This window comes from Cerasicoccus sp. TK19100, assembly GCF_027257155.1.
GTDB classification, from domain to species: Bacteria; Verrucomicrobiota; Verrucomicrobiia; order Opitutales; family Cerasicoccaceae; genus Cerasicoccus; species Cerasicoccus fimbriatus.
Window position 1 is genome coordinate 173,015 of the sequence record NZ_JAPWDU010000003.1, and the last position, 57,671, is coordinate 230,685.

Sequence of the window (57,671 nt, forward strand, 5' to 3'; positions counted from 1 at the left end):
CAAGTTCAAGGATTCCAAGGAATGGAAAGACTACCAGGCGGCCATGAAGGAGTTTCACAAGAAGATCGCCGACTACCAGGCCGACCGCAAGCGCCGCGGCCTGCCTCCGGAAATCCGTGAGCACGGCTACCCCGGCGGTTTTCAGCGCCCCAGCGCGCCCAAGGATGTCGGCTGGCCCCCAAGCTTCTGGCACCGTATGTCCAACGAAATGTTCGTCGACATGGTGGGTGACCGCGTGAAGGAAATTTACCGCGAAGTCCACAAGTCGCAACTTCCCCCGCTCCACGTCGTCGGCTACTCGACCACCGACAAGGAGAAGGACATCATGGAAAAACTCCAGCGCCCATTCCGTGGTGGCAAGTTCCGCAAGATCGAAGAGAAGGACCTGAAGGAGTTCGCCAAGGACAAAGAGGAGAACCAGTCCTAAGCCTCGCCACATCTTTTTTTCGAAACCCCGCTCACCACGAGCGGGGTTTTTCGTGGGGCACATTCAGCAAGACACGGCTTAGAGCACTTTCGCAAGCCGTGCTCAACCCATCGTAACGGACTTGGCTTCGATGCTACGTTAAGCGTGATCATCGCGCACATGACGCGAGAGGATTTTTTGTTGACGGCCACACTGGGCAACCGTTTAATCAGGAGCATAGCTTGTTAGAACGCTATCCCTAACCCTCCCCTCATTATGTCCCAAAAACTCCCCCTGTATGCGGGGTTGCGTGGCTTTGTGCTGCCCGACTCCCGCCTGTTGCTCACGTCGCTGGCCACCGCCGGCTGCCTCCTTACTTCGCCCCTCTCCGCCGCCAACCTGACCATTACCGGCCACACCCAGGACAACAACGTCAACGCCAGTGGCTCCGGCCAATGGGCGGGCGACCAAGAAATTCGCATCGGCAAACGCAATGCCGACGGCAACAACTACACCCTGGTGCTCCCCTTCGAACTACCCGACCTGCAGGGAGACGTAGTCAACAGCGCCTCGCTCAACCTCAACTTCACCGGTGGCTCCTGGGGTGCCTCCAGCCTGCCCGATCTCGACCTCTACGGCAGCACCCTGGTTTCGTCCAGCGCCGTTGTATCGGACCCGGATTTCTACGTCGACGGCGGCAACCCGACCAACCCCGACGCCGTCCTTTTGCAGGATCAGTTCGTGGACACGGATACCTTCGCCAATGGAGGATTCGGCATCGCGACCAGCGGCGATATCGGCAGCCACTTGCAGGACCTCTACGACGCCGGTGCCCAGCCCGGCGAGTATTGCTTCCTCATGGTCACGATGGATTCCACCCCTGGCGGCGACTACAAATACCTCAAGGCCAATTCCGCCAATAGCAGCGTGAAGCCGGAGCTGAGCCTCGTCACCGGTCCCGCCACGCAGCCGCCACCCGTCGTCACCTACGAGGCAATCACAGTCAGCGGCAGCGACTCCGTCATCAACGCAAACGGCAGCCACGGCTACACCGGCCAAAACCCCGAGCGTCTCGGCCGCGGCAATAACAACGGCACGAGTTATTGCATGGTACTCCCCGTTAAGCTCCCCGATTTGATGGGCGGCGAAGTCACCGGTGCGACGTTGTCGGTCAACATCACTGGCGGCTCTTACGGCGCGCCCAGCGGCATGGGCAACATCGACCTCTACGGACACGCCGACACCGACACCTTCGGCGCGGTCGGCGACCCGAAGTTTTACGTCGACGGCGAGAATCCAACCAACCCCGACGCCACGCTTCTGCAAGCCGACTTTGCCAGTGAGGCCGACCTGACCGCCAACGGCTGGGGCGTCCGCACCAGTGTCGATATCAGCAGTTGGGTGCAGGATTTCTACGACAACAACACTCCCGCGGGTAACTACGCCTACCTGATCCTCACGCTCGATAAAGTTCCCGGCAGCGACTACAAATACCTCAACGTCGAATCCGCCAACGGCAGCATCAAGCCAGTGCTCGACCTGGAGATCACCGGCGCGAACGAGATCGGCAAGCCCTGGGGAACGACGGACCGCATTCAGCAATACGGCGTCACCTGGACCTTCGATCAGGCGTATGAATACGGCACGTATGTAACCGGCGATTTCTGGGTCAAAGGACCGGTTACCATCATTGGCATCGAGAACCACCTGAACGACCCCAACTACACGCCGCGCCTCAACCAGAACGGCTCGATGATCAACCCACTCGCAGGCCACAGCTCCGGCGTTCAGGGCTATGACGACGGCAAGGGTTACGACCAGTCGCTCAACGTCGCCCTGCCCAACGGCAGCCCCGTCTCGCCGAGTAATACGCTGACCGTGCCGGTAGACAGCTCACTGGTGTCGGCCGTCAGCTGGCTTTACAATTCCGCTTCCGACCGCGAGCCCGGCTGCCCGACTTATCAGGACAGCGGCCCCCGCCCGATGCTGCGCTCTGCCGCCATCCTGACCGTGGTCGACGCCACGCCGACGGACTACAGCTTCCGCCCACCCTACGCCGGTTCGGACAAAAGTCTCGACTACCAGTTTGGCGATCTCGACCTGACGAAGCTCGCTAACCTTACGCCGCCCAGCACCGGCCTGCCGTCCATCCCAAGCCTGGAGGCCGCGATGTCGCGCCCGTGGATTGACCACCGCAGCAGCTACTATGGCCGCTACTACCACCCATCGCTCAACATGCCGGACTACGGCCGCGACATGGCACACGTCGTCAACAATACCGCCCTGATGACGAACCTCGACTTCTCGCAGCTCACCGGCAGCCCGAGCAAGGACAAGCTGATCATCAACCTCGTGCAATACGGCATCGACAGCACCGGCGTCGCCGACAACGGCCCCGGCTGGCAAGCCGACGGTGGTCACATGCTCGGCCGCAAGTTGCCGATCATCTATGCCGGCATGCTCCTCGACGACGCGCACATGCTCGACGTCGGCACGTGGGGCAAGCACGACGGCACGGGCAGCGGCACCGGTGTGCAGTTTCAGGAATTCCAGACACACTTCTACGTGTCGCAAACCGAGATCGACATCACCCAGAGCGGCCTCAAGTCCCAAGGCGGCCAGTGGGACCCCGACAGCCGCGACATCACCGAGGGCGACATCATCCCCTACGACAGCAACTACCTCGGCACGCCCGAGTGGGGCATCCGCCACAGCTATGCGCCCACCCGCGACAACGCCGATCTGCCCATCTATTACCGCGCGATCAACGGCTCGGTCAATGTCGGCACCGCGCTGGCCATGCAGATCATGGGCGCGAAATCCATTTGGGATAACGATGTGTTCTTCGACTACGCGGACCGCTACTGGCTCTGGACCAACGGCGGCGGCACCTCCGCCAACCAGCCCACCGGCTTGACCAAGGCCATGTGGCCGCTCTACCGCGACGACTACACGCCCCTCTGGAACGGCGACCCCGACCCCAGCAACTAAGCCCGGCGCAACTAAGCCGACCGCAGCTAAGCCCACCCGCAACTTACTTTGCATCGCAAAGCGCAGCTCTTCACGGGCTGCGCTTTTTTGTAGTGCAATGATAGGCTGGAGGGCGGTGCTTCGTCACCGCCGTTCGTTGTAAAAGCAGCATCTTGCCGCTTTAGTTTCAGTTGCAGTCGGCAAAGCGGCTAGAAGCCGCTTCTACGTTGGAGAGGCAATGCGCGGCGGTGACGAAGCACCGCCCTCCACCTCAAACTCATTCACTCACCCATCCTCGTCATCCAGCAGGCCGATCTCATGGCAAGCGGCGATGTATTCGCTGCAGGACCATGCCTGGAATGCTTTGCCCATGGGCTTGCCGGTCACGCCGTGCGCCCACTCGTTGAACTCCCATTCGTATTGCTGGCCCGCGTGGTTGATCTTCGCCAGCTCATGCAGTTGCTCGTAGGCGAGGTCTTTCAAGCCCAAGCGATTCAGGAAGCGCACCCATACGCCACCGACCAGCGGCCAGATGCCGCCGTTGTGGTAGTGGTGTGGCAGGTTAAGCAAGTTGACCGTGTAATAGCTCTTCCAACTCGGGTCGCCGGACTCGACTGCCGGATATAGATTCTTCGCCGGGAATGGCTGGCTAACGCCCGCGCCCCACATGAAGCGAAACGCCGTCTGCGCATGCTCGTGGTCGATAACATTGAAGAGAAACGCCAACGCGTTACCAAACACATCGCAGCGCCAGTCGTGGTTAAACGGCGTCACTTGCGCGAGCAGGTAACTGGTGTCACCCATGCGCGCTTGCGAGTCGGCAAAGCTGTATTCGCGCTCGGGTGCCTTGCGCAGTGACGGCCAGAATGAGCGCAGGATTTTTTTCTTAATCGTGCCAGCCCAGCGCAGGTAATCACCCGCCTTGTTCCACTCGCCTAGGTATTCCATCAGGCGGCCATAGGCGATGTTGGCGCGGAACCACAAAACCTCATCAACGAGCACGTGATAACTGCGGCCAAAGAGATCCGTCCAATCGCCGGCCTCGGGTATTTCCAGCAGCGCGTCGTTATTGCTGTCCTGCGCGCTCAGCCAATCCATCGCTTTCTGCAGTTTCTTGGAGTAGGCACGCAGCAGCTCAAAGTCCTGCGTGGCACGCACGTATTCAGCGAACGCAATGATCACCCACAAGCCGCTGTCGATCGAGCAAATGCCGCCCACCCCGGAGTAGTCCGGCTTACCGGTATCGAGGCTGACGTTGGCCGGGATTTGCCCATTGAGCGACATGCAGTCCATCAGGGTTTGCAGCGATGCACGCTGGCACTGGCGGATGTCTTCGTCGTCCAAACCAATGGTGCCCACAATGGTCACGCTGGCGTCGCGCGCCCAGACACTGCGGTAGTTTTCATCGGTGCCGCGTGTATCGTTGTCCGTTAGCGAGCAGGCGGAAAACCCCTTGGGCGTAATGTTTTTGCGAATACCCTCCAACGCCCGCAGATAACCCTCCTTAATGAAAGCGCGCTGCGGCTCTTCCATCGCAGAGGTTTCCTCGACATCCAGCAAATGCTGAATGATCGGCGTCTGGCTCGGCAATGTTTCCGCGGGCTCGACGTGATCGACTTCCTTAATCACGCCGTAGTGTTTCAAGCCTTCGAGCACGCCATCGGCGCACGCGCCTTGCGCACGGTAGACCTCCTTGCGGCCGACCATGCGCTCCAACAGCTCCGGCTGGGCGTTACCCACGATGATGCCCCGCACGCCGCGCTTGAGGAACATCGCGTTGTCGTTGCCGGTGTCTCCCGCGACAAGGCATTGGCTGCGGGTGATGCCCAGATGCTTCAGCAGCCACGAAAGCGCATTGCCCTTGTTGGCAAACTTTGGTAACACGTCCAAATCACGACCGCTGGAGTAAACAATGTTCACCTCCAGCCCGCAGTCGCGCAAGGCGTCTTCCAGGCAATCGAGTTGCTCCTGCTCGCAGCCCGCATACCAGCTGCTCTTGACCGGGCTCTGAAAATGGTCCGGCTGCTTGATCGCCTCCGGTATTTTTTCATGCACGATAAGCTCGACTTGCTTTAAGTCCCAGCCTTCTTCGAGCACCGTGGAGAACTCCTTGATCAGTTCCTTGGCCTGGTAATCATAGATATCCACGCCGACACCGCAGATGCAGTAATCGGGCTCCGGCAGGTGCTTCTTTTTAATGAGGCGCAGGACGTCATCGACCATGCGCCCGGTGTTGTAAACGAGCAGCGGTCGGCCCTCCTTGGGCAGCTTGCGCCAAGTACGTGTGAACGAAGCGGCGGAATCTGCTTTACCCAGCAGAGTGCCGTCGATGTCCGAACTGAAAACGCGAATAGTAGCGGGTGACTCTTTAGCAGTCTTCTTTGGTGGCATAGATGCAAACTTTCTAAAAAAGCTAACCCGCAGGTGTCACTTCCAAACGTGGCGTGCTGCGACCCTCGACCACCTTGAGCAGTTGCTGCGCAATACCCGTCCAGGTGAACAGACTTCGCACCTTGTGCGCGCCACCGTATGCAAGTCGATTGTGAATCGCCGGATGTCGCAGCGCCTTGAGGATCGTGTAGCCGAAGTCCTCCGCATCGAAGCTGTCGGCATACAGCGCATCAACGCCGTAAGTGAGCGTGCGGAAGAGCCCACCATGCGTCGTCACCACCGTGGGCGTACCGCAGGCCATCGCTTCAATCGCCGTCATCCCAAATGGCTCGTAGCGACTGGGCAGGCAGAAGATATCCGCCGCGCGATAGAAGTCCGGCATGTCCGGATCGTCCAGCGAACCGGAAAGGATCACGCGGTCCTGTATGCCGTGCGCCTCGATCTTTTCCATGAGTTCCTTGAGCATCGGGTCCTCGGTCGTCTGGTCGTTTTCTGAACCGACGGCCAGACGCAGGATCGCCTTGTCGTGCTTGCGCGCCACGACGGCAAAGGCGTCCACCAGCAGGTCCATGCCCTTGTTACGCGCCAGTCGGCCAATGCAGGAGATGACTTTCGCGTCTGGCGCATAGCCCATGGATTCGCGGATAGACTCGCGAGACGCTTTGCTGATCTGGAAGAAACGGTTGTCATCGTAGCCGGGTGGGATCATCACCAGCTTATCACCGTCAATTCCGTAGTCGTCCTTAAACATATCGAGCTGAATCGGCGATGTCGCCACCACCATGTCACACTCACGGTAGAGCGTGTTCTCATGGTGAATGCGGCGCGAGAAATTGTATGTCTCTTCGAGGCGTTGCTCGTCATCGGGGAAGTCTCCGCGCATCAGCTTTTGCTTCCAGCTACCGATTGAGTGCGGCGTATGGATGTGGGGAATGTCGAGCTCCTCCGCCATGTGCTGGCCAGCCAAACCAGCGTCCCAGTAATGCGAGTTAATGAATGCGTATTTAAACTTTTTCTTACCAATATACCGCAAAGCATTCTCGGTCCACTCCGGGAGCTTTTTGTAAAGATACTCCTTGGGAATAAATTCCTTGCCGCCGCACTTCATGCGAATGATCTGCACGTGGTCGTCGACCTTTTCCGTTTCCGGTTGGTCCTCAAAACGCCGAGTCCAGATGTCGACCGCGTAACCCAGCTGTGCCAGCTTTTTCGCCAGCTCCAGCACATAGACCACTTGTCCTCCCGTGTCCGGCAACCCCAGGGGCGGCTCGGCGGCTACGTATCCGTGAGTGGATACCAGTGCGATGCGCTCGCGCTTGCGCGCGCGTCGACTGCGTTTGGCTTCGGGTGGTTTAAGGTAGATATCTTCCATAAACAGCCCATAGACTATCCTAACTTTCAAGCCCTTGCAAACTTTCGGCGAATAAAACATTCGCATTAACCATCACCCGACACTTTTCGTGATTAATTTTATTAATCATAACTAATCCTGTAAACGCTCTATGATTCTCGACTTCGCCAACCTCACCAAAGGACAAGCCTACCAGGTAATGACCCATTGCATCATCCCGCGTCCCGTCGCGTGGATCCTCACGGAAAACGAAAACGGTTCGCACAACCTGGCCCCGTATTCCTATTTTCAGGCCATCGGCAGTGAACCGCCAACGGTCATGGTTTCGATGGGGTTCAAGCCAGGCGGCGTCAAGAAAGACACCCTCATCAACATTGAGCGCAACCAACATTACGTGATCCACATTGCCAACTGCGAACTCGCCGACGCGGTTAATCTCTCCGCCAAACCAATCACCTACAACGAGAGTGAAGTCGAGCTCTGCGGACTACAAACCGAAGCCGTTGACGGCTGGCCGTTGCCACGCATCCAGCAAGCGCCAGTCGCGTTTCATTGCCGCTTAATTCAGGTGGATTTAATTTCCGGCATGAGCGTCGTGTATGGCGAAATCCTACATGCCTGGATCGATGACAACATCCTCGCCCCGGCACCCATACCCAACGTGCCTGAGTTGCCACAAGCCGACAAACTAAACCCCCTCGCCCGCCTCGGCTACATGAGCTACGCCAGCCTTGGTGAGATTTTCGAGCGCGAGCGGCCGAAGTAGTTTTCAATCAATAAATCTTGGCACCAAGGGTCGAGCAACTTTGAATCCATAACATGTTTTCCCGCCTAACCCCCACCCTCGCCTTACTCGTTGCCACCGCCGCACACGCCACCAACCCGGTGCAAATCACCGTGCACGACCAAGCTCAGCACACGCTGGACCCGCGTGTGTTCGGCCAGTTTCTGGAGCGCCCCAGCTGGGGCGAGCACGGCCCGGAAGAAGCCACTGATGCTCAGGGCAACCTGCCGCCCAAGATCGTGGGCATGCTCGCCGAGATGGACATCCCGATCGTTCGCTGGCCCGGCGGCACCGACAACGACTACACCAACTGGAGCGACATGGTGAGCAACGCCCCCGGCCGCAGCCCCGAGCGCCCGGACACCGTTGGCCATACCGGCGAAGCCGTCACCAACCGGATGGGCTATGACGAGTATGCCGAGCTCGCGCGCGAGCTTCATTGGCAGACGATCATTCCCGTCAATCTGCTCGATGGCGTGCTCTTGCGCAAACCGCTGGACGAGGCCGCGCTGCACGCCGCCGGCCTGGTCGCCTACTGCAATGCGCCCGTCGGCGCGAAGCTGCCCGCGGGCATGCCCGACTGGCCCGCCGTTCGCGCCAAGAACGGACACCCCGAGCCCTACGATTTCCAATACGTGCAGCTCGGTAACGAGACCTGGATCGGCAAGTGGAAAAAGCTTTTTAAGGATCAATTTGACGAAGGCGATGTCGACGCCCAAACCGCGCGCTATCTGGAAACCGTGAAGGCCTACATCCAGGCGATCAAGACAGTCGACCCCGACATCCAAATCATTATGGATCTCAATTTCCCCGGCGACAACCGCACGGTATTTTCCGACCCTTACGTAAAGGCGAATGTCGATTTCGTCGCGCACCACATCTATGCGCCGATGAGGGTGGACAATAAAAATTTCGGCCACTGGATGAAAGGTAAGGAGCCCGTCGGCATGACCTCCGACGAGTGGGAATACGCCTTCAACGCCATGCCCGGTGCCTTCGATGAGCAGGGCCAATGCATCGCCTTTGGCGACCGGCTGGACCTCGCCCGTGAGCTGGGCTACGAGGTCGCCATCACCGAATGGAACTGGAACGGCTGGGGCTTTGGCTCGATCAAAGACCAGATCGACTTCAATCACCAGCACGCTGCGGCGGTCGGCGTTGGTGGCTACTTGAACGGCATGATTCGGCAAGGCGACATCATTAAAATCGCCAACCAATCCATGCTCGTCGGCCACGGTTGGGGTATTGCTGCGATCCAATACAACAAGTCCGACATTGAGCCGATCTACTACAATGCCCAGGGTGCGGTGACCACGCTTTATAATAAAAACCATGGCGACCAGGTATTGTCTATCGACATTGAAAATGCGCCCATTCGCGAGCAACCTTATATGATGGGCGTGAACACTGCGCCGGGGAATGTTGCCACGGTGGACGCGGTCGCCACCCGCAGCGCGCACGTGCTTTACCTGCACCTCGTCAACCGCGACCCGTCAGAAGAAATTGAGCTGAGCATTGATTTGTCCGCATTCCAATTGCCAAGCACCGAAGCCACACTACTGACGCTGATAGGTGTACCTGAAAAAGACGTCGAAACCGAGGGCGCGTGGATAAAAACCATTGAAACCAAGGTTGAGGTCGACGACGATCAGCTCACTTTGACGCTGCCGCCGAGTACGGTGGCCAACGTCAAACTGCCAATCGGCCCATAGCATTGCCATGTCATCCCCCACCCAACGACCGAACGTCATCCTGATCACCACGGACCAGCAGCGCTGGGACGCCCTCGCGCTAAACCGCCCGACCACGGAGCTGCGCACCCCGCGTCTGGACGAGCTGGCCGCTGGCGGGCTCAACTGCACGCGCGCCTACACCACGTGCCCGGTCTGCATCCCCGCACGCCGCAGCCTGCTCTCCGGCTTGCACCCGCAGACGCACGGGCTCTATGGTTACGAAGACGGTTTGGAGTGGGAGGCACCGGTCTCCACGCCCGGTCTACTCGGACAAGCCGGTTACCAAACGCAGCTCATTGGCAAGCTCCACCTTTACCCACAGCGCAAACGCTACGGCTACGATCACATGATCCGCACCGAGAGCCCGAACGATCGCTGGGACACCGAAGTGCAGGCAGTCAACGACTGGGCACGCGCCCTCAAGCGCGAAGGCATCACACAACACGTGAACAACATCGGCATCGATGGTAACGGCCGCAACGCCCGCCCATGGGACATGGAGGAGCGCTACCACCACACGAGCTGGCTAACGGATCAGGCGGTGGACTTCATTACCGAGCTTCGCGACCCAAGCAGCCCGTTCTTTTTGCACCTGAGCTACTGGGCACCGCATCCGCCACTGATTCCACCGCAGGCGTATTGGGACATGTATGCGAATCATAATACCGTGCCCGTGCTTGGTGACTGGGCACCCGATCTGCCCTGGCGTCCCGGCACATCGAACACCGGTGCCGTCGGCCCCTTCCGCGAAGACGAAATGCATGAGGCGATTCGCGGCTACTACGGTCTCGTCACCCACATCGATCACCGCATCGACTACTTCCTCTCCCGCGCCTTTGGCTACGGCTCACCCCGCGCCAATGAACCGACGCTGATCATCTTCACGTCCGACCACGGCGAGATGCTTGGTGACCACCACCTGTGGCGCAAGTCGCTGCCCTACGAGGCCTCGGCCCGCGTGCCGTTTTTCTTTGCCTGGCGCAACATGGACCTGAAGCAAGGCTCGTTCGACGGACTCGTCAGCCTGGAAGACGTCGCTGCCACGGTGTTTGATCTCTGCGGCGTCGAGCTACCCGAACAATACGGCAACGAGCTCGACAGCCGCTCTCTCGCGCCCGCGCTGCGCGGAGAAACCTGCCACACGCGCGACCGTCTCTTTGGCGAGTGCACCGGCGTCGGCACGCACAATTACCTCGTCGAAGGTCCGTGGAAATACATCTGGTTTGCCAAGACGAACGAGGAGCAACTCTTTAACGTCCTCGAAGATCCGGACGAGCTCCACGACTGCTCCGGCACCCATGCGGATTTACTGCCGCAGTTCCGCACGCACATGGCCGAATATCTCAAGGATCGCGCGGACCGCACCTACGACCAGTCCGCCCTCAAGCCCTGCGAGAACCAGCCGCCACGCGTGTTCTGGGAAGGCCGCTCGTAGCCGCATAACAAGTTAAATTTCCCTCGCATCGGGGCAGCCTAAAGTGATATTCAAGGGAGTGATGAAATTACTCCCCCGCCTCCTTACCGGTGCCTGCGTTGCCCTGGCCGGCGTGCTCCACGCCGACGCCATCGCTTACCGTGACAGCGTGCCAGTCGCCAACGATGACGACCGCGCCGTGCTCGATGCATTCGTCGGCCACGCCGTTAGCGCCGCCACGCCCAACGAAGACAAGATCGATAAGGTCTTTAAAGAAGATGGCGTGGAGATGCTTGCCTGGATTGACTTTAAAAACCTCAACCTGCTCAACACCGCCTACGAGCTGACTGGCGACACACAATACCTGGACTTGTTCAAGCAAGGCATGCAGCACTACCTGGACCGGGTCACGGTGTTTACCGATGGCTACCGCGGCTGGTCCGGCGTCACCATTCCACCCCGAAAGCCGAAGGACAACCCCGACAAACAGGTGGAGGAAATACAGTCTACTTTTCGCGGTATCTACGTGTTGGCGCGCTGGGTCGCACTCGCCAAGAGTGCCCCCGACTACGCCGCCGCCAACGAAGCCACGATCAAGGAATACCTCGACCTGTGCGAGAACAACCTGTTCCCAAAATGGGACGCACGCGGCTACTGGACCATGCTCACGCATGCGGGCGGTGTTTACCACGGATTGGATTATCCCGACAGCCGGGGCGTATCCCTGTCGTTCGAGAAATTGTCCATCATGGTCGAGGGCCTGCTTGCGCTACATGACGCCTCCGGCAAACCCCTTTACCTGAAGCGCGCGCTGCAAATCGGTGCCTGGTATAAGTCGAACCTCATCCCGAAAGACGGCCACTACGAATGGATGAGTTGGGTGCCCGCCGGGCCGTGGGACATCAACCCCGACAACCCCGAGAAGTGGAAAGTCGGCTGGATGGCACCCGACCCAAACGCAGGCTGGTATATCACCGCGCAGTCCATCGCGCTCAACCTCTACCAGCGCGGCCTTTTGTTTGACGACGCCGACATCGACATGTTCGTCAAGACCGCCACCACCATGTGCTGGAACGGCGACATGGAGAACCCGGAGTTTCGCAATGTCGCCGGGGAGACCAGCAAGTGGATCAAAGGCGAATTTTTCTCCGATCAACTCGCACCCTACGACCAAAAGATGTCAACGTTTGGCTTTGAAGGTTACCGGGCAAAGCAAGCGCTCGCCGACAAGGACAGCAGTTGGAAAGGCGGCATTCAGCGCAATGACTACATCGAGGCGAAGTTTCTTATGAGGCCTCAGATCGATGCCGGCACGAAACAGCCGCTGGCCAATGTCGGCGAAACGTTCCTGGCCGACGACGCCAACCGCGCTTTTTACGAGCGCTTGAAAACGTTTGCTGTGCCAACGAACGCTGCCCCGCCGACCAGCCCAGGCATGATGTTCGCCGATCCCGCACTGGCGGCCAAGGCCTACAACGAGTAATATTGCATCAATGATGCTACATTAAAAGCGGTTGACCTTCCAAGTGTTAGGAGAACGATAGTCGCATACCCTAAAACAGAAAATGGCCCAAAACGGAACTCCACCCCAAAAGGCACGGAAGAAAGGCGCTAGTCGGCAAACCTCATTGCGCGATATTGCGCAGGACTTGGGCGTGTCCCTGTCTCTTGTATCCAAGGTGCTCAGCGGACGCCTCGGCACCACCAAAGTACGCGAGGAAGTCAAAGCGTCCATCCTCCGCCGCGCCGAAGAGCTAAACTACCGGCCCAACTCGCTTGCCTCTGCGTTGCAAAGTGGGCGCACCGGCACGATCGGCCTGATCGTCCACCCGAGCGGCGTGCGCGGCAGTGGCCTCTTCGAGGAATTTCTGCGCGGACTCACCGCCGTGTTGGAGCAGCAAAATCTCCGCCTGTGGCTGCGCTACTTCGAGGACAACGGTGCCTTCTATCCGCAATGGCATAAATACAGCGCGCGCGAGGTGGATGGGCTCATCGTCGCCGGCATTCACCACTACGAAATGGACGAGTGCCTCATCAAGCTCGTCGAGGAGAAGCTGCCCGTGGTGACTGCGTTTGCGCTCGATACCGTGAAGGGCATCCCGAACGTCAACCCCAACCCCGACGACAGTTCCTACCTGGCCACCAAGCACCTGATCGAAAACGGCTGCAAACGCATCGCCTACATTGATAATTTCGAGCTCCGCAAGAGCGGCTACCAGCAAGCGCTCAAAGATCACGGCATTGCCTACGACGCGCAGTTGGTCAACGAATGCAGCAACGAGAATGCATTCCGCCCCGAGATCGGTGCCGAGACCGTGGCCCAACTCATTGAGTCAGGCATTTCGTTCGACGCGCTCATTGCCCAGTCGGATCCCATGGCGTTTGCCGCCGTAATGGAGCTACAGCGCCGGGGCCTTCACGTGCCCAACGACGTGCAAGTCATCGGCTTTGACAACTCGCCCATATGCGAACTTTGCAATCCAAAGTTAAGCTCTGTCGCAAACAACATGCGCCTGACTGGTGAGAAGGCGATGGAGGCGATTATCGACCTGATCGAAGAACGCCCATTCGCCCACCCCAAGCTGCCCCCTTCGCTAACCCAACGAGAGAGCACCGTAAAAAAGAAAACGCGCTAACCCACGCTAACAAGCTCTGGCGCTGACTGCTCGTTGGCCGCTTCCATCTGGCGTATCCGCGCGATGCGCTCGCGGAAAGGCTGATCCAGCTCGACCAAACCGAGCGGCTCCAATTCGGCAAGCTCGTCAACCGGGCGGGCGTGTTGGCGAATTAAGTCACCAAAGTCTGCCATGCCCTTTTCCTGCAATGCAGCGTAGCTTATTTGGTAGTGGTTTACCGACACACCATCGTATCGCTTGTTGATTATTTGCTTCAGGCTTTCGCCGTAGTCTGCGACTACTTTGTAATGTCGCAGGACGCCCGTAAACCCCGCAATACGCGCACCAAAAATCGCGTGCGAATTCAGCACGAGGGGCCTCACACTGCCCGAATAGTGGAAGAACGGTGTTTTCGTCGCAAAGTCCCGCACGCCGAATAAATCCATGCGCAATCCACCCATCAAACCCTGCAGGGATGGCTTAGCCAGTTGGTTGCGATGCAGTCTGGTGTTAAAATGAAATGACCGTAGCTGATAGCCGGAAAGATAAAGGTTCGGGTAAAGCGCGCGAAAGGTCGCTAAGTCCGGTGATGCGATGAACTCGGCCTCCAGGCTCTCGCCACAGGCGTCGATCATGTGCGCGACCAGCGCGTTCTGCCCCTGCGACTCCAGATGCTCAATCAGGGCATGCAGCGGCAAGTGCTGGCGGTAAGGCCAGTCAAAGTGTTCATCGCAATCGGCCACCAAGCACCAACGATTGTGCCCAAACTGATCCAAAGCCCACTCGCGCGCGACCACGTGATGCTCGCGGAATGGCAACCGACAGCGGTAGATGCTGACGTCGTCATACGACTGAGCGATGCGGATGGTTTGATCCTGAGAGCCGTTGTCCAGGACGACAATATGGCCAAAGCCGAGCTCACGGTGATGCTCAATAAACGATGGCAGGTAATGCTGCGCATCGTGCACAATCGTCACCAGCAGTGGTCGGTCGTCCGCAGGCGAAAAGGCTGACTGGATGCACTCCAAATGACGCTCTACTCGCCGCCGGCGCCAGGGCTTCATGCCGATAAAAAAACCGGCCGCCAAAAGCCGGCGTGCCCTCCTCTTCCATTGCCTCGCAGTAGTCATTAGTTTGTAGTAAATCGTTAGCAGCCATTTTAGTAGCAAGACTTGTGCGCATATAAAAGCTCAAAGCCCAAAAGAGAGCCGGGTCTATTGCTCAGATTCGCGATTAGGATCCTTCAGCATGCAGGCAAAAATCGCGGCAATGGTCAAAGCGCCCAGATAAATAGTCAGCGCATGCGCCATTTCCGGCCAGCCATGCGCCTGCGTATCCCCCGCGAGGAGCAGACCGGGAAAGGTCTGCAAAAGCGTCACCCCGGCAAAGCCCATGGTGTTGATGATGCCCAGCGCCGTGCCACTCAACGAAGCCGGTGCCGCTCGGCCCGCCACCGCGAACGCCAGAATATTCATGCCCCCAAACAGGCCAAAGCCAAACCGCAGCAGGTAGATAACGCCCAGCGGCAACATCCCGGTAAAAAAGATTGCCCCGGTCACAACCAAGTGCCCGATCACACCGACCAGAATCAGCTTTTTAACACTATAGCGACCAGCCAACCAACCAGCAACCGGGCTCCCAATGGCCCAACCCAGGAAAATCAACGCGTTGGCGACGGCGACCTCTTCCACCGGTAAGTCATAGGCGTATTGAAATGTCGCGTTCCACAAACCGGCAAAGCCCAGCAGCACGCCCATGCTCAAAAAATAAAACCCGCCCACGAGCCATATCTGCCGGTTCATCACCAGCTCGCCGACGCTTTTAGCCAAGTTACTTTGGCTGGTGTGCTTGGGTGGCGGTTGATCCGCCGGATGGTCCCGGACCACTGCCCAGATCGTGCCGGCCAAAATAAAACCAAACACCGCGGATACGCCGATCTGCGTGCGCCAAGTGACGTGCGATTCCAGGTAGCGGGACAGTAAATCAAAGCCCGCCGCGCCGGCCACACCGGTCATCTCCGTGAGCCCGACAAACAGCGCGAACTTCTCCTTCGGGATCCAGCGCCCCGCCAAAAAACTGGCACCCACAAAACTAAACGATGCGCCCAGCCCCATGAGCAGCCGCCCCAGCCCAGCAAAAACCAAGCTGTCTGACATTGCGAAAACACAGGCTCCCGCCGCACAGACCAGCGCGGAGATCGTCATCAACAGCCGCGGGCTCCATCGGTCCAGCATCACGCCAACAGGCACCTGCATCATTGCGTAGGCCACCGAAAACAAAGCTGTGAGCACGCCCACGCTGGTCACCGTCGCATGTAGGTCGGTCTGGATCTCTTTGGAAAAGACAGCCACCGAAACCTGCATCGAAAACTGATACAGCACGAAGACCGAGGCTACGCCCCATACAAAATACGGCTGCCAAACACGCATCAGCGCATACTGCGTGCCGCAACCAACTTCGCAAGCCTGGACCTAGAGCACTCTCACTTTAAATAGTCCGCTCAGGCCGCTGTGATTTTGTGTGTCCAGCAAGGCGCGAGGAGCGAAGCGGGCTGGAAGCCCGTGAGCGACGAGCAACGCTGCTGGCACGCAAAAGCACACGGTTACAAGCTTGGGGCGCAAATGAAAGGTCGCGGCGTTGGAACCTCAATCACGGGCTTCTAGCCCGCTCAATCGGCTCCGCCTTGCGCTGCATTCATTTGCGCTCCCACCTGAGCGGGCTACTTAAAGTGAGAGTGCTCTAATCCAAAGACGCAGTCACGTCCGCAGCCTCGTCCTGATAGAAGTCACGAAAGCTTTTGCGCAGCACTCCGGAGATTGCTTCAAAATCCTCCGGCGTTGTTTTTAACAAGATCAAAGCCTGCTGATCGCCGAGGTTAAACCAGATCTCGCCGATGGCTTCCGCATAGGGCGTCCCGGGGTCCACGACGTAGTCTATTTCATAAAACGTCTTTCCGAATATACGCGGCGCACGCACACGCTCACGGGTGACGACTTCGCCATCACCATTATAAAACTCGCGCACTTTGATCTCCTTGGGCGGGCTGATCCGCACCAGGCCTTGATCATCACGCACAAACTCAGCCCGTGTGCCGATTGCCGTCTCCAGTTTGTTCGCGTATTCGCGTATGGAGCGATCCAGCGGACCCGGCACCATAGCGCCTTCGGGGAGTAGATACATCGCGCACTCAACGCCTTCCTTATAGGGGAGGTCAATTTCCATCGACTGCTCACGACTGCCCGAAAAGATGTTGAACGGTCGCGGCAAGGGACCGCACAGGCGCAAATCACCCGCGCGGATGATCATTTTGCGCGCCGTGTAGGTGTCGACAATTTCTTCCTCCATCTCCACGGTGGCAGGAGTCAGCCGGTCCAATGGCACACGGAGTATTTGGCCATCGACTGAAAAGGCCGACAAAAGCGAACAGGCAATGAGCGCCATCAACTGGTATTGGCGAGTCATGGCTTATTGATAGAGTCCAGCCAAGCCGGTGTTGTAGTCATTCTCCGAAAGATACTCAAAGGAGATGCGGCGATAGGAGCGCACCAGCGGCGTTCCGGGAGGATAGCTGCCTTGCGCAAAAAGCAGGTTAAAGCCCCAATTCCGGTTCGGCGGCACGTAGTAATCATTAAAGTTGTCGGGCGCGCCTTCCGGGCGGACCTCACTCTCGAATAGGGATACCAGCGATCCGCGAATCGTCAGCGTGCGACCGGACCCCCAATACTCCAAGAAGCGCGGCAAGTTAATCACCCCGAGGCTTTGCGGCCGGGAAGGATCACGGTCGCCATAATAGGGCCCCTTCAGGTCGGGCGGTGTTCCGCAAACCATGGCCGCCGCGATCTCCATATGGCTGACCGCCGGACGCTTGCTTTGAATGTTGTTGCGGCCGTCCACATCACTGTGTTTGCGATTGTCCGGCCAATTGCTGGACAACACGGTGATGCTATCGGCCATGATGGCGGCAGGCTGCTCGGAGCTGTTGTCCGGATTAGTGGCGGAGTTGCTTTGTTTGCTCCCATCTGCGTTGAAGTTGCCCACCGTGTAGAGCGGTGCATTCGTGGCGATCGTGAAACCGGGGTCCGCCTGGCCACTGGGCGCTGGAATTTCCTCGGCATCGATGATCATCAGCGCCATATCGTCCATGACCTGCGGCACAATATTGTAGGTATTTTTCCCGGTCGATGTCCCATAATCGAAAGCGCCGTCTCCGTTGCTATCGGCTGTGCTCGTGGGGAATTCCACATAGACAACGCCGTTCCAGTGCTTATCGACATCGTAAGTTCCATTAAAGCCGGTGGCCCCGTTGTTCTTGCTATCAACATACGAGGCCAGTTTTTCCAAATCGAGGTAAACCACGTCGATCTCCTTGTTCTCACGATGGTCGTAGAGGCCTCCGGAAACGCCGTCACCGTCGGTGGTATAGGTTCTGGTCTGTTCCTCGTAGCGGTAAACCGGCGTTTGCACTTCGACTGTTTCCAGCCTCCACTTGCCACGCTTCTTTACCCAGCGCTCTTCGTAAGACGTCTCGTAGTGATCCACCACTTGCACCGTTTCGGTGACCGTGTGGGTGACGACGCCATCGTTAAACATCTCAGGATATGGCGCATCAATGCCATCCATATTGGCATTGGCATCTCCGATAATATCGCGCGGCAGTGTGACCGGAATCATCACGGGATCATTATTGTCGTCCATCACTGGCGTACTGAGCGAGTCACTGGAGTTGGACCGCTGGTAACGATAGCCCGAGAGCTTGTAGTAATCCTGTTTGCTGGGATCGCTTTGGCTGGCGTTACGCTCCATCTTGATGATGAGTCCGGCCTTGTAGGCCATTTTCTGGGATCGCATGTCTTCACTTTTGCGATCCGGATGGCCGGATGGCAGCAGCGGCTCGATCAATGAATAGCCGGTATTCTTGCGTTCATTTTGCGGCGTACTTTGGTCATCCTGCACGGAATCGCTAAAGGCGACAATGTTCTGGGTTTTAACGCCCATGGATCCATCGGCCACCCAACCCTTCCAACGCTGGGCAGCGGCAGTTGCCCAGTTCTGGCTCAAGGAATCAAGTCCGTTCATCGAAGCCTGCTGCGTAGAAGAATACGGGAGATAGACCTCACCAGTATTGTTAATTTTAAAAATGTTACCCGTTGCCGTGACTTTGCCATGGATGGTCAGCGTGTAGCCGGAATTCGGGCCCAACTCGATATCGCCATTGGCGTGAACCGGGCCATGCACATCGAAATCGTAGCCTGGCTGGGCGCGCATATCGGAGTTATAGAAAATGGCGTTGGAGAAAAGCGGCGCGTCACGGATTTCAAACGTTTCCCGGGCAAAGGCAGTGATGCTATCGCCACGGGAGGTTTGCGCACTACCCTGCCCGTAAACTTCGATGCCGCGCACAAAGATCCGCTTGCCCCGCATCTCATCCAACTCGTTGGCCGGATCATCGGGATCAATAAATTTCCACACACCAGGCGGGATCACCCCACCCTGCACTCGAAGTGAGTCCGGCTTCACCTCGTTGCCCCGGTAGAACTCATCTACCGTATTGGGAATGGAGAGCGGATTCTTATCGGGACGAAGCTCGTAGGTATCGAAGGACGACGAGCGGATAAACCGCGAAGCAAGCTCGGCCGCACCATATTCCAAAGAGGCCTCCGCGGCGTTCTGCGCCTTCAGGCGCACCACGTGCCGCTCGTTAATTTTCATCTCGGAAACGGTGCCTTGCATAATGCTGGCAATGATGATGCCCAACACTGTGGCGGTCACCAAAACCAAGGCCATAGCCGACCCTGGGCGCTTATGCGATGACTGGTTGTATTTCATAATAGCTAGCGGGTTCAGGTAGGAATGATCAAAAAAAAGCGCGCCTCAGCCTCGCGGCGAGATGGTGAAGTTATACGTGCCCGTCACCTCTTTGGCGTCATTGCCATGGATGATTTTTCCGTTCACCAGCACACTCTTTCCTTTGATGTTATAGAATAGAAATCCGTTCGCCAAGCCGTTCACCATATCGATGACCTCGGTGAACTCCTCGGCCTCCTGAATGCTTGGAATTAATTCCTCAACCGACTTTCGTTGCTGCGACACGGGGATATCGATATCGAACTTGAGCACCGGTGCTTCGGAGCCGCTGACCTCGCGGTCATCACGGAAGTAACCGATCAGGCGCACAATCGGAGCGGGTATGCTGTCGTAGAAATTGTCGTCCTCGCCATTGAAAATGAAGACGACAAAGTCCCCCTCTTGTTGCGAGTGCAGCCGGTAATCCTGCCCCGAGACATTATTCGGCGGCTTGCGGAAATCACCATTGGGTGAGTAATTATTCGGTAAGGGGAAAAAGCTCTTATAGAGGACGAAGCTATTGGCCTGGCGTGCCTCACCAGACATTTCGCTGGTCACAGTCCGCACGTCGCGATTGATCTCCAGCTTCTCCTGGGTCACGAAGCTCGCCTTGAAATTTTGAATGAAGAAGGAGCTTACGCCCACCATGAGTGTGCCCATGATGGTGACGCTCACCATGAGCTCGACCAATGTCATGCCATGGCTGCGGAAACGGCGATGTGTTGAGCGTTTCATAATTAATAGATGGGGATAACGGATTTCACGACGCACACACTGCCATCCAACCACTTGGAGCCGCGGCCAGCGGGCGTCTTATACTCGTAGTTGATGCGGATTTCGTATGCCTGATAGGGCTTGCTGCCGGTATTCAAATCCCTGGCGCTCAGCGTGAAACGCATCGGCATCACGACTTGGCGCAGGTCACCATCTTCACCGCGCAAATCGATAACGATGTCCCGGCTGTTCGTGACGTCGTCCCCGAAGTAAAGCAAATCGTCAACCGTAGTGGAATTGTTGGCCAATGAGGGGGTCACCGCGCGTAGCGAAAGGGGCACCTTGTGGTCCTCTACGCTCTTCTTGATATCCACTTCAAAATCCATGGCCATCATCTGCTCGGCATACCCCTGGGCGATGTCGTTGGCCGTCACCATGTAAATGTTCGTCTCCGCCAATCGACGCGACATCAGGACTGAATTCGTCGTCACCATTGCCAGGAGGCCAAAGAGCACCGTGGCGACAAGCACCTCAACCAGAGACATGCCCCGGCGCATCAAAAATCCACACCGGCGATTGGGACCTGAGATCCGCGGAGAAGCGGGCTGATAGGACCGAATCATTAACATAATATTAATAATTCGCTAGTAGACCCTAAATTGCAACGCAAAAGACCCTAGTAAAGTCTGCGCATACGCCCTACGGGTAAGATGTAGTTTCCAAGCTTATACCGTGTATAAAACTAGAGTCACAAGACTCTAATCCTGGAACTCAGGCTGCCAAATGCCTTAGCTTTCTGCTGATTATTCTTTGATAATAAGGAATATATGACAGATCCCGACACCGTCACGGATTCACGGCCACAATTAATGAAACCGTGACAAGTGATACACCAGGCTCAAGTCGCCACATCGGCTTCACTAAATCTCTATCGGCTACCGCAAAAAAACAACCCCAGCCAATAAGGCGCAAAGACTCTACCCAGTATTGCGCATCCCGCTGGAGATCGCATTGATCGTCAACAGAAGCTCGGTCTGGGTTTTCTCGGTTTCCGGATCCTTCTCCGCGCGCTGCTTGCGCCAGGTTTTGAGCAGAGCCACCTGCTTTTCATGCAGGGAGCGCATTAACGAGGCACGGAGCAAATTGGAATAATAATGGTTCTTGCGGCGCTGCTCGATTGGACGCGAGAGCATGACCTCCATGTGATGGCGGGCGAGCTTGAGCTCGTCCAGCAGCACCTTGCGGAAGCGCTCGCGGATCTCCTCATCTTCCACCAAATCAATGTAGAGCTGGAAGATGGTCTCATCAGTCGCGGCAAGGCTGGTATCGATATTCGTGAATACGTAGCGAATGAAGGAGTCGGACTTGAGCGCGGTTTTCAGCTCAGCGTAACCCTCGGGGTTGTCCTTTTCCAAGTCGTTGAGCGCACTGCCGACACCGAACCAGCTGGTCATGTTGGCGCGGTTTTGGCCCCAGGAGAAAACCCACGGAATCGCGCGCAAGTCGTCCAGCGTGTTCATGCCGGTGCGCTTGGCCGGACGCGAACCGATCTTGCTGACCTCGATCGCGTCGATGGGCGTGGCACCGCGGAAGAACTGGATAAAGTTCTCCATCTGCATCATCGCCTCGTAGTGGTTCTTCGACGATTGCGCCAGGCGCTCCAGCGTATCGGCCAACGGATGGAAGCTGCGCGTCGATTTGCGGTCCTTGAGTAGCTTATTGAGCGAGTTGGCCGCCAGCAGTTCGATATTGTAGGCGGCGTTGACCGGATTCGCGTATTTTTGGGCAATGGTTTCGCCCTGCTCGGTCAGGCGCACATCGCCGTTTGGCGCGGTGTGCGGGAGCGCTTTAATAAAGTAATGCGTTGGCCCGGCACCACGGCTGATTGAGCCGCCCTTGCCGTGGAAAAAGCGAATTTTCACGCCCTTGGACTCGCCGACCTCGGTCAGCTTATATTGGGCTTTGTAGAGGTTCCACTGGCTGGCGAGGATGCCGCCATCCTTGTTACTGTCGCTGTAGCCGACCATGACCTGCTGCGTTGGCTGCTTCCACTGATACTTCTCTTGCAGCATGGCCAGCGTGCGCTGGGTCAACGGATGCTCCAGGAAATCGCCCAGGATCTGCGTGCCGTTTTCCAGGTCTTCAATCGTTTCCAACAGCGGCACAACGGGGATCTGGCAAACCATGCCACTCTCGCTCATTTGGGTGAGCCCGGCTTCGCGCGCCAGCAGGTAAACCGCGAGCAAGTCCGACACTGAGCGCGTCATGCTCACAATGAACGAGCCAATGCAATTCGTGCCGTATTGCTTGGTATGCTTGGCCACCACGCGGTAGCACTCCATGACGGCCGAGGCTTGCGGGCCGAGCTTGGCGGACTCGTGCGTAAAGGGACGGGCGGACTGCAACTCACGCTCCAGGAACTCCAGGCGTTTCTCCTCGGGCCAGCTGCCAAAGGCGGTGTCTTCAGCTTGTGAGGCCTCCAGGAGTTGCTCAATGGCTTGGTCATGAAACGCGCTGTTTTGGCGAATATCGAGGCTGGCCAAGTGGAAACCAAAGGCGTCGACTACGCGCATGACGGTGATCACGTCGTCGTAGGCGATGGACTTCGCGCCGTATTCGAGCAGAGATTGCTGGAGCAGGCGGAGATCCTCCTTGAGCTGAAGCGAGTGGATGTAGGTGCCGTCGAGTTCCATCAGGCGGGTCGCGTGGCCACGGGCGGTTTCCACCGGCAACTTGACGATCATCAGGCTAATGAATTGGCGGAAAATCTCACCTTTGTTCCGGTCGAACGCGGCCTGGCCAAGAGCACCAGTTTCGGCAACCATCTCCTGCACGCGGGCTTGCAGAGCCTCCGAGGCCTCCTCTATACCGATGCTGAAGCTGGTTCGCTGCACGAGGCGCATCAGCTTGCGGCGGATGACGACAAAGGCGTTCAGGCGCAGTTGGAGCAGGGTTTCGCGAGTCACGTCAGACGTCACCAAGGGATGACCATCGCGGTCGCCGCCCACCCAGTTACCAAAAGTCAGGCGCGGGAAACTGTAGTTGGCGCAGACGTCCTCAATGTTGATGCCGTTAAACTGCGCGGCCTGCAACAGGCGGCGGTCGATGATCGGCAACACCTCGGGGAAGACGTTCGTCAGGTAGTGCAGGATATTGCGCAGCTCGTCCTGGATGTCGGGCTTTTCCAGGTAAATTTCGCCGGTTTTCCACAGGCGATAAAGGGCGAGCTCGATGTTGTGGTTAACGTTGTCGATCTCGTCCTTGGTGTACATCGAGTTCTCGCGCTGCACCAGGAGCAGATACAGCTCGCGGTGATGCTCCAGCACGGTGGCGCGCTTGGCCTCGGTCGGGTGTGCGGTCAGGACGGGCTCGATGACCACCTCGCGCAGGGCGTCCAGGATTTCCTCGGACGACAGGCCTGCGTCACGCAGCTCCTTGATATTGATGCCCCACAGACCGTTGACGGAGTCCAGCGAGATTTCTTCCTTGGTGCGGCGGGCCTGCACGGCACCGTTGATCTCCACCATGTTGACGAGCTGGAAGATCAGCGAATACAGCTGCACGTGCTTGGGCGTGATCTCCTCGACGGACAGCTCCTTGCTGCTGATCCACGGGATGGCACCGGCAATCTCGGCCTCGCCGTTTTTGGTCAACACCGACTGCAGCGACATCAGGAGAAACTCCAGATCGCGGTATGGCTTACCCAGGACTCGTTTGGTGGTGGAAAATGCTTCGCGTAGATTCATGTATAGCAGAATTTTAATCGGCGGGGTCAGGTACAGCAAGACTCACGCTAGTTGCAACCCAGAACCGCATTTTTCCGCCCATAAAGTCCCCCAACTAAGCAGCATCGGTGCCTAAAAAATAGCCGGCGCGCCAGCAACCATCACGTGGCACGCGCCCCGCGGAGCTAAAATGCGGCTAATGCCTACGCACTACAGCAGCAACTCACTACACGCTCGAATCTCGCCCGCCTATTCCGACACCAGACGGTAGAACCAGCGGGTGGCGGTGCCGGGTTTGTGGACATAGACATTCGTGGGCGGGGTCGCCTGGATGTCGCTGGCAATCACGTTAACAAAGCCGTCGGTCAGGTTCTCCGAATACTGCAGGGTGTAGGTTTGCTCCGGCTCACCTTGCCAATAAAGAACAATTTCCCGTGAGGAGCTCGAGGCGCTCTCGATCGCGAAGTATAATGAATCCGGTTTCGCCGGGGGCCCGGGGATGCGCTGCCAATCGTAGATCGAAGACGGATTGGGCAACGGTCGCGCCGGATACGCTTCACCGGAGACCAGGGCGGGCATTGCCTGATTGCCTTCGTTGATCGCCACGTCAATGACGCCGTCCACAATCGTGCCGCTGCCACCATAAACGGTATTATCCACCAACTCGATGCCAACGCAATCCGCAGTGCGCAAGAACACCATGGGCTTGGTTTCATCTTCGAGAATAAAGACGTTATTTCGAATGATGGTGTTGAAGAAACCGCTCTCGGCGTAGAAACCGCCCGCGCCGTTGCCATAGACGTTGAAGCGGTTGTGCAGGAAGAGCCAATTCTCGCTGGCCCCACGAGCGTATACCCCATCCCGTATCGAGTTGACGTCGCAGTTATAAACGACATTTCGTGGTCCGTTCGGGCCGTGGGAAGTGTCATGGGAAGGGGTTGAATACATGCCAAAGCGATATGTGCCATAGGCAGGCAAAATGTCACGCGGTGTGCTGTCTGCAAACACCGTCCGGGCGGGCAGTATCGTGCAGTTTTCGTAGAGGTTCTCGGTTGACCAGCCCGCATGCCACTGCGCATCACTGCCCTCGAAAGTGCTGTTGCGAAACACATTGCCCTGCGCGCCGAACTGGACCACCGGGGCGTGTCGGTAATTGATCCAGAGGCAGTTCTCCATGAGGCAATCGGTGGTCTGCGTGAAGCCGCCATAAGCCATGCCTCCGCCATGATTCCACGTAGAGTCGAACTCGCTGTCGCGCACTTCGCACCACTTGGCACTCGACCAATGGACCCCTGAACGGCCGCTATTGAGTACGCGCAGATCTTTTACCCAGCAGTTCCAGGCCCACTGGGAGCACACCGTGTGAAGCGGTAATTTATCGGTGTGCTCAATGGTCATTGATTCCAAGCCGGAGCGCTCGATGGGGAAAAGCCGCCGCAGGTAGCTACCATCAATGACCGGGTATTCAATGCGGAGCGGTTGACTCAGCGTTAGGATGTCATTGACCGCATCTACCGCCGTAATTTCATAGTGGGCGGTTTTGGTCCCCCACGCCCCGTAGGATTGATCATAAACGATACTCTGCCAACGCGCCGTAACGGGCGCGCGCAGTAGAAATTTATCCCCGGGCTGAAGATCGCCCACGTCGATGAGCTTTAGCTGAGTATCCCCGCGCTTGCCGTCTTCAGCCAGGTAACGATCCACCTCCTCCAGGGGATCACCGAGAAACATGAAGGCCGCCGGCTCCGGCCAAGTGTTTGTGATCGCCCACGAGGTCATGGCATTCTGATTGACCAGGCTGTAGCGGAAGATCAGCCGGGTCGACTCGCGCCCTGAACCGCGGATCACCACGTTACTCTGCGAAATGGTAACCAGCTCATCCAGATAGTATGTTCCGGGACCGATCAGCACCGCACCACCGCCCGAGGCACCAACGATCTCACAAGCCTCCTCGATCAAGCCGGAAATATCCATCAACTGAACGGCACCGAGATCATCAAGGTGGAGGGCCACCGGCACATCAGGGATGCCTCCCTGCACGCCCACCTTGCGCCAATTGGGATACACAAGCCCATCGGGGCCAACGACATCGGCCGGCGTCAGCAGCTCCACATCCTCCGGCGTCAGCTGATACTCGCTAACAAACGGCGGAGCCGTCATAGGGATCGGTGTGCCCCACCAACTACCCCCAGCAGCATATTGATCCGCCAGCGCGGAAGGCATCCACCCCGAAACCAAAACAAGCATCAGGGCCAACCCCGAGCCGAACATCCCACGTGCACTCTTGCGATACATATCAATCCCCCTCTGATTATCTTTCCAGCTCACTCCCCAACTGCCTGGTAGATTTCACTGCTTGCCGCTAAACGTGCGAACGCAGTATCAGTAAGTGAAAATAGTGGTATCTCTCAGCAGTAGTGTAAGCTAAATGTAAAAATACCATGCCTTGCGATCCCCGTCCCGTCAAGCTCACGATAAGCCGCAGGTCAATTTGTCAGCAGAGTTGCTGATGGACCGCCATTAAGCATACCAAAGGAAGCGGCGGCAATACGTACGCCCGCAACCGACGGAGCAATCTGATGCACCTTGGCAGCGCGGCGGAGAATTCGCGGAAAACCGTTAACCCGCCGATGCCTCTTCGGCGGCGGCAAGCTTGGCCTTGTCTTCGGCTTCGAGGGCGAGAGCCTCTTCCTTGAGGGCCTGGATTTCCTTTTTGCGGTCGGCGTCGCGCTTTTGCTTGAGCTTGGCCTGAAGCTCGAATTCTTCGGCGAGGGCTTCGAGGTCTTCCATGTCCGGCGGGACTGTGGAGATCGCCTCTTCCATCGTCGTCAGGCCGCTGCGGACTTTTTTCATCGAGTCCATGTGCAGCGTGAACATGCCGTTGAACATCGCGATCTTCTTGAGCTCGGCCGTCTCGACTTCTTTGTTAATGCCCTCGATGAGTGCTTCACTGGAAGTCATCATTTCGTGGATACCCACGCGGCCCTTGTAGCCCTTACCCGAGCAAGCCGGGCAGCCCGTGCGGTTGGCCCGGAAAATACCACCGCCTTCGAACTGGATCGACTTACGCAGGATGTCCAACTCGCGATCTTCCGGCTCGTAAGACTGGCGGCAGCTCTTGCAGACGCGGCGCATGAGGCGCTGCGCACAAACGGCGACCAGCGAGGCGGAAATCATGAACGACTCGACGCCCATCTCTGTCAAACGCGCGACCGTGCCCGGCGCATCGTTGGTGTGGAGCGTGCTGAAAAGCATGTGACCGGTGAGCGCGGCCTCCACGGCGATGCCCGCCGTTTCCGAGTCACGAATTTCCCCGACGAGGATTACGTCCGGGTCCTGACGCAAAAAGGCGCGCAGCGCGGCGGCAAAGGTCAGCCCGATCTTGCGGTGCATCTGCATCTGGCACAGGCCGGGCAAGGTGTATTCGATCGGGTCCTCGGCGGTGCGGATGCAAATGCCGGGGTCGTTAATTTCGTTGAGCGCGGAATACAGCGTCATCGATTTTCCGGAGCCCGTCGGCCCGCAGTGGAGAATCATCCCATAGGGGCGGCTGATGCACTCGCGGTAGCGCTCGAGGTTCTCCGGCTCAAAGCCCAGCGCCGGCAGCGGCAGTGTCGACTTCGACTTATCGAGAATACGCATAACGGTGCCCTCGCCGTGGTTCAGCGGGGCGGTGGAGACGCGTAAGTCGATGTTGATCGGCTTGCGGGTAAATTGCTTGAAGACGATACGGCCGTCCTGCGGCAGACGCTTTTCGGCGATGTCCAGATTGGCCATGATCTTCAGGCGGGCCAGCAGTGCGCCAGCCACCTTGTTCGACACGGACAGCTTTTCCTGCAAGACACCGTCCACGCGCACGCGCACGCGGCACTCTTTCTCAAAGGGCTCAATGTGAATGTCTGACCCGCCGCTGTAATAGGCGTCCTCGATGATGCGGTTGGCCAGCTGAATAATGGGCGCGGAGTCCTCGGCTTCGCCCTCTTCATCGAGCTTTTCCTCGTCGATGTCGAACTCCATATCGAGCGCGTCCACCACGTCACCAAAGCCTTCCGCCACGACGGGCTGATCGTCGTTGCCGACTTTGAGCTTGGCCTGGATTTCGCGCTTAATGCCGAGCAGCGGCGAGACCTTGCGGCGTGTTTGCTCGTGCACGAGGTTGAGCACCGTCAGGTCGAAGGGATTGTGGACGGCGACGACGAAGGTGTTGCCCACGATGCCCACCGGCAGCACCATGTTCTCCTCGCAGAATTCGCGGTCGAGCTTTTCAAAAGTGCGCTCGTCGGGCTCGAATTGAAACGCGTTAAACGGCGCCATGCCGAAGGCCTTGCTCTTGGCCGCGAGGAGTTGAAATTCGCTGATGCCGTAGTCCTGCGCCAGGAGCGCCTCCACCTCTTCACCGGAGAGCTCCTCGTCGGTGTTGATAATGTTATCGGCCTGCTCGTCGGTCAGGCGCTGATAATCACGAAGGTTGCGGACAATGGCTGCTTGGATGCGGGCAAGTGGCATGACAAATCTACTTTAACAATTCAGGATAAAGGAGGGGGAGATCATCGGCCGAGGCTTCAGGATTTACAGCCTGCGGGTCGACGCCGAGCGTGTTCAGGACACTTCCCAGATCACTGCCGGAGCGCAGGGCGGTGCCGACAATTTCCAGTTGGCGATCTTTGACGGCTTCTTGCAGCGTCTTGAACTGCTGCGGTAAATCATCACCAAAGCCCGATACGCGGCTAAGCGCTTCCGCGATGTCGTCGGCCATCAGCGGGCCGTCTTCACGCAAGGCGGCGGCGGTGCGGAGCACGTCGAGCAGCTCGCGGAAATTGCCTGGCCAGCCGTAATTGAGCAGCATGGGCATCGCGCCGGGGTCGAGCTCCGCGCGCTCGGGGCACCCGAGCGATTGGGCAATCTTCGGCAGATAGCGCTTGGTGTAGGCAGCAAGGTCTGCCAGGCGCGCATTCAGCGGCGGCATGACGCACAGGCTCTGGTCGAGCAGTTCGCGCAGCTCGGGATCGATCTGGCGTGAGTCGTTGTCGATCAGGTCGCTTTCGATAAAATACAGGAAGGCCAGATTTTCCGGAGACTCGCGGATCACGTCCACCACCTGCGCTTGTGCGGCGAGGCTGGAGTCCCCAAAGCCGATCACGCCGATTAGCTCACTGGTGGCACCGCCCTGGACTACGGATTGCAACGCGGCGTTCATCCCGGCGGAGTTCGGGTTGCGCAGATCGAGCCACTGCACGCGGCGGGTGTTAAACTTGCGCCAGGTGGAGACTTCGCGCAGGAGCAGATCGCACTCACTGCCACGCGGCACCGAGACGAAAATATGGTCCTGCTCGTTGGCCGCATTCCACACATGCTCCAGGAAGAAACGGAAGATGTGCGAGCGGTCGCAAAGGTGGGTGAGCTTCTGTGGGTAGGTCTGCTTAAAATTCAATGCAGCTTCTTCATCCTGCCCGCCCTTGCCCGCGCGGTGAGCACGAAACTCCTCCTTGCTCGCGGGCTGCACGAAGCGCTTTACCTGGTTGATGAAGTGCTGGATGTCGATCGGCTTTTCCAGCACCAGCGTGACGCCCATGTTGGCCACCTTGACGAGGTCCGGCGTGTTCATGAGGCCGGAAACAAGGATCACCGGAAGGTCCGGGTTCATCTCACGCGCTTTGCTCAGGAAGTCCGCCCCGTCCATGCTCGGCATCTTGTAGTCGGAAATCACGAGCTCGTAGCCGGTGCCCTGGAGCGACTCAATCGCACGGTGGGGATCGGTGACCGAATCGACAATGAACGAGTGTTGCTCCAACAATGCCCGCAGCATGTCGGCGTAGTTTTCTTCATCGTCGAGAACGAGAATGCGCTGTGCCATGTGTATCGTAGGTTCGCCCGTAGGGCGTTTTAGGTGAGACTGTTATGAGGCGCCCGAAGGCGGCTTTCAAGCATGCTTTGGGCCTATACCGGCCATCAACCCTAGCCGATGCCGTTTAAACATTTACAAGGGCCAGCAGAAAAAGCTCAGGCAACGCTCCAATGTCGCTAAGGACTGCGGAGTCGGGCTTGCGTCGCATAAAACCAGCAGAAAATCGCTGTCTTCGTTAACGCTCGTCATGAGTATGCCGTTGGCGAACTGGATCTGCAATTGTCGGCGCGGCAGCTTGAGCGAGCGGACCAGCAGATCGAGCTGAAGCACGGCCAGGGCGAAAGACGAGATCACGGACTCTTCCGCCGGTTCGCGGTTGTAATGCGCCCATGTGTCATCCGACTGGCTGCGCAAACCGCGCCAACGCACGTCGTTCATCTGGTCGATCCAGCCGGATAAATCCTCTGTGGCCGGGAGGACGGGGAAGCTGCCGAGCTTGGCCTCGGCTTTGGGCATGAGATCACTCCACAATGCGACACCGTCAAACTTCTTCAGGTTGTGGCCGGACTCATCCAGCGTGAGCACGAAGCCCTCACCGGCGTTCAGCCCGCGCATGCTTTTGATCGGGCCCAGTGAAAGCGCCTCGGCACCCGCGCTCAGCGATCGGATCGCGGTCATCAGCGTGACGCTGAAGCTGCTGGGATCCTCCACATCTCCGTCCACCTGAACGGCAGTGAAGTCGTTCGTGAATCGGATATGCAGTGAGGGTTCCAACATGAGAGTGTCCATAAGTGTTTTTAACCGAATCGGGAGCGCCTATTTAACAATTCTTTCGACGAGCGGCTTTTCAACTCCGAGGCAGTCGGCGGCGGCGTCTTTGTCTTCCAGGAAGATGGCGACTGCCTTAACGTATTCATCGCGGTAAAGCTGGAGGCCCTGGTGGAGGCTACGCGCACCGCCCACGGCGGAGGCCAGCTTTTGCTCAACGCGCTCAAGGTCCTCCATGCTCAGCTTGGGCTTATCCATGTAGATCGCCATGCGGATGAAGCGGTGCAGCTCACCGGCGTTGCCCGCCCAGGGCTGTTCGCGCAGGTAGGTGCGGGCGCTCATTTCAAGCTTGGGAGCCTTGGAAAGATTGTGCGCCTTGGCCTCGGCGTCGAGGTAGCGAAGCGCCAGTTCGCCGATGTCGTCCGCGATGTCTCGCAACGTGGGGACGGCGATCTCCGTCGTGCCCATAAACATATACACGGCGTCGTCGACCACGCGCTCGTCGTAGAGCAGGTCCAAGTCACGGCTGACGCAAAAGATGAAACGCATCGGTGCCTGAATGCCGTCAAACGGGTCCTTCTTGCGGCCGATGCGCATGATCAGCGAATACTGCTCGCGGGTAACCGTCTCCGCCGCCGCAATGATAAACGTGAGCCGCTCCCAGCCCTTTTGCGTGGACTCAATGATCAGCTTCATCATCGCCTCGCGATTGATACGCGAGCGGTCGAGCAAAACGTAAAGGTCTTTCACCTCCGAGTCGAAGCCGCTGAAATCAGCCGTAATCGCCTCCAGGTCCGTGCCTCGCGGGGTGACCATCACGAGGTTGTTTTTAAAATCGCGCAGCTTGTACAAGCGCTGGGCGAAATCCCGGGATTTGCGGTCCTTGGCGGGAAATGTCTCAAAGCGAAACGGCAGGTTGTGGTGGAAATTTTCCTCTTCCTCCTCGTCCTCCGAGCCGGACTCGCGGCGCAGGCCGGCCTCACGTTCCTCAATGAGCGTCGCCGTGCGCTTGAGCAGTGAAAAAACGTTGAGCGGCTTCAGGAACACACCGCCCACCCCCTCGCGAATGAGGCTGCGGATCGTGTCGTTGTCCAGATATCCCGAGACCATGATAATGGGCACATCGGGCTTGGCCTGCTTGAAAGTGCGAACCAGCTCTTCACCCGACATGCCGGGCATTTTCTGGTCGGTAACGACGAGGTCATACTCGCCGTCCATAAAGTGCTTCACCGCGCGCTCGGGCTCCTCACAAGAATCAACATCGTAATTTGCCTGACTGAAAATATCCGTCAGCAGTTGGTTGAAGTCTGAGTCGTCGTCGACTATGAGGATTTTGCGTCCCATGCAGCGTGATTGGTGGGGCTCATTAAGCGTAAAAGGGCAGACCGAAGTCAATCGTAATGGCTATCTTACGACAAAACGCCGTTAATTCTTAAGCGCAAATATGGGCATAGCGCTCAATGTTTTCAACCGCTCAATGCAAAGTTTTTCCGCGACCCGCATTTCTGAGCGGGATTCCTCATCCAAATCGTCCAGTCCCGCCAGGTGCAGCCAGCCGTGGACCAGATACAAGGTCAACTCCTCCGCAAAAGACCAGCCCTGGCTGGGGGCCTCGGACAGCGCACGATCCACGCTCACACAGATCTCACCGGCGAAGTCCATTTCGTCGTCACCGGGGAAGGTAATGACGTCCGTCGGGCTCGGGTCATCGAGGAAGTCAGCGTGAATTTGTGCGAGTTCGTCGTCGGTTAAAAAAACGAGGGACAGCTCACCATCGGGCGCGTTGTATTGGCCCCAGTTATCCAAGGCGGCAAAGGCGCGTTCCAGGCTGCCCTCATCGACGGTCAGGCGGCTATACTGCTGTGCGTTTATTTGAAGGATTCGGGGCATCGCTGGCGGGATCATTCATCGGGACCGGGGCGGCTGACTGTCCCCGCTTTTTTTTCCCACTCTCATCCTTGGGATATTGCACGCGGCTGTGCAACATATTGAGCAGGGTAAAGCAAAAGCTGTCGCGGACCTTGCGGATCTGTGCCACCGTCATCGGCGCTTCATCGAGCTGGCCGTCGTCCAGGCGCGCGGAGAAAATACTGTCCACCAGCTCCTCCACGCTTTGCGGGGTGACTTTTTTCAGGCTGCGTGAGGCGGCCTCGACAGCGTCGGCGAAAAAGATCACTGCGGCCTCTAGCGTCTGCGGCTTGGGCCCCTCATAGCGGAAGGTGCTCTCGTCGACGTCCTCCCGCGTGTCAAAGGGCGGGTTGGAGATGCCAGACTGTAGCGGCAGCACGGTCTGCTGCTGGCGGTTGCACGCCTTGCTGTAGAAATATTTGATCAGCGTCGTGCCATGGTGCTGGCGGATGATGTCGATAAACACCTCCGGGAGCTTGTTCTGCTTGGCCATGTCCACGCCTTCCTTGACGTGGCTCTTGATGATCAGCGCGCTCATGGCGGGCGTCAGCTCATCATGCGGATTGTAACCCTCGTGCTGGTTTTCCGTGAAATACTCCGGCTTCACCATTTTGCCGATGTCGTGGAAGAGGCTCGTAGCCCGGCAAAGCAGTGGATTGGCCCCGATCTCGTTGGCGGCGCGCTCGGCGAGATTGGCCACCATGAGCGAGTGGTGGTAGGTGCCGGGGGCGTCCATCTGGAGCTTGCGCAGCAGCGGGTGATTAAAGTCCGTCAGCTCCAGCAAAGTGATGTCCGTGGTGTATTTAAAAAGCTGCTCCAGCAGCGGCAGCAGGCCGATAACCACGACCGCCGTCAACACGCCGGAGAAGATCGCCGTCAGCACCTGCTGGCCAACCGTGACCGGTGCCAGCTCGTTCAAAAAGCCCATAAACGCCGCGATCAACGCCACGGCCAGGCCGGACATCAAGCCCGCGCGCATCAGCTTGCCGCGTAAACGAACGTCCCGCGCGTAAAGGATCGCCACCATACCGCCGAGCAGCGAGGTCAAGAAGACATCCACCGAGCCGCCCCACATCAGCGAGTGCAGCGCGCTGACCGTGATCGCCATCAGCGCCGCCGGACGCGGGCCAACGAGGATCGCCATCATAATCGCGCCCAAAGCCACCGGCGCGGCAAAAGACAACAGCGCCAACAAAGTCGCGTTACCGCCAAAGAGCGGCGTTTCGCCCAGTTGCTGAATCAGGCGAAGCAAAATCAGGTTTACCAGCAGCACCGTCGCGATCAGGCCAAAGCGGCGATTCGAGCGGCCATGGATGGAAAACACCGTCTGCATGAACAGGATGCCGCAGATCATCAGCACCACCGTCATCAGCGAGCGCTGGACGAGGGTGGCATTGAACCCCCAGACGATTTCCGCGCTCTCGTTGAGGCGCTTGCGGTAGGCCGCGACGGCCTCCACCTGCTCGGGGGTGATCGTGTTGCCGGGCTCGACGATTACCTGGCCCTGCTGAAAGCTGACGGTGACCGGATCGACACTCGCGGCGGCCTGATCCTTGATCTTTTCCGTGGCCTCGGAGTCGTAAACCACGTTCGGCTGCACCCCCTTGCGGAAGATGCGATACAGCGCGCGGGAGAGGCTGAGATCGTCGCCCAAACCGGCCAAATTAATGTTCAGCAGGCGCGCAGCCTCTTGCTCGGTTTGCAGGTTTTCACTGCGTAGGCCGAGGACGACCATGGTCGTAACCAAGGAGCCCTCCATGGCGGCCTGACTCGCGCCAGGCTCCTCGTAAACACCGTCACGCATCACGTCGCGGAGCGCCAGCGAGCCTTCACGCAGCAGGGAAGAGCGCTCGGCGGGCGTGGTTTTTTCCAGCAGAATGGCGATGTCGTCATCGCTGATGTAAAAGCCCGTTTCAGCACCGTAGGTGGCGGTAAATTGATCGATAACTGGCTCCCATTCGCTCTTGGGCAGGCTGACCAGCTCGGGCATGAGCTCGGTTTCAATGGCGGAATCGAGCTTGGCGATGGAATCCGCAAACTGCTGATATGGCTCCTCCACGTAACGACCGCGGGCCACGACACGCTGGCGGCGCTGCTGGCGCACGCGCTCGGTTTCCAGCTTACTCTCGTAGCTGAAGGGGAAATCCGCGACAATGCGCACCTTGGCCGTCTGGCCGGGCGTAACGGGAGGCCCGGCCGGGGATTGGCCCAGAAAACAGATCACGACAATCGCCACCGCAATGAGCAGGAAAATGCCCGCAGAGACAATTTGGCTCGTCTCAAAGAAGGTCGCGGCTTTTTTAGGCTCCGCATCGCGGCGCTTGCGGCGCGCGTCAGCGGCTTGCTGTTTTTTCGACTTTTTCTTGGGCAGAATCGGCATAGATCCTTTCTGCAGCTACGGCCAATCTACTACCGGCCGTTCTGTTTCTCAAGGTTGCTTTTTTCGTAGGCCTGGATGATGCGGCTCACGAGCGGGTGACGGACGACGTCCATCGCGTCGAAGTAAAAGAGCTTGATGCCCTTGATGTTAGCGAGAATTTGCACGGCCTGTTTGAGGCCCGACATCTTGGAGCGCGGAAGGTCCACCTGGGTGATGTCCCCCGTGATGATCATTTTCGATCCCTCGCCCAGGCGCGTCAGGAACATCATCATTTGCTCGTGGGTCGTGTTTTGCGCCTCGTCGAGAATCACGTAGGCGTCGGAAAGCGTGCGGCCGCGCATGTAGGCCAGCGGGGCGATTTCAATCAGGCCCTTTTCGCGCATTTTCTCGGCGTCGGTCTTGCCGAGCATGTCGAACATGGCGTCGTAAATCGGGCGCAGGTAGGGGTCGAGCTTCTGCTCTAGCTCACCGGGCAGGAAGCCCAGCGCCTCACCCGCCTCGACCGCCGGCCGGGTAATGATAATGCGCTTTACGTCGCCCTCCTGCAGCGCGTAGAGCGCCGCAGCCATGGCGAGGTAGGTCTTACCCGTGCCCGCCGGGCCGATGCCGAAAACGACGTCGTTCTTCTGAATAAATTGCAGGTAGCGCTTCTGGTTGATCGTCTTGGGGACGATGCTGGCCTTGCGCAGGCGGATGATCAGCGGGTCGTTAAAAACCTCCATGACATCACCGCCATCGCCGCGCTCAAAGGTCTCCAGGATATTACGGAAATCGTTGTCCGTCAGGTTGATGCCCTGGGTGCGAGCGGCGTCGAGGGTCTTAAAGAAGTCTGCCGCCGCGGCGACGCTCTTTTCCTCCCCCTCCAGGTCGAGCCAGTCCTCACGGGTGACGATGGTGACGTCGAATGTTTTCTCGGCCCGGTCCAGATTTTCGTCCTTGCTGCAATAGAGCGAGCTGAGGTGACGCGGGCTGGGAAATTGAAGCTTTTCAGTAGCCATTTAGTTTGTGTCGCAGGATGCTTAGGAATTGGCGTGCGCCGGGGTAAATTCGCGCAAGCGCTCCCACATGGCGTCCATGCTTTCGGGCAGGACTTTGGTGTTCCCCAAAACGGGCATGAAATTGGTGTCGCCGTTCCAGCGTGGAACGATGTGGCAGTGCAAATGTTGCGGGATGCCCGCGCCGGCGGCATCGCCGAAGTTGAAGCCCACGTTAAACCCGTCCGGGTGCAGGGCATCGGTCAGGATTTGCTGGCCCAGCACGATGGTCTCCATCAGGTCCGCGCGCTCGGCGGCGGAGAGGTCGGTGAGCTGCGGCACTTCGCGGTAAGGCGCGACCAGGAGGTGCCCGGCGTTATACGGAAATTTATTCATGACCAGGAACGAATGCTCGCCGCGCCAGACCATGTAGTTGCCGCGGTCGTCCTCACTTGCCGGGATGCGGGTAAAGGGATTCCCGCCCTCGCGGTCTGCTTTGGGAGCTTCGATGTAGGCCATTCGCCAATAGGCGTGCAAAGAATCCATCACGGTCAAAAAATATTTCGGGGATGTAATAGAAGAAATCGGCTTCTGGCTAGCCCAAACCATTCGTGCCGGGTTCGGCGGAAATCTAGGGGAATGAAGCTAGTTGATTGCCAGTTTTGGACGACGTCTGCAGGAAAAGCGTTCAATCTAATCAGACACCGGAGGAATATAACCTCGGAAGCCACGGCGCATCTTCCCGATTGACTTCTGGGCGCGTAATATGTGCTTATGCGGCAGATGTTTCTCCGTAATGGTAGTTGGCTGCGCCGCAGCGCCATCCTTGTCCTCCTCTTGGTGGTCAATCTGGCGGGCATGTGGCCACTGCTGAGCCAACCAGCGGCTCGCAGCCTGGACGCTTTTCAGCGCTACAGTGAGTTTATGTCCGCTGGTGAGGCCCTCGACCACGCGCTCGACGTGGAATTCTGCGGAGAACTGCCCCAGCCCGAAGAAACGCCTGCCGATTGGGACGCGATCCATACCCATGAAGGCGGCAAGCTAATGCTTCTGGGCGAGGCGACTCGACTTTGCCCGCCGGCAGCGGTGCTCATTCCGCATCTGGCGGAACACAAGACTCCCTGCCTTCGCGCGCTGACGCCCGAGCCCCCGCCTCCCCGAGCTTGATTGGTTCCCCTGACTGATGCGCAGGTGCCGTCGTGGCGCGTGCGCTGGTTGTATTGATCCACCAAACCAATCTAGCTATGTACTTAAATAAATATCTTTCATTCTCCGGTCTAATTCTCACTGCGGGCGCTGCCTCGCTGCAAGCCGCCGAGCTCTCGGGCGTCGGCCAAGTCATGCCGATGGTCCACATCAGCATCGAGTTTAACGAATTCAGCGGCACGCTCGGTGCGCACGTTGACTCCGAGATTCCGCAGCTGACCCCGCTCAGCATCGCCTCGCCCGGCGACTCGTTTAACCCCTCCGCACCGTGGTTCGAAACGCTCGACCCCAGCCAGGAGGGTCAGGCCTTTACCCGCCGCTTCGGCTTCGTCTCCACGCTGGACCCCGCGCCGAGCAACCGCTCGTTCTGGATCAGCCTGGACGCGCCTTCCGCCGGGCTGGAGGCCTATTACTACCGCGAAACCCCCGCCACGTTCGACCCGATTTTCGGCACCGATGGCAGTGATTTCATCTGGGAATACCCGGGCTCAATGACACACCCGGTCTTCACCACCCAAAGCACTGGCAACATCTCGCTAAGCGGGACGATCTACATTGGCGACGCGACCGGTGCGATTGATAACACCTATGCCGCCGCGCCATTTACGCTGAACTTCACCGCCGTGCCCGAGCCGGGCACCTACGCGCTGATCGCGGGCCTCGGCGTGCTGGGGCTCGTTGCGCTACGCCGCCGTCAACAAGGGTAGCCCGATGCGTGAACTTCTACTAAACAAGTGCCGTCCGGGTCGCCCCCGGGCGGCCTTCACGCTGGTCGAACTGCTCACGGTCGTGGCGATTATTGCGATCCTGGCCAGCATCCTGATCCCGGTAGTGGGGCAGGTCCGCAAAAAAGCCCAGCAGGCCGACTCCACCTCCCGCCTGCGCAGCCTGGGCAGCGCCGCTCTGCTCTACGCCAGCGAGCACGACGGCTCTTGGCCCCGCAGCACCCACGCCTACAGTCGCGAGGAGCCCCAGTGGTGGCTCGCCCTCGCCCCCTACCTCGGCAGTGATGTTTCTCTCGCCTCCGACCCGCGTGTCCAGGATTTGCTCAATGGCGTCCTCCGCGACCCGCTCGACCTTGAGGAGACGGTGGCGGGCCAAAGCAACCGCTTTAGCTACGGCCTGAATGTCCACCTGCAGTTGGGCGAGCTCGACGACTACCCAGGCAAGCCTCAGCGCTGGCATAAGGTTTACAGTGTGCCCTTCCCCGCCAGCACGGTGATGTTCGCTAGCAACCGCCTGGAAACGAGCGACCACTTCATGGCCCACGATTGGGCGACGACTGCCGATGCCGAACACGATCTGGACCCCCGCCTAGACGACCGCGCGAGCTTCGTTTACTGCGATGGCCATGTGGAATGGCTTGCTGCCGCCGAGACCTTTAACCCGGGCAATGGGGTAAACCACTGGAACCCGTCTCTCGCTGGTGCCAAGTAACCGCGCAATGACACGAAACAGAAGTGTCAACCCTAGCGCTAAAAATGCCCCGAATAGAACAACACCCTAGGCACTAGGTATAAAAACCAATTTAAAAACACATAATAACGACCAGATATTCTAAATAAATATACCCATAAATACGATATAAACAGGGTAAAATGCATGATCAAGCCCCCTTCTTTTATAGTGTATTATATCTGGCTAATTTGAGCGATTTAAGTTGTAATATGTAGAGCTATAGCTAGTCTACAGATACAATGATACGAGTCTTCATCATAGAGGATCAAACGATCCTGCGCGAGTTCACCCGCTCCCTAGTCAACCACTGCCCGACGCTTGAACTCGTTGGAGAAACCGGCGACGGTTTAGACGGTTTTAACCAAGTAATGAAGCTCAAGCCGGACATGCTTATTCTCGATGTCGTCCTACCCGGACTAAACGGCATTAGCGTGATGAAGCGTCTTCGCAAGGAGCTACCCGAAATCCGCGTTCTGGGCTTTTCGTCCTTCCACAACAAGAGCCTCGTCAAGCAGATGATCGAAGCCGGTGCCTGTGGCTTGGTCCAGAAAACCGAGAGTCTCGACATTCTCGAAACGGCCATCAACAAAGTCGCTCTGGGCCAAACTTACTTCAGCCCGGAAATCGCCGAGATCATGCGCGAATTAATGCTCAACCCCGAGCGCGTCAGCACAATAGACGACCTGACCAATCGCGAAGTGGAGATCCTTAAATTGATCGCAGAAAGCCATAGTAACAAGGAGATCGCGAGTCTTCTAAATATAAGCGTAAAAACTGCGGAAACCCACCGCAACCGCATCATTTCAAAACTCAATATCCACGACGCACCTGGCCTCACCCGATTCGCCATCGCCAATGGCTTGGTCAGCGTTTACTGCGATTAGCCCCGCTACGGTTGCTCCTCAACGACTTTTGCCCAGCACAATGGGCAAGCCAAGCTGCCCCGCATAAGCCAACCCCTCGGCATCTTGCCCGGAGGAATGCAGCACCCCGAACACCACGCCCTCGTAGTCTGGCCGCGACATAAAACCCGGGTCGTGCCGCTTGTTATTCACCCCCCGCGTCACCCAGTGGTCACGTATGCGAGACACCAGCCAGTGCCCCACCAGGTCACCCTCGTCATCGCGGAAGACCACCATCATGCCCGGCTTTAGGTCATCAAAACGTGCGCGGTCCACTAGCAGGACCGAACCTTCATGAAAATACGGTGCCATTGAATGGCCATCGCCAACCATGACGCGCCAGTTTCGATTTTGCGCGACCACGACTTCCGCGTCCTGGATCGCGCGGACCATGTTCACATTGGTGACCATCCTTGAGGTCGCGTCATCATCGGCAAAAGCCGAGCAAAGAAAGCCGGCTAGTAGTGTAAATAGTAAGCAGACGGTGGCATTTTTCATACGGTTCTCCTCCCATTTCTTCGATTCGATTTCCCAACGCTTCGCGCGTAACAAAGAACATATAAATAACTGCCGCGACAGCAATCATATTAACTAACTGTTAATGTTATTTTTAATATAGGGAAATATACTTACGCCAAAGCCATGCCTACTTGAATACTATCCCTTAAATACTGAACGCAGGACCGCAGAATACAGTCTTAAACGGATAGGCGTACGACAGAAAATCATTTAGAATAGCCCAAGAATGAATACCAGCACCGCCATTAATGCCCTGACCACATTGCTCCTCGCCGTGCTGATGAGCGGTTGTGCTGCCCAGGATCGGCCAAATCTCTCGGCCCCCAGTTCCGCGCTATCTTTCCGCGAATCAAGCCGCGCCGCACTCACAGTGGAAGACCAACAGGATGGCCGCATCAGCGCGCCGGCGCAAGGCTCCTCCATGCAGCCGCTTTATGGCCCCAACGCCTATCTGGTCATCAACCCGATTGAGTTTCACGAGCTAAAGCCGGGTATGCTCGTCGCTTATAAGAACCTGCAGGGCATGCGTGTCGTCCACGAAATCGTCGACCGCGAAGATGGCTTCTGGACCGTAAAGGGCATCAATAACGACTTTGAAGACGCTGACTACGTGACGCCCAGCAACCTCATTGGCGTGGTCTATGGTTCCTTCGTTGCCGCTCAATAATGCTTGCCTGGCCTAATCGGGCCCGCGCTTTGTGCTTTCATTTTTCGGCGTGAGTCTGTTTCCTCGCCCGCATGCCTGAACAATCCATCAACGGCGGCCTCATCGAGTCGCTGGCCCAGGAAACCATCCACCGCTACCAGCTCGACAACGGCCTGACAGTCGTCCACAAGGAAGACCGTTCCGCCGCGTTAATTTCCGTCCAGACCTGGGTTAAAACAGGCAGCATTCACGAAGGCAATATGCTCGGGGCCGGACTCTCCCATTACCTGGAGCACCTCCTCTTCAAAGGCACCGAAAAGCGTGGGCCGCTCGACATCAGCCGCGAAATCAACGGCTGCGGCGGCTACATCAACGCCTACACCACCTTCGACCGCACCGTCTACTACATCGACGGCCCGTCCAGCGCCGCCGCAACGATCTTCGACGTCCTGGCCGACATGTCCCTCTACGCCGCCCTTCCGGAAGAGGAAATCATCCGCGAGCGCGACGTCATCCTGCGCGAGATCGACATGGGCCTCGATGACCCCGACCGCCGCCTTTTCCACACCTTTGCACACACCGCCTTCCGCGAGCACCCCTACCGCCACCCCGTTATCGGCCACCGCAAGCTGTTCGAGGGTGTCACCCCGGCCGATCTGCGCGCCTACTACCGCGGCCGCTACGCGCCAAACAATCTGGTGCTCGTCGTCGTGGGTGCCTTGTCGGAAAACGAGTGCCGCGACCTGGCCCAGCAGCACTTCGGTGCCGCACCGATGCGCCAGCTCGCTCCCGCCTTTGTCCCGGATGAACCGGCCCAGCTCGCCCCGCGCAGCGACCGCGCGACGGGAGATTTTAACGTCGTTCGCGGCTTCATCGGCTACAAAGTGCCTGGCCTCGCCGCAGCGGATGCCCCCGCGCTCGATGTGCTCGCCCGCCTGATGGGCAACGGCGCCAGCTCTTGGCTCTGGCAAAGCCTGCGCGAAAAACAGCGCCTCGTGCACAACATTAGCGCCGGTTGCTGGAACCCCGGCGACCACGGCCTGCTTTGGATCAGCTATCTCTGTGACCCCGGCAAACGCGAAGCCGTCGAAGCCGCCATCCGCAGCGAAATCGCCATTGCTCAGACCAAAGCGCCCCAACCCGAGGAGCTGGCGAAGATCGTCCGCCAGTCGCTCGTGGGCGAGGTCAACGCGCGCAAAACCGTCAGCGGCCAGGCCGCGCGCCTGGGCTCGGCAGAAGTCGTTGCCGGAGACCTCGGTTTTCCGCAGCAACACCTGCGCCGCCTAAGCAGCCTCACGCCAGGGGCCATTCGCGACGCCGCTAACCGCTTCCTCGTCGACACCGGCGAAACAGCCACCTCCATCGAGCCCAAGACCACTACTACCAGCGCGCCCTCGGTCAACACCGGCAAGGGCCTGCCCGACTTTGAAGAGGTCACGCTGAAGAACGGAGCCCGCCTGTTCCTGCAAAATGGCGGCAGCGTACCCAAGACCCACCTGCGCTACGTCGCCCGGGGCGGCCCCCTCTGGGACCCCGCTGGCCAGCGCGGTGCCACCGGCGTCTTCGCCACGCTCCTCGCCCGCGACACGACCAAGCGCACCGCCGCGGAAATCGCGGGCGCGATCGAATCTGTGGGCGGCGGCTTCGAGGAGCATGTTGGCAACAACACCTTTGGCCTCTCCCTGGAGACACTGAGCGGTGACTTCCCACTTGCCGCCGAGCTGCTCTCTGACGCGCTCCACCACGCCGCCTATTTGCCCACGACCTTCGAGATCGAGCGCGACGCCCAGATCGCCTCCCTACAGGAAGATGACGACGAGGTCCTCGAATGGAGCCGCCGCCAACTGCGCGCAAAATACTTCGGTCAGCATCCTTACGCGGTGGATTACCTCGGCCATGAAGACGACTTAAAGGCGCTGAATATCGACCACATTCGCTCGCTCGCTGGCAGGCTCCTCGCCGGCCCTAACGCGCTGATGGCCGTCACCGGGCAGTTCGACCGCAACCGCGTCGTAGACACGCTGGGACCCATTCTGGAGGCCTTACCCGGTGACTTCGCGCACTCGCCCTGCCCCGCGCTGGAAGCCCCGGCCGAAACGGGCTCGCTTACGCTGGAACGCGACCGCGAGCAGGCCATTGTCCTCGTTGCCTACCCGGACTCCGGCGTGGAAAATTACGAGGCTTACCTCGCCGGCGAAGCGCTGGACGAGCTCTTTAGCGGCATGTCCAGCCAGCTCTTTCAGAAGGTCCGTGAGGAAAAAGGCATGGCCTACTTTGTCGGCTCTCAGCGGCTGCTCGGGATTAACTGCGGCATGTTCACCTTTTACGCCGGCACCAGCCCGCAGCAGGCGGACGAGGTGGAGCGCGAAATCCTGGCCGAAGTCGAGCGCGCGCGCGCTGGCGGCTTCACTGGGCAAGAGTGGTCGGCCTGCAAAACCCGACTCATCGTCCGCCGAGAGCAGGCCCAGCAGTCCCCCGCCTCCCGGGCGATGCACGCCTGCCTGAACGCACTTTATGGCCAGCCGGTCAATTCTTGGCGCAATTATCCGGACCGTGTGCGCAATTTGAGCCTCGATCAGCTAACGACTTTCGCCACTGAACGCTTCACTCCTGATAAGCGGTTGATAGTGAAAACCTTGCCCAGCAAACGGTAGCTAATTACGCGTTTGACCTTGGCAACGCCACTGTGACGCGGAGGTTAAAGTTCCGCTTCACAACAGGCATCATCTTGAGTTTATTGGCTAAATTCGCACGATTTCTCTACGCTCGCACGCAAATTGCTTGGGTGAGGATTGGGCATGAGAAGCCGAACACATAACCGACGTCAGACAGAAGCCCGCTTTAGGCTAAAGCGGCAACATCCCGGCTTTGCGCTGGTCATTGCTTTGGGACTCATGTCCCTGATCGTCCTGCTGATATTCAGCCTCGCGACATTAACCCAGGTCGAGATGGCCACCGCCGTCCAACACCGCGCCGAGCAAAAAGCCCGCGAAAACGCCCGCCTGGGCCTACTCGTCGCCCTCGGCAACCTGCAAGCAGCCGCCGGGCCCGACCAACGCGTTACCGCCCGTGCGGAGATTTTGGGGGATGGTAACTACGCCAACGGTAAACAATTCTGGACCGGCGTATGGGATACCACCAACCCCACCAGCGAACCCGTATGGCTTATTTCCGGAAACACACAGATCACCGATGCCGCAGTCGGGAAGCAGTTGGTCAAGCCAACGACCTCCCCCATCGACGGCGAAATATTTCCAGGCATTCGTGCGCCCATGGTCGAAATCTTTAGCGATGACGGGCACCATGTTGGCGACTACGCCTACTGGGTAAGCGGCGAAAACGACAAGCTCCCCATGGCTTCTCTGGAACGCGCTAATAATTTTCCAAGCAACGAGATCGAGCGCCGCTACCTGGAATACCAAAACTTTATTCCTGACCTGAACTACCTCAGCGAGGACGGTTACAACAACGCCGCTACAGACAAATTCAATCTGGATGACAACGACACAATGCGCCAACACCTGGCCATCGCCATTTCAAACGACCAGTTTTCCGCCATCATGCAAACCAATGGCAACCCTGCGTTTCCGAACTGGCAGCAGGACTCCTTCTCGCATGATGCCACCGCCAACTCATGGACCGTGCTAGCAAATTCCAAAGATGGTGGTTTGAAGCATAACCTGCTCGACGAAACGTCCACCGAACTTCTCGCCAATGACGCGACACGCAATTTTTTTGTTGGCTATGACTCGCCGTTGATCGCGACAAAGAAGGACGAAACCAATGGTTATCAAAATGGTGCGCCCTACTTCGCGCCACGCGCCATCCCTACTGAAATCGTTTTGTGGATGGGAATATTTCATACTTGGTCAGACGCAAAAATCCGCATCCGCTATCACCTGCAGGTGGAGTTCTGGAACCCATACACCCTGCCGCTGGTTTACGACGCCGACACCCACTACAACCATGATCGACCCTTCGTGGTTTACTTTGAAAACTTGCCCGAAATTACTGTTCGGCAAGCAACGGGCACCTTGGTCGCTCCAGTCATCAAAGAAGACCTCAATGATCTAAGCGCCTACTCTGATGATGACTACAGCGAGCGCTACAGCATCAACTCCTGGGTGGATGTCGCACCCATCAGCCAACCACATGTGCCCGAATTGATGGCCGGCGAAGTTTACATGGCCACTGAGCCCAACCCTGCAACCCAGGCACGCGGCTTGGCGCGCGATTTTGGAACTCAGCGGTGGTCGGAGAACGCTGACACCCGCCCTGACGATTCTGATAAAATCGAGATCAAAGCGGTGCACCCTGAAAATGGCGTAAATATCATCATCAAGACATATGCGAACAATCCCGAAGATCGGGAAACTATCTTTACGATCAAAAATCTAAAGTTCGACGATTTCACCATCAGGAAAACCTTCCGAAACACCAGCGGTAACTCTGCTGACTCCTTTTCCCGCTCCAGCAGCAGTTCCTACTTACAAAGCGACTACACCATCGCCTACCACTATCGTCTCGATTCAGACGAATCCGACCCGGGTATCCTCGAAGAACTGATAAACGGCTTGGATATGAATGACCCCGTGCTGGACGCTTCCGAAACGTTCTACAGTTCGGACGGCACGGAATATAAAGTCTCCGATTTCATCGTGCCCGCCAGCACAGACCCGGCCGATGCCGCTCAGCTAAACCTGAACACCTTCTCCCTGCTCGATATCCACCGCGACAATACCAATCGCAGCCACCTAAACAGCGAGCCCGTACTCTTTAGTGATATCCCCCGTCGCGATAGCGATTTCGTCTCCCTGGGCGCTATCCGGCACTTGCCAATTTGGGAGGAATCCTCCTCACTGCTGGGTTCTCCACACCCCGAAGCGAAAAACGCGGTTTATGATAACTACTTTGTCGCGGGGGCTGGTGAATCGGAGGTGGATGAGCCGGAACCAGACGCCAACCCATACCTTACCTACCTGAAGCCGAGAGAGACCATCACGCCAGCCGACGTAGCGGAGAATGCATATGTGCACAGTGGCTTTAACATCAATAGCACCTCAGTTCCTGCCTGGATGGCCTTCCTCAGCAATCGGGGTGTCATCGAGAATGACGAAGGTAACGATATCCCTGTGCGTCACCTTTTCACGCGGCTGCCTTTCTACTCCGCCGAGAATCCTATCATCGAAACCGATGAGAATGCCTTGGCCCTTGGGCAAACCAGCTTTCCCCCTTATTTCCGCCAAGGCATGCGGGTCGTGGACATCGCCGATGCCAAGAATGAGCTGCTCGCGGTGGCCAATGGCATCGTCGACCATCTCAAAGAGCGTGGTCGCCCATACTACTCAATCGAAGATTTCCTGAATAGCGGAGTCATTGAAGACGAACTAGAAGACAGCAGCCTGAACGCAAATATTCTGAAGGACTCCAATGTCTATGTGACCCAGGGAGATGTCGTCGCCCAGCGCGCGGATGTCCTGACGGCACGCTCGGACACCTTCCTGATTCGCGCCTACGGTAGCGCGCGTGACACGCTAAACGACAACGTAACTTCTGAAGCTTGGATTGAGGCAGTTGCCCGGCGGCGTCCCATTATTGGCGGAGCCACTGATTCGACAATCAATGCAACCGAAACAAATCCACGTAGATTTGAAATCGTATCCTGGAGATGGTTAGACACTGCGGAAGTACAATAACGATCCTACTGATACTGGTGCAAACCGTGTTTGCGCTGGGAACAGATGATCAAGAAAAAGTCCGGGTTCATTTTGCGGTGTTGCCGCTCTCATCCCAGACTGCTCAGCAAACCCTCTATTACACCCAAGAGGGCAAGCCGGAGGTGTCCGACGCCATCGAGCTCAGCCTCAACCCGCGCGAACGCTCGGATTATTACTTTTACAATGGCATCAACCCAATGCCGGTCTTCATCAAAGAAAAAAACGAGGAAGGCGTTACCGAGTTGTCTCCGGTTTATCAGGTAAATTTCGCCAACTCAGGCGGGCGTTGGCTAATTATGTTAGAAGCTCCGCCCCAAGACCCGACACTCCGCCCGTATGGCAGCCACTGCATGCCCTACGATGAGTCGCGCTTCCCGGAGGGTTCACTGCTCTTTTTTAACACCACAGGTGCCAACTTCTACGGTATCCTTGGAGAAAATCAGGTCACCATCCAGCCAGGTGCCAATCAACCCATCGATATCAGTGAATACTACGAGGACGAAATTGCCGTTGGCCTGGTCGTCAAAGACGGTGACCAGATACACAAGGTACTGGTGAGCAAGATGAGCTTTTACCCGGATCGCCGCACGCTGATGATCCTGCGCCCACCCAAACGTTCAGGCTCTTACCGTATACAGGCCCAACGCATTACAGAATACATGGGCAAATTCGATTCCAACGACTCCGGTGCCTGATTTCGGCCTGGGCTTGATTTTTTGTCCGGTTCGGGTTTGAATAAGCTAATATGTCCGATTCTGCGACGCTCAACCCACCGGCCGATATCCGCATTGGCGACGAACGCCTGATCCAGCTGACCGAGTCCGCTGGTAAGAAGGCCAGCGCCCTCATCGCCCGAGAACAAAAGGGTGAATACCTGCGTGTGGCGATCAATGGCGGCGGCTGCAATGGCCTGTCTTACAAGATGAAATTCGTCGCTGCGCCCAAGAAGAGCGACATCCTCGTGCCCACCAGTGGCGTGCATGTGGTGGTCGACATGAAGAGCGCACTCTACCTGAAAGGGACCATCATGGACTACTCGGATAAGTTGGTCGGCGGGGGCTTCAAGTTTACCAACCCCAACGCCAAGAGCAGCTGCTCCTGCGGGGAAAGCTTCTCGGTTTAATTGGCCGGGCCAACTACTTAATCGCGATAGGATACTGACCGCTGATCAAGGGATCGGCCGCATCGAGCACGGGCTTCACCGCCGAGCTGTTTCCGGTGACGGTATAGGTAGTCGCCTTGCGGCCGTCAATTTTCTCCAGGGCATAGTCGGCACCCCCGGTTTTGCCGCTGGCCTTGGCCATCGCACCGAATGCCGCGCTAAATTTGTCCGACAGCGATTTGAACTGATCCGGCGACAGCTTAACCTCCTGCGAGCTGTTTGGCTGGGAGTCGACCCAGTATTCGTAGCTCAGCTCACCGGTTTTCATCAGCGTGAGGGTGAAATACTCCTCGCCGCTCTCATCGGTCACCGTCAGCGAATAGGCATAGGCCGCATCGTAGTCGAGCTTGGCCTCGGTTTTATCCGCCGCGAAGGCAGCAGTGGCAAGCAGAGACAGGGCAATGGCAAAAATTGATTTCATGGGCTTTTCTATGATAGATGCTATTTCGTCTTTTCCCGCTAAATATCAATCTTATTCCGCATGCCGATCATGAAATGGCCCTTGCCGGGCCTCGGATTACGAGGGCGTAACCGGAGATTGCATTTTCCGCTACGCCCATTAAATTTCGCCGCTATGCCAATTTACGAATACCATTGCCCGGATTGCGACAGCGACCACGAGATCCTAGTCCGTAGCTCCGATGAACCGCCCAAGTGCCCGGCCTGCGGCGGTGACCACCTGGACAAGCAGTTCTCCACCTTCGCTGCCAGTGGCGCGCCAGCCAGCAGTGGCGGCAGCAGTTGCTGTCACTCCGGCGGCTGCGGCTGCGGCCCTTCCCACGGGCGCAATTAACCCACCCACGATGCGGCATTGACATAAGCGACGCGAAATGCGCCGCTTATTTTATTAATGGATAAGAGACTCCCAATTGTTGCGCTGATCCTCGCACTTTGCCTGCAAGGCTGCACCTGGCTGGGCCTAGACGACGAAGAAGAAACCGACGCCGAGCGCGAAGCCCGCGCCCAACGAGTGACGGCGATTCAAAACAACAACCAGGCCATGGGGGCACCCCGTGGAGAGACCCTCGCCGATCGTCGCTTGCGCGATATTTACGAACGCCAGCAAGCTCTCTATCAACGCCTCAGCGACGAAGGTGCCGAGCTTAGCGACCCCGAATACGACCGCCTCATCACCGAAGTCCTGACCCAATACCAGTCCTACCTGCTCGACTTCCCGGACTCCGTCCACGGCGTGGTGCTCTACGGCAAAATGCTCCGCGATATCGATCAGCGCCACGAAGCGAACAAGGCCTTTATCCGTGCCAACCGGCTCGACCCAAACCTTGCCGTCGTCAAGCAACAGATTGGCAATTACCTTGCCGAGGAGGGCGAACCCGCTCTGGCACTGGCCTACTACATGTCGGCCGCCGAGCTCGAGCCCAACGAATCGCTCTACGCCTACCAGATCGGCGAAGTGCTCTACACTTACCGTGACGAGCTGATTGCCGATGAGGCGCTCGAGCCCGCCCTGCTAGACCAACAGATGCTGGATTCATTTGAGCGCGCACACCAGCTCGACCCCGACAACCGGCAGCTCAACCGTCGCTACGCAGAGGCATTTTTCGACGTCGACACCCCCAACTGGGAAAAGGCGCGCACCCTTTGGCGCAAACTGGAAATCTCCACCACCGACCCGGGTGAAAAGGACTGGATCCGCCTGCAGGAGGCGCGGGTGTTAATCAAAATGGGCCACACCGCCGAGGCCCGCCAAATCCTGAGCGAAGTCCAGACCCCCTCCCTGCAAGGTGCCAAGGAGCACTTGCTCTCGCAGGCGGGCTAGCCCCATACGTCTTTTAGAAACGTCACTCAAAAGGTAGCGCGGACCGTCTCGGTCCGCAAGCCAAGGCGATGCGCGAGTTTAAATCCCGTGACGCGGTTTAGCGCAACACGCGCCATTCGAACTTTCGATACCTTTGGCCAATCCTTGCGGACCGAGACGGTCCGCGCTACCTTTCTCAAGACTAGTTCAATAATCCGCCAACGCGCCCCACAGCTTCACAAACTCCACGGTGTAGGCTTTGACCGCATCCGGGTCATTGGTGATGAGCAAATTCTCCTGATTGTGAGATGCGGCGCTGCGGGTCCAATTGTAGCTGCCAGTCAGCAGGCGCTCGCCGTCGATCAGGGCAAACTTGTGGTGCATGTGGTCGGGGGCCAAGTCGACCTTGATCGCCAGTCCGCTGCGCGACATACGGGCAATGTCCGAACCGGCATCGCGCGCCTTGTCATTATCCGTGATGATCCGTACCGCCACGCGCCGTTGCCCGGCCTCGCGGATGGCCTCCACGATGCGGTCATCGGTGATCGTGAATACGCAAATATCCAGCGTGCGGCGGGCACCACAGATGCTGCCAATGATCGCATTGAGGCAGTCGTCGCCGGGGCTAAAATACGCGCTGCTATCGATGCGCTGCGTTGGCTTGCGCTGGATTTCCAGCACGGTCTTGCTCGCGTCCTCCAGCCAGTCGATCAGCGCCAGGGCGTTGTCTGCGTTTAGCTGATCACGGGCGAGGTCGAAGATTTTCGCACGCAAAATCGCCAACTCGCGCGCGTCCAGCTCGGCATCGCGCAACAGCGCGCGCACCGCCTGCAGCTCACTGCGGGAGATTTTGCCATCGGCCAAGGTCTGCCGCAAGGCGGACCCGATCTGCGCGAGGTCGGCCATCGCTTAACCACCCGCAACGATGCGGACAATCTCCAGCACGTCGCCGTTTTCAAGGGTCGCGGCCTTGGCCTCAGACTGGGTCAACGCCTCGCCATTGCGCTCGACGACCACGCGCTCCGGTGCCTGCCCGCGCTCGGCGAGGAAGTCCGGCAACGCCGTGCCGGCTGCGAGGGAAAAAGTTTCTCCGTTGGCGGTGATGTTAATCATAATCGTATGACAACGAATCACGCGAATCGCCGACAAGGCAAGTTAGAACGACGTTTTGCGGAAGCCCAGCTGCTCCAATGCGCTGGCGAACGAAGCCGCGTCCGTGGCCTGAATCAACGCGAGGTAGGGCGAGCCATCCGCGACCAGCCCGGGTGCCGATTCGCGCGCAACAGCCAGGTCATCCGGCTCCAGGGTCAGCGTGCTCAGGCTGCGATTGAGGTCCGACATGCGAACGGCATCAAAGCGCTCTTCGAGGATTAAGGTCTGCCGATCCGGCCCCTGCACCATGTAAATGAGCCACGTTGGCAAAGAGGCCTCGCTCTCCGTATCGGCCTCGATCACTTTCCATTCGCTGCCGTCGCCGAGCTTAAGCAGCCAGTAGCGATAATCCTTGGACGTGGGCTGCCCGCTGAAGAAAAATTCGTCCGCCGCCGTGCCGACTTTACCCGGAAACTTGAGGCCGCGCTGAATCTCTTTGCCCCAGATTCCAATCACCGCGCCTCCGCCTACGACGAGCATCGAGACCAGCAACAGCGCCAGCCGCCCCCAACTAAAGCCGCGCCCGCTCATGCCGGGGCCAGCTCACGCGAGGGATCCGTGACCAGTGCCTGGTCGAAGTCCTTCCACACCGCCTCATAGCCGTGGCTGCGGATCATGGCCGCGATTTGCGCCGGGGAACGTTCATCGGCAATGTGGAATTGCTCGCCGGGTTGCTCCTTGGTCGGCGTCCACTGGTTTTCGTCAAAGTGGTCGTAGCCGCCGGGCTCGGTCGAGGCACCGGCGCTCATCAGCGTCACGCCCAAGGGGACAATGCCATTGCGCAAAGACGGGGGCTCGCGGGTGGAGATCGTGATGCCCACGTGGGGCAGCAGCATGCGCAGCGCGGCGATCGTTTGCACGAGCTCGCGGTCGCTCATTAAATAATCGGTGTTTGGCTGCCAGCCACCAGCGGCCGGGCGCATGCGCGGCAGGCTCACGGAAACTTGCGCTTTCCAGCATTTGCGGAGCAGGTGCTGGGCGTGGGCGGCGACGGCCAGCGCCTCATAACGCCAGTCATGCAGGCCCAACAACGCGCCGATGCCGAGGCGGCGGAAACCGGCCTCGTAACCGCGCTCGGGCGTGTCCATCCGCCAGGCAAAATACTTCTTCGGGCCCGCCGTGTGGAGCTCCTCATAGGTCGGCTGGTAATACGTTTCCTGGTAAACGAGCAGCGCCTCAGCACCGGCCTCAACCAGGTGCGCGTAGTCGGGTGCCTCCATCGGGCCGAGCTCGATGCTCACCGCCGGCATGATGGGCAAAGTGCGCTTAATGCACTCGGCCACGTAGCCGTTGGACACCCACTTGGGATGCTCGCCCGCGACCAGGAGCAGCGAGCGAAATCCTTGCCGCGCCAGACGCTCGGCCTGCTCCACCACCTTGCTCACCGGAATGGTAATTCGCGGGATGTCGTTGTGCCGCGAAAAGCCACAATACTTACAAACGTTCACGCACTCGTTGGAGAGATACATCGGCGCAAATAGCCGCACCGCCTTCCCAAAGAACCGCTGCGTGATGCGCTGCGAATGCGCGGCCATCTGCTCGATACGCTCACCGGCGGCGGGAGAAATCAGCGCGGCAAAGTCCTCTAGCGTGCGCGCCTGCCCGCGCCGCAACACGGCGTCTACCCTCGCCAAATCTGCCTGCCGCGATTGCTCGGCAAGCCGCTCCAACGGCAGCCGCGCAAAGGCCTCGGAAAACGTTCCGACCGGCGCATCCTGGCATTCGTGGTATTTTCGTGGTGTGGACATTGGCGCTAGTTTCGCAGGTCTGAACGCGATTTCAAACCGGAAGATTGGAAAGAAAGTAAGTAAGCGAAACCAATAAACTAACCACGCAGGGACGAAGATTCCGGTTTTACGCCCATACCTTCGTGTCCTCCGCGGTTGAAGAAAAAAGCTACCCCAAAAACGCCGTCAGCGGGCTGGTGGCCTTAGCGGTGTCGGAGGTGGGGCCGAGGCCCATTTCGTAGGCAGCGCGACCGGCGTCGACGGCGACCGCGAAGGCCTGGCCCATTTTGGAGGGATTGCTGGCCACGGCGATGGCGGTGTTGACGAGAACTGCGTCGGCACCCATTTCCATCGCAGCGGCGGCGTGGGACGGCGCGCCGATGCCAGCATCGACCACCACGGGGACACGGGCTTGTTCGATAATGATTTCGATCTGCGCCCGGGTTTCGAGGCCCTTGTTGCTGCCGATCGGCGAGCCCAGCGGCATGACCGTGGCGCAACCGATGTCCTGAAGGCGCGCAGCGAGAACAGGATCGGCGTTGATATAAGGCATGACGGTCCAGCCCTCCTTGACGAGGATTTCCGCCGCTTTGAACGTTTCAATCGGGTCGGGCAGCAGGTAATTCGGGTCCGGGTGGATCTCGAGCTTCACCCACTTGGGCAGACCAGCGGCGGCGGAGAGTCGGGCCAGGCGGACCGCCTCCTCGGCGTTCATCGCGCCGGCGGTATTGGGCAGCACGAGGTAGCGGTCGGGCTCCAGGAAGTCGAGGATGTCGGCGAACGGATCCGCCTTGTCGGACAAGTTCGCCCGCTTGAGCGCCACCGTGACGAGGCCCGTGCCACAGTCGCGCAGCGCGTCGCGCATGAGCTCGTTCGAAGCAAATTTACCCGTGCCGACGAGCAACCGGCTAGGAAACTCGCGCCCGGCAATGACCAAAGGTTCGTTGGAAAGTGTTTGAGACATACCCAAGCTGACAATCGTCGCCAGAACGCAGAAAACGTCAATGAAGAGTTTGAGGCACCGCGCAGGTGATATAATTAAACATGTCCCCTTGTCGCCTCCTTGTTTTCCTGCTACTTGGCATCTGCACGGCGCTAGGCCTGCCCGCCGAAAGCAAACTAACCGCGCTGGAGTATCAGCACCTCGAGATCGAACAGGACGGCCAAAACGCCAAGCTGGACCTCTGCTTGTTCGATCCGTCCGCGATCAAACTGCGCGTCATGGACAACATCAACCACCTCGGCCTGCCCCGCACCCAGAAACTCGCCTATGCGATGTCCAAAGGCACCTATGTTGCGGGCGTCAATGGCGGGTTTTACGCTGTCAGCGCCTACACCCCCTACGGCCAGCAAATCAGCAACGGCGTGCGCACCGAAGCGTTCATTCCGGACAACTGGATGAAGGGCGTCATCCAAGTAAAGGACGATCAGCTGTCCCTGATCCACCGCGACGATTTCGAAGACTCAGAATCCATCACCCAGCTCCTGCAGTCCGGCCCTTGGCTTATCTACGATGGCAAAATTCCCGGCGAAGGTCTGGGCAAAGACCGCTACCACACACGGTCCTTCATCGCCTACGGCCGCGACGGCCGCTGGTTGATTGGTATTTGCGACACAGCCAGCCTCCTTGGCTTGGCCGAGATTCTGCAGTCCGACGCCGTACGCGAGCACATCGATATCGAGCGCGCCCTCAATCTGGACGGCGGCCCATCATCCGGGTTTTGGATGCGCAAGCCCGGCGGCGGAATCGTCAACATCCCGGAAATTTCAACCGTGCGCAATTACATCGGGCTGTATCGCTAGGAACGAAAGCTATCGGCGTGCCAGCAGAAAGGCCACGATTCATCTTTAGCTATCAGATCAGCCCGCAATGGATTTTTGCGGATGTAGTCTGCCTTCAGCACATATTCCTCATCACTCCGAATGCGATGGTCGAAAAACCGGTCCTGCCATATGATTGCCTGATTTTTGGCTAGGTAAGACTTCCAAGCTTGAATTAGGCGACTAGATTTAAAATCGCGGTGGTTGAACGTAAGTAACGCATGTAAATGATCGGGCATCAGTAGCAGTAAATGAACATACCAGCGATTTCCCTGATGATAGAACTTCGCCGCTTCGAAGACAGCAGTTGCGGTATCTGGATTCGCAAGCTGGTTTCGACCAGGCGGGTCAGTATTAATCGTGATGAAGTATATACTGTCTTCCGCAACCCAATCCGGCGACGCGTGGTCTAGCTTCTTACGCTTGAAGTCCGGTATTTTCAAAGCGCCAAAGGGTAGCGCGGAGCGTCCCCGCTCCGCAAGCTTCTTGTGATAGAAACAATGTCTCGAAGAATGACCATCCAAACAGGATATAGGAGCGGCTCCTGCTTGCTACGTCAGTCGGCGAGACATGGATTCTCGTTGGCGTGGCTTGCGGAGCGGGGACGCTCCGCGCTACCTTTCCACCAAGCCGTAAAGATATCAGCTCGCGTTGGGCGAGGCCTAGCCCTCCAGCCCGGCGATCTGTTCCTGGGCGGATTCCCAGTCGGCGTAGGCGCGCTCGATGTTGCGCTTGAGGGATTCGTAGCGGTCCATCTTTTCCTTGGTTTCGGCGCCTTGCTTGAAGAATGCGGGGTCCATCATCGCCGTCTCCAGCTCGCCGTATTCGGCCTCCATGGTGGCGATGTCGGCTTCGAGCTTGTCGCACTTTTTCTTGAGCGGGGCCAGCTGGCGATTGCGCTCGGCGACGAGTTGGCGGCGCTCTTTGGGGGAGAGGTTCGAAGGTTCGGAGGTGGGGGAGTTTGAAGGTTGGCCCTGGGAGGAGGACTTGGCACCGGCGGCGTATTTGTTTTGCGCAGCGGCGGCCTGCTCGGCTTCGCGTTCGGCGGCGATTTTCTCTAAATAGTAGCTAATATTGCCCGCGAACATCCGGGCACCGTCGCGGCTGATCTCCAGCGTCTTTTCGGCCAGCGGGTCCAGAAACGAGCGGTCGTGCGAAACGATGATCAACGTGCCGTCAAACTCCCGCAGCGCCTGCTGGAGCACTTCCTTGGAGCGCATGTCCAGGTGGTTCGTCGGCTCGTCGAGGATCAGGCAATTGAAGGGCTGGAGCAGCATCTTGGCGAGGGCGAGGCGGTTTTTCTCACCGCCGCTGAGCACCTTGACCTTTTTAAAGACGTCGTCACCAGTGAAGAGAAACGCGCCGAGCAACGTCCGCGCACGGCGGCCCTGCCCCTGCGGCGCGGCGGCCTCAGCGATGGATAGGGCGTCCGACGTCGGGTCAAGCTCCTCGGCCTGATGCTGCGCGAAATACGCCACCTGCACCTGGTAGCCAACCTCGCGCACGCCGGCCTGAATCGGCTCCACGCCAGCGAGGATGCGCGCCAGGGTAGACTTACCCGCGCCATTGCGGCCGACGATGGCGATGCGGTCCCCGCGCTCCAGCTTGAGGTCGAGATTGCGGTAAATTTCCAGGTCACCGTAGCGCTTTTCCACGCCCTGCAGCTCCAGCACGACTTGCCCGCAGTGCGGCGCGGGCGGCAGGCTGAAGGCGACCGTGGCCTCCTCGTCTTCGATCTCAATGCGCTCGATTTTCTCTAGGGCCTTGATGCGGCTTTGCACTTGGGCGGCCTTGGTGTTCTTGGCGCGGAAGCGCTCGATGAAGCGCTCGGTCTCGGCGATTTGCTTTTGCTGGTTCTCGGCGGACCGCTTGAGCGCATCGCGGCGCAGCACGCTCTCTTTTTCAAAGAACGAGTAGTTGCCGTTGTAATTTTCGAGCCGGCCCTGGCTGAGCGCCCAAGTGCGCGTCGTCAGGCTGTCGAGGAAGGCGCGGTCGTGGGAAACGATCATCAGCGCCCCTTCGTAGCTCTTTAAATATTGCTCAATCCAGGTGAGCGAATCGAGGTCCAGGTGGTTCGTCGGCTCGTCGAGTAGCAGTAGCGAGGGCTCACGCAGGAGCAGCTTGGCCATGGCGATTCGCATTTGCCAGCCGCCGGAAAATTCCCCGCAGTCACGATCCAGATCGGCCATTTCGAAACCCAGGCCCAGCAGCACGCGCTCCACGCGGGAGGGCAGTTTGTGCGCCTCGGCGTCCTGCAAATGGTGCTCCAGCGCGCCGATGACCTCCAGCGTTTCGGCGTATTCGTTGTTGGCGGGGTCGAGCTCCTGCAGGCGCGCGCTGGCGGCGTCGACCTTGCGCTGGATGTCGAGCACGTTCTCAAACGCGGTCATGGCTTCGTCGCGGAGCGAGCGGCCTTTCACGGCGAGCCCGTCTTGCGGCAGATGGCCGAGGGTTACGTAGCTGGCTTTCTCAACCGCGCCACCATCGAGCTCCTGCTCGCCCATGAGCACGCGAATGAGGGTAGACTTGCCCTGCCCGTTGGAGCCGACGAGGCCAATGCGGTCACGCGCGGTGATCGTGCTGGTCATGCCGCCAAAGATCGGGCGGGCGCCAAAGCGCAGCTTAATGTCTCGCAGGGTGATCATACTACTTAGTCAAAATACCAAATTCATGAACAAAGGGGCTTGCCACAAACATTTTATACAAGGCATTTTAATAACTACGGTCCAACCACCGTGCGCGATTCGCCGTTCGTCTCGCCATCCTCAATGAGTAAATTCGACCTATCTAACCCGTTTGAGGGCCGCGACCTGCGCGACCTCATGTGGAAAAGCAAAGGGCTTTTCAAAAACTATCTCTTCTGGCGCATCTTGAGTGTCGTTGCCGTTGTGCCATTTCCCCTGATCACTCAGCAGGTGATCGACAAGGGCCTGGGCGGCAAAGATCTGATGCTCTGCCTGCAATTGGCCAGCGTCTCCCTGAGCCTGCTGTGCGTCCATATCTTTGCCATGGTCAAGGCCGTCCGTCAGCTCTCGGGCAACTCCCAGGCGTTGACCAATTCCATGCGCGGCCGCATCTTTGCCAAGCTGCAGTGGATGCACTTTGGCTTCCTGGACAGCACTCAGACCGGGCGACTGCTCTCCAAATACGCCTTCGACACGCAAAACGTGGAAATGGCGCTCGTGCCAATGGTCTCCACCGTGATCCCCGAGCTATTCCGCTCGGCGCTGCTGATCACGGCGCTCGGCTTCATGAACCCGTGGCTGCTGCTGTTTATCTCACTGGCCTTGCCACCGGTGATCATCACGCGCGTGGTCTTCATGAAGCGCCTGCGCTTGTCCAACGAGCGCGTCCGCCGGGCCCGGGAAAAACTGACCGGCCATGCCAACGAATTTATCTCCGCCATCCGACTGGTCCGTGGCTTCGGCCAGGAAAAGCCCGTCGAGGAAAACATGGGCTCGATCAGCGGCAACTACGCCGACCGCCGCCGCACGCAAATGGAGCTCAACCAGACCTTTGGCTGGGTAGTGTTTTCCATGTTCGCGACCATCGAAATCCTTGCGGTGGCAATGGGCTCGATCCTCGTGCTGCATGACCAGCTGACCCTCGGCGCGCTGGTGGCCATGGTCGGCTCACTGCCGGTCATTTTAGCGCCGGCGCAGGTGCTGGCGCAGTTTAACCTGCAATACATGCAGGGCCAGGAAGCCTACCGCTCGATCAAGGAGCTGGTGGACTCCGGCTACGTCGAGCACTGGAAGGGCCAGGAAAAGCCCGAGCCAC

The 57,671-nt window shown here is 58.3% G+C and carries 47 protein-coding genes (2 of these 47 running past the window's edge); 20 read left to right on the plus strand and 27 right to left on the minus strand.

Going from position 1 to position 57,671, the window contains the following annotated elements:
* A protein-coding gene (locus tag O3S85_RS07330) for a vWA domain-containing protein (RefSeq protein ID WP_269539247.1) crosses the window boundary here: on the plus strand, nt 1-427 show its end. Its footprint begins 986 nt before the window's first position; only the last 427 of its 1,413 coding nucleotides appear in the window; its start codon lies off the left edge, out of view; its stop codon occupies nt 425-427.
* A gap of 255 nt (nt 428-682) precedes the next feature.
* A complete protein-coding gene (locus O3S85_RS07335) occupies nt 683-3,397 on the plus strand; it encodes a hypothetical protein (protein ID WP_269539249.1) in 2,715 nt (904 codons plus the stop codon).
* Between the two features lie 264 nt (nt 3,398-3,661).
* Here the strand turns inward: O3S85_RS07335 and O3S85_RS07340 are convergent, their stop codons facing one another.
* Together O3S85_RS07340 and O3S85_RS07345 are read right to left on the minus strand one after the other, a co-directional pair.
* Entirely contained in the window at nt 3,662-5,767 is a 2,106-nt protein-coding gene (locus O3S85_RS07340) for an HAD-IIB family hydrolase (protein ID WP_269539251.1), read from the minus strand.
* Nucleotides 5,768-5,789: 22 nt separating this feature from the next.
* Nucleotides 5,790-7,139: a glycosyltransferase gene (locus O3S85_RS07345; RefSeq protein WP_269539252.1), complete on the minus strand. Its 1,350-nt coding sequence runs from the start codon at nt 7,137-7,139 to the stop codon at nt 5,790-5,792.
* Between the two features lie 130 nt (nt 7,140-7,269).
* On the opposite strand from O3S85_RS07345, the gene O3S85_RS07350 reads away from it, so the two are divergent.
* The 5 genes from O3S85_RS07350 to O3S85_RS07370 all read left to right on the plus strand — a co-directional run bounded on the left by O3S85_RS07350 (nt 7,270) and on the right by O3S85_RS07370 (nt 13,685).
* Nucleotides 7,270-7,884: a flavin reductase family protein gene (locus O3S85_RS07350; protein WP_269539253.1), complete on the plus strand. Its 615-nt coding sequence runs from the start codon at nt 7,270-7,272 to the stop codon at nt 7,882-7,884.
* A 53-nt stretch (nt 7,885-7,937) separates the two neighbouring features.
* The gene (locus tag O3S85_RS07355; protein WP_269539254.1) at nt 7,938-9,614 is read left to right on the plus strand and encodes an alpha-L-arabinofuranosidase C-terminal domain-containing protein; all 1,677 of its coding nucleotides are present in this window, start codon (nt 7,938-7,940) and stop codon (nt 9,612-9,614) included.
* Between the two features lie 7 nt (nt 9,615-9,621).
* A complete protein-coding gene (locus O3S85_RS07360) occupies nt 9,622-11,070 on the plus strand; it encodes a sulfatase-like hydrolase/transferase (protein ID WP_269539255.1) in 1,449 nt (482 codons plus the stop codon).
* Between the two features lie 61 nt (nt 11,071-11,131).
* On the plus strand, nt 11,132-12,532 hold the full coding sequence (locus tag O3S85_RS07365; protein ID WP_269539256.1) for a hypothetical protein: 1,401 nt from the start codon (nt 11,132-11,134) through the stop codon (nt 12,530-12,532).
* 82 nt (nt 12,533-12,614) lie between these two features.
* The gene (locus tag O3S85_RS07370) at nt 12,615-13,685 is read left to right on the plus strand and encodes a LacI family DNA-binding transcriptional regulator (protein WP_269539257.1); all 1,071 of its coding nucleotides are present in this window, start codon (nt 12,615-12,617) and stop codon (nt 13,683-13,685) included.
* On the opposite strand, the gene O3S85_RS07375 is transcribed toward O3S85_RS07370, so the two are convergent.
* The 16 genes from O3S85_RS07375 to O3S85_RS07450 all read right to left on the minus strand — a co-directional run bounded on the left by O3S85_RS07375 (nt 13,682) and on the right by O3S85_RS07450 (nt 36,368).
* Nucleotides 13,682-14,728 (minus strand): glycosyltransferase family 2 protein, encoded by a 1,047-nt coding sequence (locus O3S85_RS07375; protein ID WP_269539258.1) that lies wholly within the window; start codon nt 14,726-14,728, stop codon nt 13,682-13,684. The two genes, O3S85_RS07370 and O3S85_RS07375, sit on opposite strands and share 4 nt — an antisense overlap.
* A gap of 150 nt (nt 14,729-14,878) precedes the next feature.
* Nucleotides 14,879-16,093 (minus strand): MFS transporter, encoded by a 1,215-nt coding sequence (locus O3S85_RS07380; protein WP_269539260.1) that lies wholly within the window; start codon nt 16,091-16,093, stop codon nt 14,879-14,881.
* 310 nt (nt 16,094-16,403) lie between these two features.
* Complete coding sequence (locus O3S85_RS07385; protein ID WP_269539262.1) at nt 16,404-17,126, minus strand: hypothetical protein; 723 nt, start codon at nt 17,124-17,126, stop codon at nt 16,404-16,406.
* A 3-nt stretch (nt 17,127-17,129) separates the two neighbouring features.
* Complete coding sequence (locus tag O3S85_RS07390; RefSeq protein WP_269539263.1) at nt 17,130-19,490, minus strand: hypothetical protein; 2,361 nt, start codon at nt 19,488-19,490, stop codon at nt 17,130-17,132.
* A 45-nt stretch (nt 19,491-19,535) separates the two neighbouring features.
* The gene (locus O3S85_RS07395) at nt 19,536-20,243 is read right to left on the minus strand and encodes a PilW family protein (RefSeq protein WP_269539265.1); all 708 of its coding nucleotides are present in this window, start codon (nt 20,241-20,243) and stop codon (nt 19,536-19,538) included.
* 2 nt (nt 20,244-20,245) lie between these two features.
* Nucleotides 20,246-20,851, minus strand: coding sequence for a type IV pilus modification PilV family protein (locus tag O3S85_RS07400; RefSeq protein WP_332107538.1), 606 nt, complete (start codon nt 20,849-20,851; stop codon nt 20,246-20,248).
* A gap of 348 nt (nt 20,852-21,199) precedes the next feature.
* Nucleotides 21,200-23,968 (minus strand): phosphoenolpyruvate carboxylase, encoded by a 2,769-nt coding sequence (locus O3S85_RS07405; protein ID WP_269539267.1) that lies wholly within the window; start codon nt 23,966-23,968, stop codon nt 21,200-21,202.
* A 228-nt stretch (nt 23,969-24,196) separates the two neighbouring features.
* Entirely contained in the window at nt 24,197-26,107 is a 1,911-nt protein-coding gene (locus O3S85_RS07410; protein ID WP_269539269.1) for a right-handed parallel beta-helix repeat-containing protein, read from the minus strand.
* A gap of 459 nt (nt 26,108-26,566) precedes the next feature.
* On the minus strand, nt 26,567-28,453 hold the full coding sequence (locus tag O3S85_RS07415) for a GspE/PulE family protein (RefSeq protein ID WP_269539271.1): 1,887 nt from the start codon (nt 28,451-28,453) through the stop codon (nt 26,567-26,569).
* Between the two features lie 7 nt (nt 28,454-28,460).
* Nucleotides 28,461-29,801, minus strand: coding sequence for a response regulator (locus O3S85_RS07420; protein ID WP_269539272.1), 1,341 nt, complete (start codon nt 29,799-29,801; stop codon nt 28,461-28,463).
* 123 nt (nt 29,802-29,924) lie between these two features.
* Nucleotides 29,925-30,569 (minus strand): hypothetical protein, encoded by a 645-nt coding sequence (locus O3S85_RS07425; protein WP_269539273.1) that lies wholly within the window; start codon nt 30,567-30,569, stop codon nt 29,925-29,927.
* A 39-nt stretch (nt 30,570-30,608) separates the two neighbouring features.
* Nucleotides 30,609-31,904, minus strand: a complete 1,296-nt coding sequence (locus O3S85_RS07430; RefSeq protein WP_269539274.1) for a response regulator — start codon at nt 31,902-31,904, stop codon at nt 30,609-30,611.
* Between the two features lie 81 nt (nt 31,905-31,985).
* Entirely contained in the window at nt 31,986-32,450 is a 465-nt protein-coding gene (ybeY, locus tag O3S85_RS07435) for an rRNA maturation RNase YbeY (RefSeq protein ID WP_269539276.1), read from the minus strand.
* A complete protein-coding gene (locus O3S85_RS07440; RefSeq protein ID WP_269539277.1) occupies nt 32,413-34,848 on the minus strand; it encodes an HD family phosphohydrolase in 2,436 nt (811 codons plus the stop codon). Before O3S85_RS07440 ends, ybeY begins: the two co-directional genes overlap by 38 nt.
* A 29-nt stretch (nt 34,849-34,877) precedes the next feature.
* The gene (locus O3S85_RS07445; protein WP_269539278.1) at nt 34,878-35,846 is read right to left on the minus strand and encodes a PhoH family protein; all 969 of its coding nucleotides are present in this window, start codon (nt 35,844-35,846) and stop codon (nt 34,878-34,880) included.
* 21 nt (nt 35,847-35,867) lie between these two features.
* Entirely contained in the window at nt 35,868-36,368 is a 501-nt protein-coding gene (locus O3S85_RS07450; protein ID WP_269539279.1) for an HIT family protein, read from the minus strand.
* A 237-nt stretch (nt 36,369-36,605) separates the two neighbouring features.
* Here O3S85_RS07450 and O3S85_RS07455 point away from each other — a divergent pair, with 237 nt between their 5' ends.
* The 4 genes from O3S85_RS07455 (at nt 36,606) to O3S85_RS07470 (ending at nt 39,370) form a co-directional block, all read left to right on the plus strand.
* A complete protein-coding gene (locus tag O3S85_RS07455; protein WP_269539281.1) occupies nt 36,606-36,989 on the plus strand; it encodes a hypothetical protein in 384 nt (127 codons plus the stop codon).
* 77 nt (nt 36,990-37,066) lie between these two features.
* Nucleotides 37,067-37,735 (plus strand): PEP-CTERM sorting domain-containing protein, encoded by a 669-nt coding sequence (locus O3S85_RS07460; RefSeq protein WP_269539283.1) that lies wholly within the window; start codon nt 37,067-37,069, stop codon nt 37,733-37,735.
* Nucleotides 37,736-37,739: 4 nt separating this feature from the next.
* On the plus strand, nt 37,740-38,465 hold the full coding sequence (locus O3S85_RS07465) for a type II secretion system protein (RefSeq protein WP_269539285.1): 726 nt from the start codon (nt 37,740-37,742) through the stop codon (nt 38,463-38,465).
* Nucleotides 38,466-38,725: 260 nt separating this feature from the next.
* Nucleotides 38,726-39,370, plus strand: a complete 645-nt coding sequence (locus tag O3S85_RS07470) for a response regulator (protein WP_269539287.1) — start codon at nt 38,726-38,728, stop codon at nt 39,368-39,370.
* An 18-nt stretch (nt 39,371-39,388) separates the two neighbouring features.
* Here O3S85_RS07470 and O3S85_RS07475 read toward each other — a convergent pair whose 3' ends face one another.
* Nucleotides 39,389-39,886, minus strand: a complete 498-nt coding sequence (locus O3S85_RS07475) for a S24/S26 family peptidase (protein ID WP_269539288.1) — start codon at nt 39,884-39,886, stop codon at nt 39,389-39,391.
* A 247-nt stretch (nt 39,887-40,133) separates the two neighbouring features.
* Between O3S85_RS07475 and O3S85_RS07480 the strand changes: the two genes are divergently transcribed.
* The 5 genes from O3S85_RS07480 to O3S85_RS07500 all read left to right on the plus strand — a co-directional run bounded on the left by O3S85_RS07480 (nt 40,134) and on the right by O3S85_RS07500 (nt 47,393).
* Entirely contained in the window at nt 40,134-40,574 is a 441-nt protein-coding gene (locus O3S85_RS07480) for a S24/S26 family peptidase (RefSeq protein WP_269539289.1), read from the plus strand.
* Between the two features lie 71 nt (nt 40,575-40,645).
* The gene (locus O3S85_RS07485; protein ID WP_269539291.1) at nt 40,646-43,207 is read left to right on the plus strand and encodes a M16 family metallopeptidase; all 2,562 of its coding nucleotides are present in this window, start codon (nt 40,646-40,648) and stop codon (nt 43,205-43,207) included.
* Between the two features lie 240 nt (nt 43,208-43,447).
* The gene (locus tag O3S85_RS07490) at nt 43,448-46,249 is read left to right on the plus strand and encodes a hypothetical protein (protein ID WP_269539292.1); all 2,802 of its coding nucleotides are present in this window, start codon (nt 43,448-43,450) and stop codon (nt 46,247-46,249) included.
* 17 nt (nt 46,250-46,266) lie between these two features.
* Entirely contained in the window at nt 46,267-46,965 is a 699-nt protein-coding gene (locus O3S85_RS07495) for a hypothetical protein (RefSeq protein ID WP_269539293.1), read from the plus strand.
* Between the two features lie 50 nt (nt 46,966-47,015).
* A complete protein-coding gene (locus O3S85_RS07500; protein WP_269539294.1) occupies nt 47,016-47,393 on the plus strand; it encodes a HesB/IscA family protein in 378 nt (125 codons plus the stop codon).
* A gap of 13 nt (nt 47,394-47,406) precedes the next feature.
* Here O3S85_RS07500 and O3S85_RS07505 read toward each other — a convergent pair whose 3' ends face one another.
* The gene (locus O3S85_RS07505) at nt 47,407-47,853 is read right to left on the minus strand and encodes a hypothetical protein (RefSeq protein ID WP_269539296.1); all 447 of its coding nucleotides are present in this window, start codon (nt 47,851-47,853) and stop codon (nt 47,407-47,409) included.
* A gap of 153 nt (nt 47,854-48,006) precedes the next feature.
* Here O3S85_RS07505 and O3S85_RS07510 point away from each other — a divergent pair, with 153 nt between their 5' ends.
* On the plus strand, nt 48,007-48,225 hold the full coding sequence (locus O3S85_RS07510; RefSeq protein WP_269539298.1) for an FmdB family zinc ribbon protein: 219 nt from the start codon (nt 48,007-48,009) through the stop codon (nt 48,223-48,225).
* Nucleotides 48,226-48,282: 57 nt separating this feature from the next.
* A complete protein-coding gene (locus O3S85_RS07515; RefSeq protein ID WP_269539299.1) occupies nt 48,283-49,212 on the plus strand; it encodes a tetratricopeptide repeat protein in 930 nt (309 codons plus the stop codon).
* A 186-nt stretch (nt 49,213-49,398) separates the two neighbouring features.
* Here the strand turns inward: O3S85_RS07515 and O3S85_RS07520 are convergent, their stop codons facing one another.
* The 5 genes from O3S85_RS07520 to O3S85_RS07540 form a co-directional block, all read right to left on the minus strand.
* Nucleotides 49,399-50,097 carry a phospholipase D-like domain-containing protein gene (locus O3S85_RS07520; RefSeq protein WP_269539301.1) on the minus strand — a complete coding sequence of 233 codons (699 nt, stop codon included), beginning with the start codon at nt 50,095-50,097 and terminating at the stop codon, nt 49,399-49,401.
* A 3-nt stretch (nt 50,098-50,100) separates the two neighbouring features.
* Nucleotides 50,101-50,304, minus strand: a complete 204-nt coding sequence (thiS, locus tag O3S85_RS07525; protein ID WP_269539303.1) for a sulfur carrier protein ThiS — start codon at nt 50,302-50,304, stop codon at nt 50,101-50,103.
* A gap of 42 nt (nt 50,305-50,346) precedes the next feature.
* On the minus strand, nt 50,347-50,874 hold the full coding sequence (locus O3S85_RS07530; RefSeq protein WP_269539305.1) for a hypothetical protein: 528 nt from the start codon (nt 50,872-50,874) through the stop codon (nt 50,347-50,349).
* Nucleotides 50,871-52,091 (minus strand): 2-iminoacetate synthase ThiH, encoded by a 1,221-nt coding sequence (thiH, locus tag O3S85_RS07535; RefSeq protein WP_269539306.1) that lies wholly within the window; start codon nt 52,089-52,091, stop codon nt 50,871-50,873. Before thiH ends, O3S85_RS07530 begins: the two co-directional genes overlap by 4 nt.
* Nucleotides 52,092-52,239: 148 nt before the next feature.
* Complete coding sequence (locus tag O3S85_RS07540) at nt 52,240-53,034, minus strand: thiazole synthase (RefSeq protein ID WP_269539307.1); 795 nt, start codon at nt 53,032-53,034, stop codon at nt 52,240-52,242.
* 80 nt (nt 53,035-53,114) lie between these two features.
* Between O3S85_RS07540 and O3S85_RS07545 the strand changes: the two genes are divergently transcribed.
* On the plus strand, nt 53,115-53,873 hold the full coding sequence (locus O3S85_RS07545) for a phosphodiester glycosidase family protein (protein ID WP_269539309.1): 759 nt from the start codon (nt 53,115-53,117) through the stop codon (nt 53,871-53,873).
* Here O3S85_RS07545 and O3S85_RS07550 read toward each other — a convergent pair.
* Nucleotides 53,870-54,334 (minus strand): REP-associated tyrosine transposase, encoded by a 465-nt coding sequence (locus tag O3S85_RS07550; RefSeq protein WP_269539310.1) that lies wholly within the window; start codon nt 54,332-54,334, stop codon nt 53,870-53,872. The genes O3S85_RS07545 and O3S85_RS07550 overlap by 4 nt on opposite strands.
* 219 nt (nt 54,335-54,553) lie before the next feature.
* Entirely contained in the window at nt 54,554-56,536 is a 1,983-nt protein-coding gene (locus tag O3S85_RS07555; protein WP_269539312.1) for an ABC-F family ATP-binding cassette domain-containing protein, read from the minus strand.
* Nucleotides 56,537-56,659: 123 nt separating this feature from the next.
* Between O3S85_RS07555 and O3S85_RS07560 the strand changes: the two genes are divergently transcribed.
* Nucleotides 56,660-57,671: the 5' portion of an ABC transporter ATP-binding protein gene (locus tag O3S85_RS07560; RefSeq protein WP_269539313.1), read on the plus strand. The gene runs 734 nt beyond the window's last position; 1,012 of the gene's 1,746 nt are visible here — the first part of the coding sequence; it begins with the start codon at nt 56,660-56,662; the stop codon falls past the right edge of the window.

What these genes read in the sequence shown, in the direction of transcription:
- O3S85_RS07410 (WP_269539269.1), bottom strand. Translation starts at nt 26,107, where the DNA reads ATGACGGCTCCGCCGTTTGTTAGCGAGTATCAGCTGACGCCGGAGGAT.
- O3S85_RS07405 (WP_269539267.1), bottom strand. Translation starts at nt 23,968, where the DNA reads ATGAATCTACGCGAAGCATTTTCCACCACCAAACGAGTCCTGGGTAAG.
- O3S85_RS07415 (WP_269539271.1), bottom strand. Translation starts at nt 28,453, where the DNA reads ATGCCACTTGCCCGCATCCAAGCAGCCATTGTCCGCAACCTTCGTGAT.
- O3S85_RS07395 (WP_269539265.1), bottom strand. Translation starts at nt 20,243, where the DNA reads ATGAAACGCTCAACACATCGCCGTTTCCGCAGCCATGGCATGACATTG.
- O3S85_RS07470 (WP_269539287.1), top strand. Translation starts at nt 38,726, where the DNA reads ATGATACGAGTCTTCATCATAGAGGATCAAACGATCCTGCGCGAGTTC.
- O3S85_RS07475 (WP_269539288.1), bottom strand. Translation starts at nt 39,886, where the DNA reads ATGAAAAATGCCACCGTCTGCTTACTATTTACACTACTAGCCGGCTTT.
- O3S85_RS07350 (WP_269539253.1), top strand. Translation starts at nt 7,270, where the DNA reads ATGATTCTCGACTTCGCCAACCTCACCAAAGGACAAGCCTACCAGGTA.
- O3S85_RS07425 (WP_269539273.1), bottom strand. Translation starts at nt 30,569, where the DNA reads ATGTTGGAACCCTCACTGCATATCCGATTCACGAACGACTTCACTGCC.
- O3S85_RS07420 (WP_269539272.1), bottom strand. Translation starts at nt 29,801, where the DNA reads ATGGCACAGCGCATTCTCGTTCTCGACGATGAAGAAAACTACGCCGAC.
- O3S85_RS07335 (WP_269539249.1), top strand. Translation starts at nt 683, where the DNA reads ATGTCCCAAAAACTCCCCCTGTATGCGGGGTTGCGTGGCTTTGTGCTG.
- O3S85_RS07385 (WP_269539262.1), bottom strand. Translation starts at nt 17,126, where the DNA reads ATGACTCGCCAATACCAGTTGATGGCGCTCATTGCCTGTTCGCTTTTG.
- O3S85_RS07485 (WP_269539291.1), top strand. Translation starts at nt 40,646, where the DNA reads ATGCCTGAACAATCCATCAACGGCGGCCTCATCGAGTCGCTGGCCCAG.
- ybeY (WP_269539276.1), bottom strand. Translation starts at nt 32,450, where the DNA reads ATGCCCCGAATCCTTCAAATAAACGCACAGCAGTATAGCCGCCTGACC.
- O3S85_RS07520 (WP_269539301.1), bottom strand. Translation starts at nt 50,097, where the DNA reads ATGGCCGACCTCGCGCAGATCGGGTCCGCCTTGCGGCAGACCTTGGCC.
- O3S85_RS07345 (WP_269539252.1), bottom strand. Translation starts at nt 7,139, where the DNA reads ATGGAAGATATCTACCTTAAACCACCCGAAGCCAAACGCAGTCGACGC.
- O3S85_RS07530 (WP_269539305.1), bottom strand. Translation starts at nt 50,874, where the DNA reads ATGAGCGGGCGCGGCTTTAGTTGGGGGCGGCTGGCGCTGTTGCTGGTC.
- O3S85_RS07355 (WP_269539254.1), top strand. Translation starts at nt 7,938, where the DNA reads ATGTTTTCCCGCCTAACCCCCACCCTCGCCTTACTCGTTGCCACCGCC.
- O3S85_RS07380 (WP_269539260.1), bottom strand. Translation starts at nt 16,093, where the DNA reads ATGCGTGTTTGGCAGCCGTATTTTGTATGGGGCGTAGCCTCGGTCTTC.
- thiS (WP_269539303.1), bottom strand. Translation starts at nt 50,304, where the DNA reads ATGATTAACATCACCGCCAACGGAGAAACTTTTTCCCTCGCAGCCGGC.
- O3S85_RS07450 (WP_269539279.1), bottom strand. Translation starts at nt 36,368, where the DNA reads ATGGATTCTTTGCACGCCTATTGGCGAATGGCCTACATCGAAGCTCCC.
- O3S85_RS07360 (WP_269539255.1), top strand. Translation starts at nt 9,622, where the DNA reads ATGTCATCCCCCACCCAACGACCGAACGTCATCCTGATCACCACGGAC.
- O3S85_RS07465 (WP_269539285.1), top strand. Translation starts at nt 37,740, where the DNA reads ATGCGTGAACTTCTACTAAACAAGTGCCGTCCGGGTCGCCCCCGGGCG.
- O3S85_RS07460 (WP_269539283.1), top strand. Translation starts at nt 37,067, where the DNA reads ATGTACTTAAATAAATATCTTTCATTCTCCGGTCTAATTCTCACTGCG.
- O3S85_RS07370 (WP_269539257.1), top strand. Translation starts at nt 12,615, where the DNA reads ATGGCCCAAAACGGAACTCCACCCCAAAAGGCACGGAAGAAAGGCGCT.
- O3S85_RS07490 (WP_269539292.1), top strand. Translation starts at nt 43,448, where the DNA reads ATGTCCCTGATCGTCCTGCTGATATTCAGCCTCGCGACATTAACCCAG.
- O3S85_RS07545 (WP_269539309.1), top strand. Translation starts at nt 53,115, where the DNA reads ATGTCCCCTTGTCGCCTCCTTGTTTTCCTGCTACTTGGCATCTGCACG.
- O3S85_RS07540 (WP_269539307.1), bottom strand. Translation starts at nt 53,034, where the DNA reads ATGTCTCAAACACTTTCCAACGAACCTTTGGTCATTGCCGGGCGCGAG.
- O3S85_RS07390 (WP_269539263.1), bottom strand. Translation starts at nt 19,490, where the DNA reads ATGAAATACAACCAGTCATCGCATAAGCGCCCAGGGTCGGCTATGGCC.
- O3S85_RS07510 (WP_269539298.1), top strand. Translation starts at nt 48,007, where the DNA reads ATGCCAATTTACGAATACCATTGCCCGGATTGCGACAGCGACCACGAG.
- O3S85_RS07455 (WP_269539281.1), top strand. Translation starts at nt 36,606, where the DNA reads ATGTTTCTCCGTAATGGTAGTTGGCTGCGCCGCAGCGCCATCCTTGTC.
- O3S85_RS07505 (WP_269539296.1), bottom strand. Translation starts at nt 47,853, where the DNA reads ATGAAATCAATTTTTGCCATTGCCCTGTCTCTGCTTGCCACTGCTGCC.
- O3S85_RS07340 (WP_269539251.1), bottom strand. Translation starts at nt 5,767, where the DNA reads ATGCCACCAAAGAAGACTGCTAAAGAGTCACCCGCTACTATTCGCGTT.
- O3S85_RS07400 (WP_332107538.1), bottom strand. Translation starts at nt 20,851, where the DNA reads ATGTTAATGATTCGGTCCTATCAGCCCGCTTCTCCGCGGATCTCAGGT.
- thiH (WP_269539306.1), bottom strand. Translation starts at nt 52,091, where the DNA reads ATGTCCACACCACGAAAATACCACGAATGCCAGGATGCGCCGGTCGGA.
- O3S85_RS07375 (WP_269539258.1), bottom strand. Translation starts at nt 14,728, where the DNA reads ATGAAGCCCTGGCGCCGGCGGCGAGTAGAGCGTCATTTGGAGTGCATC.
- O3S85_RS07430 (WP_269539274.1), bottom strand. Translation starts at nt 31,904, where the DNA reads ATGGGACGCAAAATCCTCATAGTCGACGACGACTCAGACTTCAACCAA.
- O3S85_RS07515 (WP_269539299.1), top strand. Translation starts at nt 48,283, where the DNA reads ATGGATAAGAGACTCCCAATTGTTGCGCTGATCCTCGCACTTTGCCTG.
- O3S85_RS07440 (WP_269539277.1), bottom strand. Translation starts at nt 34,848, where the DNA reads ATGCCGATTCTGCCCAAGAAAAAGTCGAAAAAACAGCAAGCCGCTGAC.
- O3S85_RS07365 (WP_269539256.1), top strand. Translation starts at nt 11,132, where the DNA reads ATGAAATTACTCCCCCGCCTCCTTACCGGTGCCTGCGTTGCCCTGGCC.
- O3S85_RS07555 (WP_269539312.1), bottom strand. Translation starts at nt 56,536, where the DNA reads ATGATCACCCTGCGAGACATTAAGCTGCGCTTTGGCGCCCGCCCGATC.
- O3S85_RS07480 (WP_269539289.1), top strand. Translation starts at nt 40,134, where the DNA reads ATGAATACCAGCACCGCCATTAATGCCCTGACCACATTGCTCCTCGCC.
- O3S85_RS07445 (WP_269539278.1), bottom strand. Translation starts at nt 35,846, where the DNA reads ATGGCTACTGAAAAGCTTCAATTTCCCAGCCCGCGTCACCTCAGCTCG.
- O3S85_RS07500 (WP_269539294.1), top strand. Translation starts at nt 47,016, where the DNA reads ATGTCCGATTCTGCGACGCTCAACCCACCGGCCGATATCCGCATTGGC.